The organism is Vibrio sp. Sgm 5 (assembly GCF_026241575.1).
In the GTDB taxonomy this organism is placed as follows: domain Bacteria; phylum Pseudomonadota; class Gammaproteobacteria; order Enterobacterales; family Vibrionaceae; genus Vibrio; species Vibrio jasicida.
The window spans coordinates 1-48060 of sequence record NZ_JAPHPY010000046.1; the positions used below are offsets into that span (position 1 = coordinate 1).

The window sequence follows — 48060 nt, forward strand, 5'->3', positions numbered from 1 at the left end:
GGACTCCGAATACATTAGCGCAAACCAACTCCGTTATTACTTAATTGTAGTTGCAATAACGGGGCGGACCATACATTATTTATTGATAGTCAGTAATCCAAAGTATCCAAACTCTTCGAGAAATATCCAAAGCAGCACAAAGCCAACAATAACCACTAATCCCATGATTGCCCTTTCATCTTCTTCCATCGCATCCCTACCATTTTCCATAACGATCGTAAGCTCCGTTTCTAGATTAGCAGCAGCCAACACACCAGATATCAGAGTTCGTCTCTTCTCAATTCGGAACTGAGATATAGCTCAAAATTTGTTCAAAACAAATCTCATGCGGAAACGAAATTTATAATTACTTGAGAGACAAAATCGGCTATAACACGCGCCTTCTTAATATTCTCGAGTTGAAGAAATGAATCATTGGATGCATCTAGAGCAAATCAGCCAGTATTTCACGGCTGGCTCTATTGGCTATAAAGTGTTGATGGGCGTCATCATTCTGATTGCTTATCGTGTACTGAAGAAAATCGCTAACCGTGCCATTCTGAATTTAGCAGAATCCAAAGGGGTTAAAAAAGCACGCCTGAGCTTTATACAGCGTTGCTTCAACGTCGCTTTTTTGTTCGTGTTTGTGTCGATTTTCGCGATCGTTACTGGTATTGGCTATGGCGATGTGTCGCTGTTCCTATCATCGATTTTCGCAGTATTAGGTGTGGCTTTCATCGCGCAATGGTCGATTCTTAGTAACATTACAGCAAGCTTTCTGATTTTCTTTGTCTTCCCATACCGTGTCGGTGACCGAATTAAAGTGGTAGATAAAGACGAAGACATCAGTGGTGAGATTCAGGAAATTCGTATGTTCCATGTGTTGATCAAGCACGACAACGGCAACCTAATCACTTACCCGAACAACTTGATGCTTCAAAAAGCGGTCTTAAAACTGGCAAAAGAAAAAGCCAAGCCAGAGGAGCCAAAAACCACCTCACGCATTTATACCCGCAGAAAGAAATAATCCACTAAAAAGCCGATGTAGATACATCGGCTTTTTGTTTGTGCTCATTTCAAACCATCTCTTGACCTCAACTACGCTTTAGGTTTTAGCCTTATTTGCACGATTCAACATCAACAATGAAAAAGGAACTATTGTGTCCAAAATTGCGATTATTTATTTCTCTAAAACCGACGTTACTGGTCAGCTAGCTCGCGCGATTGCCGCAGGCGTTGAACAACAAAGCCTTCGGCAGCAAGGTGAATATGAAATCCTCTCTCACCGTATTGATGGCAGTGAGATTATTGAGGGACGCTTTGTAAACCCTCACCTAATGGATGAACTTGCTGAGTGCGATGCGATTATCTTTGGCTCACCGACCTATATGGGCGGCGTAGCGGCGCAGTTTAAAGCATTTGCAGATGCAAGCAGTGAATCTTGGTATTACCAAAAATGGGCGGGCAAAATCGCGGCTGGCTTTACTAGTGGTGGGGCAATGAATGGCGATCAGTCAATGACGTTGCAGTATCTACAAACACTCACTAACCAGCACGGCATGATATGGGTCGGATTAGATAAGATCAGCAATTCTGGCGAGCTAAATCTGAATCGCTACGGCGTGCAAAGTGGCATTGTTGCACAAGGTGGTGAAGACGGCCAGTTGCATGCCTCAGACGTTGCAACAGCGGAGTATCTTGGCAGACGAGTCGCCGCGCTCGTGAATAAGCTCTCCACTCGCTAGCAATAAAAAGAAGCCCCGTAAGATACGTCTTCGGGGCTTCGTATTCATCGCTTGTTTGAGCGCTACTTCTTGATATAGAGGTCTTTCGAGTAAATACGACCCTCTACGTTGTTTTTGGCAAAGCCGCCAACCGTAGGGCGAACCAAACGCGCTTGCATGTAGTAGTAAATCGGTGCGATTGGCATATCCGCCGCCAACAATTGCTCGGCTTGATCATAAAAACCTTGGCGCGCTTTCTCATCGGTTGCCGCCAATGCACCGTTCATCGCATTGTCGTAGGCTTCACTGCTGTAACGAGCAAAGTTACCTGACGAACCAGAACGTAACAGACTCAAGAAGGTTGACGCTTCGTTGTAATCGCCACACCAAGAGGCACGCATGACATCGAAATCACCTTGTCTGCGCGAAACGAGATAAGATTTCCATTCTTGGTTTTCTAACTCGACCTTCGCACCTAAGTTCTTCTTCAACATGGAGGCAATGGCCACAGCAATGGCTTTGTTCGATTCACTTGTGTTGTACAGCAATTTGAAATCTAAAGATTTGCCGTCACCGTAGCCTGCTTCTTTAAGCAGTTCACGCGCCTTTTCATCACGCTGTTTTTGCGTCCATGTGCTGTATTCTGGCTGAGTCGCATCAAAGCCAGCCGTGTACTGGTGTGCAAACGTATAAGCAGGCAGATTACCCACTTGTGTGACACCATTCGTGATCACATCACGCATCATCGAATAAGACACAGCTTTACGAACTCGCTCATCATCGAACGGAGGACGTGTTGTGTTAAACGCGTAGTAGTAAGTACAGAGTAGCGGAACCGCGGTATACGCTTGCTCGTAATCTTTCTTCAGCTTTTGCGCCATATGGGTTGGTACATCTGAGGTGATGTCCACTTCGCCCACCGCATAACGATTGATCGATGCATTTTGGTTCTCAAACGGAATGTATGTCACCTCTGTGAGATGAGTATCCGCACTATCCCAGTAGTTTGGGTTCTTTTTCAGTTCAATGCGTTCATTCACCACCCATTTATCCAAAACAAATGCACCGTTGCCAACAAACTGCTGTGGGTCACTCCACGGCTTTTCGCTGTTCTCAACCGTTGCTTTGTGTACCGGCATCATCGAAGTGTGGCCTGTCATTGCGACAAAGTACGGCACCTTGCTATCAAGTTCGAAGCGTAGAGTATGTTTATCGACGGCGGTGATACCAAGATCATCCAGTGGCTTTTTACCTTCTGCTACGTCGGCGATGTTTTTGATCTTAGTAAGTTTTAGATACCAAACATTGGGAGAAGCCGTTTTCGGGTCCACTGCACGACGCAGTGAATAGACAAAATCATCCGCTGTCACAGGATCGCCGTTCGACCATTTTGCGTCTTTACGCAGCTGGAACACAAAGGTTTGGTTGTCTTCGGTTTGCCAAGATTCCGCAACACCAGGAACGATATTGCCATCGCGGTCTTGAATCACTAAACCCTCAAACAAATCACGAATTACGTGCATCTCTGGTAAGCCTTCGGCTTTTGCAGGGTCTAGCGTCGCCGCTTCTGCATCGTTTGCTCGTACTAAGTGTTGTTCTGGTGCAAGTTGCACACCATCAGGTAAAGAATCAGCTAGAGCTGAAGCGGATAAAAATGGGGTCAATAGAGAGGATATTAGTAAGGCTGTTGAGTGTTTTTTAAATTCCATATCGATTTTTGTTCTCCTAACACGTCTTTTGAAGCAAGTACCACAAATCATCATACAAGCATTGACGAACTTTAAGTGTTCAGTTTATATCCGAGTAATATCAAAATGCTAAGTTCAACTGCTGTAACATGAGTTATATATAGATACTACTGGAACAATCAGGAGATTACGGTGAGTCTAATTCCAAGAACGGAAAGAGCGGCATTTTTAATTACGCCAACATCATATGGAAGATCGGTACTGGGCGCGCCGTTGTTGTACTTCCCAGCACAAGTAGAAAATGACTCGCGAGGCCTTATTCTCGCTGGTACACACGGTGATGAGACAGCCTCAATAGCCGGATTGTCGTGCGCGTTAAGAAGCTTGCCAACGGAGTGTCTGAAGCACGATGTAATTTTATCGATGAACCCAGACGCAAACCAACTGGGTACGCGAGCCAACGCCAATCAAGTCGATCTAAACCGTGCGTTTCCTACGCAGAATTGGACAGAGCACGGCACAGTCTATCGCTGGAGCTCGCATACACCTGTTCGAGACGTGAAAGTAAAAACAGGCAGCAAAGAACAGCTAGAGCCAGAAGTTGAAGCACTAATTAGTTTGATTGAACTGCGCAGACCAAAATTTGTGGTCTCGTTTCATGAACCATTAGCGTTTGTCGACGACCCCGCTCATTCTGATTTGGCCAAATGGCTCGGCAAGCAATTCAATCTACCCATCGTTGACGATGTTGATTACGAAACGCCAGGGTCTTTCGGAACTTGGTGTAATGAACGCCAGTTGCCTTGTATTACGGTGGAATTGCCCCCGATCTCGGCGGATCTCACGATCGAAAAGCATCTCGATGCGTTTATTGCTTTGTTGCAGCAAGATCCAGATCTTTAATTTCTAGCTATACGAAGCGATCAAGTAAGGATCTGCTTGATATCGGTACTGATGTCACTGATCAACTGACGTGCGCTTTCGTCTCTTTGTTGTACCAAAATAATAAACAACAGATCCGTAATCACGTTTTGTGCTGTGCGCGAAGCAATGGAAGAGCTGCGATGCTCTGTTTCATTGGCGATGGTATCAAACGTGATATCGGCAATGTCTCTCAAGCGGCTTCTCCCCGGAGCTGACAAAGCAATCACCTTTGCTCCCTGCTCTTTCGCTGCTTCCGCAGCCACTAGAATCTCTTTTCGTTCTCCTGAAAAAGAAATCGCGATCTGCACATCCTCTGAAGAAAGTGTACGCGCAACTGCAATTTGTACGTGACTGTCTTGTTCTGATAGCGCGGTAATCCCAAGCTTAAGCAGCTTAAAACTCAAATCTTTTGCCGTAAGCGCAGAACCGCCAATGCCCACCACTTGCACACGGCGCGCTTCACTTAACCACTTCACCGCTTGATGAAATGCCTCATAAGAGAGTGCATTGGTCGTTTGAAACATAGCGTCGGTTTTCGCTTTAACCAGTTTTTGCGAAATAACCGCAATCGGGTCATCCGCCAAAATATCACTGTGGAGTGGCGTAGATTGCATCGCTTGTTTGCGGCCAATATCTTCGTTCAACGCCAGTTTGAACTCGCTATAGCCTTTATAGCCAATCCTCTGGGTGAATTTAACAATGCTCGACTGGCTCACTTGCACTTGTTCAGCAAGCTCTTGACTGGTCAATTGCGCGGCTTTTTCTGCATTTTCGACAATCCAATCGCCAACCAGACGACCACTGTGAGAGAGCTGAGTACGTCTTGCGACGATTTTATTGATAACGGACACGACAAAATTCCAAAAACTTTAAATAAATTATTCCAAAACAGAAATAATCGCACTTTTCTTTAACTGACTGATTAACTTAACAACCCTTATATCTACGTAAGATATTGCGTCAGTATTTCCAGCCATTATTCCAAACTTTCACTGAACAAAGAATAACCTCAAGTGTGATTTTTATCACCTAAATTGAATATTTTATTCCATAGAATCGCCCTCAGATTGAACATTTACAAGAGTACACAGAACATGAAAATTGATTTAAGCCGATTGGTGACAGAAAGCCGCAATCCAGCGAGCGCAGAGATCGATACGCTTTCTACCATCGAGATGCTGCAAGTCATCAACCAAGAGGATCAGAAAGTCGCTATAGCAGTACAAGCAGTGTTGCCACAAATCGCGCAAACCGTCGATGCCATTACTGCAGCGTTCGCCAATGGTGGCCGTCTGATTTACATGGGCGCAGGTACATCTGGCCGCCTTGGTATTCTTGATGCGAGTGAATGTCCTCCAACCTATGGCACACACCCAGATATGGTTATCGGTTTAATTGCTGGTGGACATCAAGCGATTTTGAAAGCGGTAGAAAACGCAGAAGACAACGCTCAAATGGGCCAAGACGATTTAAAGACGCTGAATCTGACTCAGTATGATGTTGTGGTTGGCATCGCCGCCAGCGGCCGTACGCCTTATGTTTTAGGTGGTTTGGATTACGCAAAATCTGTCGGTGCTACAACAGCATCAATCGCTTGTAACCCAGCATGCGCAATGGCAGAAGCTGCAGACATCGCGATTCTTCCGGTAGTGGGCGCAGAAGTAGTCACCGGCTCTTCACGCATGAAAGCGGGCACAGCACAAAAATTGGTGCTGAACATGCTGACTTCTGGCGCAATGATTCGCAGCGGTAAAGTGTTTGGCAATTTAATGGTGGATGTAGAAGCCACCAACGCCAAGCTGATTCAGCGTCAAACCAACATCGTAGTTGAAGCAACCGGTGCACCAAAAGAAGAAGCAGAAAAAGCCCTTGAAGCGTGTGAACGTCACTGCAAGACCGCAATTTTAATGATTCTGGCTGATTTGGATGCAGAGCAAGCTAAATCTCGCCTCGCCGAGCACAACGGTTTTATTCGTGCAGCACTAAATAATAACTAAATAGCCCTAGTCCTGAAGGATAGTCCCTATGGCCAAAATTACCTCTAACACAGTATCGCAATTGCTCGCCGCAGTGGGTGGCAGTAACAACGTAAGTAAATGCGGTAACTGTATGACGCGTTTGCGTTTATCTCTCGCGAATAACAGCTTGGCGAACCAATCCGTCATTAAACAAATTCCCGGCGTAATGGGTGTGGTAGAAAGCGACGAGCAATTCCAGATCATTCTTGGTCCCGGTAAAGCTCAGCAAGCCGCCGATATGATGAATAAGTTGATCGACAGCTTAATCTCTGGTGACAGCGAAGAGCCTGACGCACCACAACAGGATCTTTCTGCTGTCGCTGCAGAGCAGAAAAAACAGATGAAGAGTAAGCAAACCAGTGCGGTTCAGCGTTTTCTGAGTAAGTTTGCCACCATATTTACACCACTGATTCCCGGCTTTATTGCTGCGGGTTTGCTGCTCGGCTTTGCCACGTTATTGGAACAAATCTTCGTGCTCGACCAAACGCCAAGCCAGTTTATGTTGGATTTGATTGCCTACATGAAGGTCTTTGGCAAAGGTCTGTTCGCTTTCTTAAGTATTTTGATTGGCTATAACGCACAGCAAGCGTTTGGTGGCTCCGGCGTCAATGGTGCCATACTCGCCTCCCTATTTGTTTTGGGTTACAACCCCGATGCAACCTCAGGTATTTACGCCGGAATGAACGAGTTCTTTGGCTTTGCGATTGATCCTCGGGGCAACATTATTGGCGTGTTGATGGCAGCGATCGTTGGTGCTCAGGTCGAGAAAAAAGTGCGTCAGTATATGCCTGACGATCTGGACATGATCTTAACTTCTGTTGTCACTCTTTTGATCATGGGCGCGGTCACCTTCTTGATCATCATGCCAATCGGTGGTGAGCTATTCAAGGGCATGTCTTGGTTGTTCCTAAACTTGAATGACAACCCATTAGGCGCAGCGATTCTGGCAGGTTTATTCTTGATTTCCGTGGTATTTGGTATCCACCAAGGCTTTGTGCCGGTGTACTTTGCTCTGATGGAAGCACAAGGTTTTAACTCGCTGTTTCCTATCCTAGCAATGGCGGGTGGCGGTCAAGTGGGTGCATCTATGGCGCTGTACTTCAAAGCTAAAAAAGACGCGCTGCTACGCACACAAGTAAAAGGCGCCATCATTCCAGGTCTACTTGGCATCGGTGAGCCACTGATTTACGGCGTGACGCTACCGCGTGTTAAACCGTTCGTAACCGCTTGTATTGGTGGTGCTGCAGGTGGTTTCTTTATCGGCTTAGTCTCTTACCTTGGTTTACCTGTTGGCCTTAATACCGTATTCGGTCCATCAGGTATCGTTGCGATTCCTCTGATGACATCAGACAGTGGCATCTTTGCTGGCATGATGGTGTTCATCGTTGGACTGCTTATCTCTTACATTGTCGGCTTCCTAGCCACCTATTTCTTTGGCTGCAAAGACGTTGATTTAAGCTAAATCATTCTAACCCCTATAAGAATGAACTAGCTCGCGTCCTTGAGCTTTCAAGGGCGCACCCTCTCTCTACTTCTCACGATATTGATTTTATTCCGTTATTCGGAAGGGGCTTTGTCGTGCTTAAAAACAATAGAAACGAAAAGGTCGTTCACATGAAAAAGCACATTTTAACTCTACTTCTCCCTACTTTAATGGCATCGAACGCAGCGATGGCCGCTCAACTTTATCAAGCAGAAGACGGTTCAGTTTTAAACCTTTACTCACGCCTTGGCTTCAACGTCACCAATAAGAATGACGAGCATGGCGACACAAACGGCGAGTTTGATGGTCGTATTGGTTTAAATGGCTCACAAACCATCAACGAACATGCTTCTGTGATTGGCCAAGCGCAATACCAAGTAGGCGCAGCAGAATACGCCAACCAAGTGAACGACAAGCCTTCTCTGACAGCGCGTTACGTTTGGGCCGGTATTGATGCGCAAGATTACGGTCGAATCACAGGTGGCCGTGTTGCATCAGGATTGATCATGTTCACCGACATTGGTGATGTGTTCGCGTCATCAGACGTTTCTATGGCGCGCCAAGCAAATAAAGTGGATAAAACCGCGACACAAGTTTTCCGTCAAGACGGTACGCTGCAATACCAGAACCGTATTGGCAACTTTGATGCATCTGTGGCTTACATCCTAGGTAACAACACGTCTGAACTCGATTACGGCTACAACGCCGCATTACGTTACACCCTTGAAATGGGCGATTTGGGTACATTAGCCCCAGTAGTCGCAATGCAAAAAAGTAAAGGCGATGCACGTGAAAACAACAATACCGATTACACCTTTTGGGGTGCGGGTACGCGTTACTACTTGGGTGATTTGATGTTAGGTGCGCTTTACTCAGAAGATGAGCTAGAAGGTTACTTCTCTGAAACCAGTACCGATAAAGTCGTGGAGCTGACCGCAGTTTACAGTGTAAATGACAAATGGGCGTTACGTGCAGGTTACCGCTCTCTGGAAAACAGCGATGGTGACGAGCTTGAACTGAAAGACACAACCGTTGAAGTGCAATACAAACTGACCCCTCGCTCTTCTATCTACACCAGTTACGTTGACCGTAATGGCTCGCGCGGTTACGACAACGCACAAGAAGTCTCGTTTGGTGGTGCACATGCAGATGAAAGCTACTACCACTTCGGGCTACGTTACGAGCTGTAAATGTCCATACACTCGTTTTAGTTAGCTAAGATTTCCTCCTCGATATTTTTCCTGCCTTTAAAATCTCGAGGAGTGAAATCTGCCTTCTTTTCAATGACTAGCCACATTATGAATTCCCAAATAGGCATTGGTGACAATTATCATTACATGCATGTTTACTTTTTCATCATTAAGCAAAGTACTCTCTCGTCAATTAATAAACGCTTAATCAATATGAGAGCCTTATGCCTGTAAAATTCTGCTCACACTGCAACAAACCTACTGAACACAAACGCGTGATGAAACACATCAACACTCAACCAGAAAACATCAACGGCAAAACAGCCCGTTTAATGGTGTTGGTATCACGCTGTTTTACCGGTAACCACTATCACGAATTAACGCCTCAATTCTACTGCCGCACTTGTAATCAACACTTTCAAGGCACAGCAGAAATTAAAGACCTGCACGCTCAAGACAACCTATCAGTTTAAAATGATTGCTGTTTGAAATACTCAATAAACGCCTGCGTTCGCTTTGGTAAATGCTCACGTTTAGGATAAAGAATATAGAGCGGTAGGATCGCATCCGTTTGCCATTCAGGGAGTAACGGAACGAGTTGCGATCGCTCTTCACCGCTGAGTTTCTCCAATGCGAATTCATCCAACATGGCAACGCCGCATCCCGCAAGAGTGGCTTCAAGCATGGATTGAACCAAATTAAAGCTGAGTACACTTTGCAAAGCCACTGAAACTTTTTGTTTGGTTTCCATATGATGGAAGTGCCACGTATCGAGGTTTAACACTTCATTGCGATACACAATATGGTCAAGCTGATAAAGATCTTCCGGCGTAGTTATGCTTGGTTTATTAGACAAGTACGCTTTGTGTGCGAACGGTTTACAGTGTAAAGAGCGCAGATGGTGGCCAATATAGCCCTCGGGTGGATTGTTCGTGAAGAAAAACGCCACATCAAAGCCAGACTCAATAAGATCCAAAGGCGTTTCTGAAAAGATCACTTCGAACGTCACTTCCGGATATAACCGGCGAAACTCGATCAATGCTCGGTTCAATAACGCCGCGCCAAATGATGCCGACGCCGCGACGCGCAAATGCCCAGCGACTCGGTCACTTTCCATCACTTGTTCATTAATCTGCTCCGCCCCTTCCATCAAGCCTTTTACTTGCTGATAGAAGCGCAATCCATCGTAAGTAAGATTAAATTGTCTTGTTGTACGTTGAATCAACTGTACTGAAAGAATCTCTTCCAACTGCCTTAGCTGACGGCTCGCGTGCGCGTTTGAACAACGCAGTTTTTTCGCCGCACCAGCAATACTCTTCTCTTCACATAGAGCAATGTACATCGGCACGTAGCTTAGCCACTTTATTTCCATAGAGTAATTATGAATCTCTAAAAACAATCTACTGGAAATAATAGAAAGACTCTACACTGCTTACAACTTAAAATTTGAACGGAGAATCACGAATGAACGCATTCGATACTTGGCTAAAAGGGCAAGTAATCACAGACCATGTCACTAACACAAATATTGAGGTGGGAGACTACAGTTACTACTCGGGCTTTTATCATGGCAAAACCTTTGAAGATCAAGCCGTTCGTTATTTAATGGGCGACAGCGTTACCCAACAAGAGTGGCAAGATGGTGCTTATGGAAAAGTGGACAAACTGATCATTGGCAAGTTCTGTTCAATCGCTTCAGGCGCGACCTTTATGATGGCTGGCAATCAAGGCCATCGGGTAGATTGGATTTCTACCTTTCCATTTTCTCCTGAAGAGTTTGGAGAAGATGTACAAAGCGGATTTGAACGCGCAGGTGATACTGTTGTGGGTAATGATGTGTGGATTGGCAGCGAAGCGATGATCATGCCGGGCGTGAAGATTGGAGATGGTGCAGTGATTGGGGCGCGCTCAGTCATCACTAAAGATGTCCCGCCCTACTCGATTGTTGTTGGTCACAATCATATTGTTCGCCAACGCTTTGACGACGAATGTGTCGCTATGTTGTCAGAAATCAAATGGTGGGATTGGCCCATTAACCATATTAAACAAGCAATGAAGATCATGTGCAGCAGTGATGTACGTGCGCTTGGTGCTTACTACCAAGAACACATCGCCTGATGTTTAAAAACAAAAGCTCGTGTACCTCTCAATACACGGGCTTTTTCATTCTTCCGATGAAAGAGTTAAATCGCGACGACGTCTTCTTCCTCTAAATTTGCCGCCACTTTGATTTCGTATTGGTTAAAGCTAAACACACAACCACCATGAGTACGTTTGGTAGTCACCTGTTCGTCTCCAAATTGCACTGTAACGCGCGTAAACACGCGATCTTTGGCTTCGACGATATTCTCTTCCAGCGAGACTTCAAACTCCTGCTCAGTGTGTTCTAGCTTCTGTTTAACTTCTTCAAGGCGAGCATTGTTTTGCGCTTTCATTACTTCGATTTGAGCTTGCTCTTCATCGGTACGCTCTGCTTTAGGACGCTTCTTAAATTCAAGTTCCTTACGAATCACATCCATCGTGCCTTCTTGGGCGGATTTGTATTCTTCTTTTAAGTTGGCGATACGCTCTTTGAATACAGCGTAACAGGCAAAAGCCTCGACTTTCGTTGCGGTATCGCCTTCTACACCAAGCTGAGAGCAAAGTACCTTACTTCCTACTTTGGCATCACCACCGCTTAAAGTGCCGTTTTTACCGCTGGCATCAAGTACCGTCAGGTTGCGTCCACACACAATGTCGTTATTCATACTATGCACAGCCAGCTCTATGTCTTCGCCAGACTGCAATTCACAATACTGGGCGTAACTAGCACGAATCGATGTTTTGGTTCGAACGTGGCAGCTTTTCGGCTGACCATCACTCACTGTGTGGCCAATAATGCCTTTCGCGACTTGGATGTCGCCTTCAGCTTGCACGTCCGCGGATTCAATAAACCCACCAACGGTAATAGAGCCTGTCGCTTTGACGATCATGCCAGATTCAATGTTGCCGCCGATGATGACATTGCCTTTAAACTTAACGTGCCCTGTGTTCACACCCACACTGTTTAAACACAGAGCGCTATCAACTTCGATGGTTTTATCTTTGATGAGAGGCGTACCAGATACAGAAGCAATCAGAAGATTAGGATCGGCTTTGCTAATTTCTGTCCCCTTACCCGGTTTAATAGGACTGTCTTTACCGGCTTGAGGAGGAATCACTCGCCCTTGGACAGTAAAACCCGGAACGCCCTTGGTAGCAGGTGTTCGACGCATGACCTCATCACCCACGTCCACGGCAATGGTTTCACCTAAGTTTCGTAAATCAATTTTGTCGCTAGTGGTTTGGCCTTCTTTTGGTTTGAGGATACGTTTGGTGATGTCTTTAACGAGAGGCGTAAAGATGGCGTCTTTACCTTTGACTGGTTGTTTACCAACGGCGACCGGTTGAGTGAAGGTTTCTCCGGGTTTGAGTTGATTGCTGACGACCATTACTTTTTTAAGCGCCAACTTATTAATGCCTTTCGATACTCTCGCATGAGCAAGTGCTTGAACGATTTCAGGGCCACGCAAACCACGGCCACCATAAGCACCTACAATCTTCATGCTCGCGAGCATGTCGTTGTTCGACAGTTCAACTTCTACCAGAGCATTCTTAATCTGCGCAACGACAATACCTTCGTATGCTTCTGCTTTACGCTCACGAGCACAGTTAATGAATCGAACCACTTCAGCGTCATCAACGAACGCCTGACTGGCATTCATTGCTTGAAGCTGTTCAGGTAACTCCTTCTGATTTAGCTCACCTCCGAGTTCAATATCTCCCGATAGGCGAGCTAAAATCCTCGTTTTGTCTTCCGACCATTCAAGGCATATCTTCCACATAACCAATCCATCTACTACCCATCACCCAATTCAGTCTAACCAAATTCATTTTCTGAACAAACCTCTCACTTCTCAGAATCAGGCTCACATCACTAAAGGAAGCCCCGCTTTTTCAGAGGTTGAGGCAGACAGGCACAGAATTTCTAAATCACGTTAGGATTCATTTTTGGGCGGAACTGTCCCTTCATAACCAAAGCATCACGATCTTTATTTGAATATATGGGAAAGCCTCCTTAATGAACAATCTAACTTTATTAACAATTTATTATTTAGCTCATGTCACAGATAGCTCATTGCACACAACTTGTGTTTACAGTGTAAATCGAGATTGGCTTTACATCCCAACCGAAAACCGTGGTTAAGGTGGCAAACAAAAAAGGAGAGGATTTACAGTGTAAACCCTCTCCTCCCGTTAACCACTTTTACAGTGTAAATTACTTGCTCCGTTTACACTGTAAATTTAGCAATCAAAACTTGTAGCTCTTTTCTTATCTGCGCTTCAACTTGCTTACGTCCCGGCAAGCCATATTGCTTAGCGCACGCACTCCACTCTTTGTTTAAGAATAATTTACTGATCATCAAGTCAGACACATCAGCCAAACCACATTGCAGTAACCATTGCTGAATCCAAACAGAGACCGATTCAAAGTTGTTCCCACCTTGAGCATAACACTCGATTAAAGTGCGCTTCGTTAAATGGGACTGACAAGTAGATACCGAGGCTGGCAATAGCGCACGAAGCAAACTTGGCTCTAACTTAGGATAAGTAGACGCCGCACTCAGTGGCAACAGTTCTTCGAATAGCGATTTGGCTTCGTTTATCCAAGCTTGTTGTGAGCCACACTGACGAACCATCAACAATGAGTAACATCCACTTGCCGCATCTCGCATACTTCCAAGACGAATGGATTCAAAACCAGATTGGTTCCAAAACGTAATCAGTTCTTCTGTTGCACCAAAGCTGGTGGACAAATAAGAGATATGAGGCGGCGTAGTTTGTTCCAACTGCTTTAACATTTGTTGGCCAATACCCTGCCCTTGCAAATCTGGATGAACCGCAATTCGCATGACTCGCAAAGTAGAAAGCGCACCCACATCAGCGTAACCAAGTTGATTGATAATAGTCACTGGCGTCAGGTGCCCTTTCGGACGACGTTTCCCAAGCTGAATATCTTTAACGAGGTTCGATTCGAGGTTGCCCTCCTCCACCGTTAACATCACCCCAACGACTTCATTGTTATTCTGGGCTACGTAGATCTGGCAATGTTCATCTTGCAGAAGATGCAACAAATCATTTGGCGACGTTTGATAATGCGCATTCACGAGTAACGCGAAGCACGTTTTCAATACGGAAGGATTAGAAATCAACGCTGACTTACGGAGGTTGATTAATGAAATATCGCCAAGCTCGGCAGGTTGACTCGGAGTGAGTTCTGCATCCAGTAAAAATGCTTGGTACAACCAAGATTCCAAGTTGTCATTTACTGCCCATCGAATAGGTTGTTGAAGATGACAAAGCTTCATTCCAGGTCTTTGCTTTTGTAGCCAATCGACAAACTTAAGCGTGAAGCCACGGCCACAACCTTCATAACCATGAATGGTGGTTGAGAACACGAGACGATGATATTGCTCAGTAATCTGCTTAAGCATAGGAACCGGAATCGCAGCAGCTTCATCAACCAACAACAAATCACACTCAGGTAAAGTAGAGAGTAATTCATCCGGTGCTATAAACTGAATATAACCCTTCCCAACTTCCAATCGGTCTTTCTTAACTCGTTGCGCGGTTGATAGCATTCTCAGCGCATGCAGATAAACAGGTTCAACCGCTTTGATGCTTGGCGCAGTGACGAGAATTCGTAATGACTTTTGCGATAGAAGCTGCGCGCATGCAATGCCTAACGCACTGGTTTTTCCTCGACCACGATCGGCGGTTAATACTAAAGGACGTTTACGATGCCCTGTCACCACTTTTTCGATAAAAGAAACCGCTTCAGTTTGCTCACTATACTGATGCGCTTTTTCCGCTTGGATGAAATCTGGCAATGGCGGTAATGGCAAATTCTCCTCAATCACGGTGAGTTGTTGCCATTGCATTTGCATCCACAGTTCGGGTTCATCCGCGTCTTGGTTTTTATTGGCAACCACAATCAATAGTCCACCGCCAACGAGCGCACCAAGAGCCGAAGTAAAACTGTTGGCATCAAGTTCTTTTCTCGCGTCAAACAGCAGAACGTCACACTCACGGCCGAGCAACATATTGCCTTGTTTTGCATTTACGCAGTGGGTGTTTTCTAGTTGCCACTCACCTACGCAGAACCAAGTTTGATTTTGTTGCTTCTGATGAAATTCGGCAATCAAGGCATTTTGCCAATCGGCATCACCATAAATCACCACGCCATTGCGTTGAAAGGCTTTGTAAGTTTGGAACTGGAGCTGAGAAAGGAATTCAGATTGTGCGAGCATTACGTGTATCCAAGCATTGAACTGACGCCATGTTATCACATCTGGATTCATGGAGACTTCGTCAAATTGCAGACATAAAAAAACCGCCCGAAGGCGGTTTCAAACAAGAAGAGTTTTACTTCATTTTGCTCTCAACGAAAGCCAGAATTTCTTCCATCAAGCTGTCGTCAACTTTCTTCAAGTTAAGAGCAAGGTTGTTACCTTTACGGCTGTAGCTTGCGCGACCTTTAACTAGATCGACTTTTTCAGCTTTCTTAGCCGGCTTCGCTGGCGCTAATTCTGCAATCCAGCTTTCGATGCTTTCTGTGACTTCTTTAGTAAGACGAGCCACACCTTGAGCGGTACTGCGCTGCCACAAATAACCTTCCGACGTGCGACACTTATCCAACAAGTTTTGTTGTTGTTCACCGTTCAATGTCGAGAACTGCTTATGCAGCTTAACAATTGTTGGACGACCTAAATCACCAACATTCGGATAAGCTTGCAGAAGTTCAAGCGGAAGTGCCGCAGCTTTTAATGCACCACTCACCAAGGCTTCACTGCACTGGAACATTTTTGCTAGTGCTTTTTGGTCTTCAGCTTCGCCACTTTCAAGCTTCGCCTGCATCTCTTTACCTTTTTCGTATAGAGACAGTGGCTTGTGCGCGTTTGCAACATCAGAGAGGAATTTCGCGTGGTCTGTGTTGATGCCGTCACCAACGTAAACTAAGAAATCCTGCCCTGCTAAGATACAAGACATACGACGGCGGCTACCGTCTAATACTTCAATCTTGCCATCTTCAGTGCGACGACCAACCGCTGGATACTGTTGACCACGTTCTTTCAACGTCACCAACACATCCGATAAAGCGTGTTCGTTTAGGAAAGATTGCTCACGAGCGTTCTCTGCAAATACGCTAGTGTCAGTCGCCACTTTATCCGCAGGAATGCGCACCAATTCAAACTGAACGGTGTTCTCGCCTGCTACAGCAAGTTCGATAGTTTGTGCTTTGTCTTTTGCCGCCGTTTGCGCTTCTTGAGGTGTCGCAACACGACGCTTATTGGTTTTACCAAATAATTTCGCGTTTAATTCAGACGTTTTCAATGCCATTTATTCATTACCCCTGATTCAATGACGGCCAGTTAGAGTGCAGTACGCGCTCTAGTTCTAGTGCACTCTTATGTACCGCATCTTGTGCAGTAGCGAGCGTTTTCTTACCACCTTCGAAGTCGCCTACGGTCAAATCAAACACTGTGCTGTAGGTGTCAGCACACGTTTCGAATGCACGACTACGAGGAATAGTGGCCATCATAACTTGGTCACCTAGAAGATAGTTCATTTCAGTTAGAACAGAAACTTGCTTCTTGTTGTCGTCTTCGAACATGGTTGGCATCAGACGAACAAACTCAAGACCGTTCCAATCTTCTGGGAACATCTCATAAACCGTTGGAAGGTGTTGGAAGAAGTTTACTGTTGAAGCCCAGTCAAGACGCTTCGCTGCACAAGGAATCAATAGCGCATTTGATGCGTACATTGCGTTCCATACTAGCGGGTCAACGTGTGGACCAGTATCAATCATAATCACGTCGAAGTCATTCGCAATCTTGTCAATCAACTGCTCTTTCAACAGACGAACGATGTCTAGCGATGGGTCTTCAGAGAGTGTTTGCCATGCTTCTGCGTTGAACATTGCGTCTTCTGGGAAAGCAGAAATCGACTTCAAGTTCGGGTATTGCGTCGGTAGCAGTACGTTCTTATGTAGGAATTCTCGATCGATTTCCACACCATCTGGCACGTTACCAAGCATGATATCAACCGCAGAGTAAATGTTGTCATGTTCTGCCACACTGATTTGTGGATTTAAGAACAAACGTAATGAACCTTGAGGGTCAAGGTCAATCAAACAAATGCGGTAACGATTATCTAAGTTTAGTGCTAGGCATGCAGCCAAATGAACCGCAGTCATTGATTTACCCGTACCACCCTTTTGGTTCTGTACGTTGATAATCCACGGTTTATTTTCTGAATTCTTTTTACGCTCATGGAATTTTGGCACTTCTGCCGCGTCCATTAGCATGTGCGCTTCATCTAAAGTGATTGAATAATGGTTAGCATTATTCTTAGTAAATTGATGGCCGTCTGCCTCCATTTTACCAATAGCTTCATCCAGCTTACGACGAGTTAAACCAGAGCGGGTTTCCATCATCGCTTTAGACATTGGTGGGAAGTAATTGTCACTTCGCTCTTCCAAAACAATCTCAATACGGTCAGCTTGAACCTGCTGCGTCAGTTCCGCTAACTCCTGGAGATTTTCAATCGTTTTTTCTCTTTTCATGCCAAATTCCGTTGGAAGGATATCTGATTTTAATTGTACAGCACTAGCATTCTAAAACAACAAAAAGGTGAACAAACATTTTGAATAACCATCACATAAAAAAACACTCACAAACGCCACTTTTATGATTCTCCCATGAAAACATCACAAAATTTAATCAAATACTTGCCAATAAAGAGATTCAAACTCGATGAAATTAAAAATGTTACATCGTCACGTATTTACAATGTAAATCTAGCATTTATCTCGGAACGATTATAAAACAGCCCTAAATTACGGGCACTGTGAGATCAATCAGGTATTGGAGTGTTTATGTGGCTTTAAGTCAAAAGAGTTCTTCCCAACTAACCCTTGATCATGCGTCCAGTGCTATTTTTGTAGGGAATGAGGTTTCTATTGGAAGAATGATCAAGGACTGTACATGATCATTCTTCCGAGGTAAGCATCAAAACTGAAAGCATGATCAAGGAAACCATGCTTCTATTTACATATCGGGTTAATTTTTCAATCAGATCAATTTATCGGAAAAATGATCAAGAACGTTTTTAACACGGAAGCATGTATTTTTCCCTCTAATTTACGGAAGAATGTAGATAGACTGGGGGATAGAGAGAAAACCAGAGCGTAAAAGCCGGAACGATGAATTAAAGCATCATGTAAAATGTAGACAAGACAATCATGATCATGCTTCCGTTGATTTCATCTTAAGCCCTGTTAAGTAGCGAGATTCAACCAAAATGGTGGAGTTTTCATCAATTGAATAATTTCCGCGCGATATTGAGAGCAGAACGATGAAAATCTTCTCTCTTGATCATCGATCCGACGTTAATATGAAGACAAGTAAGCAATAACACACGATGAGTTTTCCAAGTGAAGCCCTAGCTTCTGTGGATAAGTTGTATAAACATCATGATCATCGTTTCAGCCCTATTTTGATCATCTTTTCATAAACTTAATGATCATGCTTACGGAGAGTTGTGATCATGCTTTCTGACTTTCGATGATCATACTTTCGATAGTTACATGATCATAGTTCCGAAATGGCGATTGAAAATATCTAAGTTAAACAGCCACTTACGACGCTAAAAATGTCCAGATCATTAGATCATATAATCAATTAAGATCAGATTAATCAAAAAGATCAGTTATTTAAAAAACAAAGATTTTTTCTTTATTTATGATCTGTTTTTCTTTATTCTTCGGAACCATAGCGAAACTACGGCTAATGTGATCTGGATCTAAAATGACGGCTGATGAAAAAATTCTGATTAAAGCGCCAAGAAGCCATAAGGATGGGCACCTTTTTGAGGTACACGAATCTTCTGCAGATTGGGTAGAACAATACCAACATTTCAAAGGGGTAACCAAAAGCATCTTAGAACTGCTTAATCTTATTTCACTGCGTGGATTCAGCAGCAAAGATGGATTAGTTTCAACAACAGAAATTGTTGGTGCTACCGACGGTCAACTTACGCGTGCTGCATTACAGCAACGTTTACGAGCAGCGGTGAATATTGGTTTATTTACGCAAACACCAGTCCGTTTTGAAGAAGGCCTTGCTGGTAAAACCATGCTGCATAAGTTCGTAAACCCGAACCAATTAATTTCGGCATTGGGAGCCACCAGCCTGGTGACAGAAAAGGTTCGTCAAAGCGAGAAGCAAAAGCGTTCCAAAGCGTTAGCACAAACACAAGTGAACAAACGCTTGCTCAATGAGCACGGTCTTAACACACCTCCAATGATGAAAGATGAAGCGGATCAATTCATCGTATCACCGACCAATTGGGCAGGGATCATTGACCAAGCCCTCGCACCACCTCGTACTCGTAAGAGTTATCAGAAATCGATGGTATCGATCTCTGGCACCAAAGCCGTGATTGAAACGCGATCTTCTAAAAACATCATGACCGTTGATGATCTGATGACCTTGTTTGCGTTGTTTACGCTTACAGTTCAATACCATGATCATCACAAAGATCAGTACCACATGGATGCAGCGCATGTCCCTAACAAGACGCCGTTGTACATTACCGATATTCTGTCTTTGCGTGGCAAAAAAGACAGTGGGCCTGCTCGAGATTCTATTCGTGACAGTATTGATCGTATTGAATTTACCGATTTCCAGTTGCATGAACTGACTGGCCGTTGGCTGAGTGAGAACATGCCTGAAGGGTTTAAGAGTGATCGTTTCCGGTTTATCGCTCGAACCATTACTGCCTCGGAAGAAGCGCCGACAGAAGGTCTGGATGGTGAGATTCGAATCAAACCTAATCTTTACATCTTGGTTTGGGAGCCTTCGTTCTACGAAGAATTGCTCACTCGTGATTACTTCTTCCTATTCCCGCCAGAAATTCTGAAGCAGCATACGCTGGTATTCCAGATGTACTCATTCTTCCGTAGTCGCCTAGTACGCAAGCATACTGATTGCATGCTGTTGAGCGAGTTAAACCAGAAATTGGCACGTAATATCGAATGGCGCCGATTCTCAATGGATTTGATCCGCGAGTTGAAGCGTTTGTCAGACGGCAAGGGGACGGAAGATCTTTTTGTTGTCAATCTTTGGGGCTATCACCTAACGATCGAAACGATGATCGAGAACGGTAAGGTGATGGATTACCAAATCGACATCAAATGTGATGTCGAAGAGGTCTTACGTTACTCACGAGCACGTACAACCAACGCTGGTAAGCGCAATATGGCGCCTACACTGCCAAATCCACTTCGCAATGAGATGGTGACAAGGCAGCAGCTAGACGAGCTCTCAGGCATCATAGACGGCGAATTCGAGCCTATTCAGCGTAAAGCACCGTCCCCTCGTGGCAATTTAGGCCGCCGAGTTAAGCAGAAAAAGCACTTGGTTGAGATCAATGCTGACGAGATCACCATTACTCTATCCAAATATACCTCTCCAGAGGCTCTAGAACGCAGTGTAACGGCTTTGTCAGCTATGACAGGGCATTCGTATGCCTCAATCAAAGAAGAGTGTTCTGACTTCATTGAGAAGCTTGATTTCTTGAGAGTAGGGGATGCTCCTCTGCCATACGAGACACTGAGTAAGACGGTGGAGCTGTTCAACAGCCAAAATGATATAAAGCATTTGACCATTGAACGTTTGATTGCGGGCTTGGCCGTTCGTCGGAAGGTATGTCGTCAGATTTTTGATGGGCACATGGACGAGATGGTATTCAGAGCACTTGATGAAATGGCCATTTAACATGTGTTGGGTCGATGATTTTTAAGTAATAAGCATGACCAATTGATTCAGAATGTAACAATGAATTGCACTGATGGAAATCAGACTTAACTCTTACAAATCACTGACATTGATGATCGGATGGCGGACTAAGATTTATCCCGAATAGACAACCTTTTGTCCTTTCTGATGATTAATAGATTGGCTCATATTGTTACATTCATTCTGAATAGACTTCGCGAGTTTCTCCTCAAGAAACTCGCTTTTTTTTATCTAAAATTCCGCTCAAAACCTAATTTATAGTCATCAACACCTTGATCATTCTTCCGAATTAATGACGTAAGCCTTGATCATGCTTCCTTGATTCATTCCAATTCAACGATCGCATCAACGCTACATGCGACTCTATCAAGCAATTCGCTTGTTGTTGCCATTCGCTTTGATCTTGTTGCTGATTGCAAAATTCCAACGCTAATACCGTTAAATGTTGTAAGCGTTTTAAGCTCCAATCTTTAATCAGAATGTCTGTCATTGGTTGACATGCAGCTTGTTCGAGCTTGGCACTCGTGTATTGCAAGGTCTGATAGGCTTTTTGATGGTTTTGATACCTGGCATATTGAAATACTCTTAAGCAGCCATCGAGCCAACAAGCGATCGCTTTGCTCTGCTCGTCAGTCAATTCAGGACCAAACACTGATTCCGGTGCCTGATACAGGATCGCTTCCAATCTTTCAACTTGATCATGCTTCCGGTTTTCGTACCAATCCGAAATAAGATCTTGCCAAGTATTCAAGTCCATTAAGCTGCCTTAGTCCATTGTTTTACAAAGTGGTTTGGTCCAATTTGATCAAAGTCTTCTACCACAATACTGCTGCGGTTTCGGATCTCATCTGCATTTACTGAATAGTTTGGTTCACTTTCCACGAGATTGCCAAATGGCAGATCAGGATCTGGTACCGCAGAGATCAATAACTTAGTGTATGGATGCTGCGGATTTTTCAAGATCGCTTGCGTGTCACCCCACTCAACAATCTGGCCCTTATACATCACGGCGGTTTCTTCGGCGATGTAATGAGCGGTTGCCAGATCGTGGGTGATGTACAAGAAACCGATGCCCAAGTCTTGTTTCATTCGCTGCATCAGGTTTAACACGCCCAGACGAATTGAAACGTCCAACATTGATGTTGGTTCATCGGCAAGAATGATTTGGGAGCCTACTGCAAATGCGCGAGCCAAGTTAACGCGCTGACGTTGTCCACCACTCAGTTCATGTGGGAACTTATTTAATGTTTCTTCTGGTAGCTCCACTAGATCCAAGAGTTCGAGTAGTTTGCCCGGGATCTCTTTATCGTTTTTAACTTGCTTATGAATCTTAAGTGGGCGAGTCAGGTGATGACGAATCGTGTGGGTTGGGTTCAAAGAGCCAAATGGGTCCTGGAACACCATTTGTACCTTGCTGCGATAGTCCTGAATTTCTGCGCGAGCGGTAATATCGTTGATGTTTTTTCCATTAAAAAGGATTTCACCATCGCTGGCCGGATACACCTTGGTAATTAATCGCGCACAGGTGCTTTTACCGCAACCTGATTCGCCAACCAGCGCGAGAGTTTTGCCTGCATAAAGGTCAAAGCTCACGCCTTGAAGCGCACGGAAGGTTTCTTCTTTCGCGAAACCACCACCGACTTTAAATTCTTTGATCACGTTTTTCATTTGGATGATTGGTTCGCTCATGATAACGCTCCTTCAGTGGCTGACTCTTTATGCACGTCGTGGATATTCGGGAATGAAGCCCATAGTTTTTGAGTGTAAGAATGCTGAGGGTTATTGCGAATTTCGTATGAACTGTTTACTTCGACAATCTTACCGTGACGCATGATGGCTATGCGATCGCACAACTGGCTCATGAGTGCCAAATCGTGAGTGATAAACAGCACAGAGAAACCGAACTCATCACGCAGTTGATAGATTTGCTGTAAGATTTCACGCTGTACCACGACATCAAGCGCTGTGGTTGGCTCATCCATGATGATCATCTTTGGGTTGAGAGAAAGGGCGATGGCAATCACCAAACGTTGGCGCATGCCCCCGGAGAACTGGTGTGGGTACTCGCCAAGTCGATCGCGGGGAATGTTGACCAAGTCGAGCAACTTTTCTGCGCGGTCCTTGGCTTGTTCATTGGTCATACCTTTGTGATGGCGCAGTACGTCGGCAAATTGCTCCTGAATGGTTAATACTGGATTGAGGGAGTTCATGGCACTTTGGAACACCATCGCAATCTCGCTCCAACGCAGTGTGTTTAACTCACTGTCGGATAGACTCAGAATATCTTTGCCTTCAAATAGAATTTGGCCTCCTGAGATAAACGCTGGCGGCTTGTGTAAACGGTTGATAGAGAAAGCAATGGTACTTTTACCACAGCCAGACTCTCCAGCGAGGCCAAATATCTCGCCTTTGCCAATATCGAAGCTTACCGATTTCACTGCGTTAAAGTCGCCGTGATCGGTGATGTAGTCCACACATAAGTCTCTGATCTGGATGACCGGATCAGAGTGGTATGCCTGAATCAGGTTTATGTCACTCATAAAAACACCTTACCAATACAAAAGATAATTATTATCATTATCAGGTGTGTGAGTTTTACGAAAGACAGAACCGTCTAATAAGTGAAGTGACTCGAAAGTTGAGTGTAATAAAAAGAATTTTTTCCGTTATAGAAGTGTGAAGAATCACGGGAAAAATGAGAGCTGGATCAGCTCACTTTTCGTAGGGGGAATTCTTCAAATTTAATCGCTAAAACCGTGGTTTGCAAAAACTAAATGATGAATCTATTAACGAGTTGATGAAAGGTCGGGAGGGGTCACATTTCCCCACTGTTTTTCTTACCTCTGCATTGGGGGTTTGCTATAGATTACCCATCGAAAACATGGTGTGTTCGGAGGAAATATGTCCATTAATTCTATCGACCATGAAGAGATGAGCAACATCGCTCACAAATGGGAACTCCCAGAAGAAGAATCCGTTGTGAGACCTGAGAAAATCGTGAAGTCAGCAGAAGCAAGACGACGCATTGAAGCACTTCGTGAAATCCGTGAAAGCGGTTTGAGCATCGAAGAAGCAAGGGAACTTGGCTTGATTCACTAATTCTCGCACTACGGTAATACCAATCATGGGGTAGTCATAAGACTGCCCTTTTCATTTTTTGTTTTACAACCAATTGTTTGACTTTCTCCTTCAGCGTTACTAAAGATTATATCAATAGCAATATGCTTTTTGTTGACTATTAAAACAGCAACGTCAGGAGTACGATTATGGTTGATCAGATCCTTTTCTATGAGCCCGATGAATCTCACGGCTTTCTTTCTAATTTCTGTCATGCCCCGATTCAAGTCTCAGCTCAATCTTGGCCCACCAGCGAACACTACTACCAAGCCCAAAAGTTCAACGACCTCAAACTGCAAAGTAAAATCCAATCAGCGAAGACGCCTGATGAAGCTTTCGCTCTCAGTCGTCAATATCAACACTTCGTGCGTGAAGACTGGGATGACGACAAACTTTCTGTGATGGCGTTTGTTGTGCGTGAGAAGTTTTTGCAAAACCCCCAATTAGCCAAGCAACTGATGAAAACGGGTAATGCCTGTCTAACAGAGCACTCACACAAAGATGGTTTTTGGGGAGATGGGGGAGATGGCTCTGGTCAAAACCATTTAGGGGAGATTTTGATGAATGTACGTGCTGAGCTGAAACACGTCGAGCCTTATAACTTGGTGCGCTTTGTCGATAAAGCCAAGCTACCAACCCAATGGGGCACGTTTATCATGCATGGTTTTATCGAGAACGCGACGGGAAAAGAGCATCTGGCTTTGGTGTATGGTGACCCTGCAAACAGTAAAGCGCCGCTGATTCGTCTGCATTCAGAATGTTTAACCGGTGATGCCTTGTTTAGTACTCGCTGTGATTGTGGTTTCCAGCTTAACCGTGCATTGCAAAACATTGTCGAAGAAGGCTGCGGTGTGCTGCTTTATCTGCGCCAAGAGGGTAGGGGTATTGGCTTAATCAACAAGATTCGTGCGTATCACTTGCAAGACGAAGGCGCAGACACGGTCGAAGCCAATGAACGTCTTGGCTTTGCCGCAGATATGCGTGACTACGCGTTTTGCAAAGGGATGCTGGAGCATCTTGGAATCGATGAAGTACGTTTGATGACCAACAACCCACGTAAGCTTGCAGCGTTGAAAAAGGTAGATATCAAAGTGGTTGAGCGGGTGCCACTCCAAGAAGGCAATAACCCAAACAACCAACACTACTTACAAACCAAAGCCAATAAGCTCGGCCACATGTTCGATCCCAAATTTGTCGAACAAGATTAATCATAGAGAAGAGATAAAAATGAAACCGCCAGCTTCGATAAGCTGGCGGTTTTTCATTGTTGGTTAGATATGAGCGGTTAGATGTATTTTTTGATGATGTTGTCGATTTGCCCCGAACTTTTGAGCTCTGCTAGGCGCTTATTGATGAAGCTCTGTACTTCCGGCTTCATGTTCGGAGAGAAGGCTAGATAGATAGAGTAATCAGGGATCACATTACTAAAAGATTGGATCTGGAAATCGCTCATCGGAAGCTCTAAACGTTTGATGTTGTATACCACCCGCGATTCCATTTCAACAAATGCGGTATCGCCAGGGGTTCTTTGCAGAACTCGATACGCTGCATCGTAATCTTTGACGCGCATTTCATTCACGGTGCCGTTATCAAAAAACGGGCTGAGGTTTGGGTAATCAAAGCCGAGTAGAAGTACGATTGAGCGGCCTTGCATGTGCTCCATATCGCTGAATTTAAATGGTGCTTTACTGCTGGAAACCAATACATGTTTTACAGTGTAAATAGGTTGCTCTGACAAATTTTCTGATTGTACCTTGCCCCAATTTGGGCTGCCGTATGTCACCCAATTCTCTTCTCCGCCCGCTTCCAAAACGGAGATCATGCGTTTAAACGGATAAGTATGGTATTTCACTTCATAATTGGACTCGGCAAAAATTTCACTGACGATATCCGTCACAATTCCGGAATGCTGTTCACCCTGTTGTTCTATTTGAAATGGTCTGGCTTGTTCAGAAATCACGTAGTAGTTCACTTCACTTGCCATACTGTGCGTGCTTAGGGCTATGAAACTAAAGCCCAATGTCCGTAAGAGTCCTTTCATCCTAACCTCGATTATTGTCGTGACCAGACTATATTTATAGTAGCGCAAGATTAAGGGAGTGATTTCATATGGAAAAAAAAGAGCGAACTCAACGTCGGTTTAGCATCGGCAACCAGCTTATGTTGGCGATTTTTGCGTTGAGTTTTATCTTTACCGTGATTATCTCTTCTTTGAGTTTGTATCGTGATTTCAATGATGACCTTGCTCGTTTAGATATGGAGTTGAAGCAGGTTGAAACCAGCTACTTGTCTGGTTTTTCCGCCAGCTTATGGGTGGAAGATCGAGAGCTATTATTGACACAGGCTGAAGGGGCGATGCGTTTACCTTCGGTAGACTATTTACTCATTGCTACGCCGGATGAAGTGATCGTGGAATTAGGATCGCCATTAGGATCCGACAGTATCAAGCGCCAGTGGCCATTACAGTATGACATGGGCGTCAAAACTTATGATCTTGCAGAGGTTACGGTGCAATCGGATCTGAGTCCGATCTACCAAGGATTATGGCAAACTTTCTTTTTCCTTGTGATCGCCGAGGCGATCAAGATCTTCTTGCTCATTCTTGGGGTGCTTTGGGTTACCTTTCGTTTGATGGTGAAACCATTGGAATTACTCTCTGGAGCGGTGAGCGATTTCAGTGGCGGGCATGTGCCAAGCAAATTGCAACTGCCTCAGCGTTGGTTCTTTGATGAAGTAGGGTTACTAGAACACAAATATAATCGAAGCGTTGAACGAGTTCGTGAACACCAAAGTGAAATTGAAGACGCACGTGAAAAAGCCGAAGTGGCCAATCGCAAGAAGAGTGAATTCCTTGCCACAATGAGTCACGAAATACGTACGCCGATGAACGGTATCATTGGAGTTGCATCATTACTCGGTGATACTAAGTTAGATGATCAGCAGCACGAATATGTCGACATCATCAACAGTTCATCCGGCTCACTAATGGTGATCATCGATGATATTCTTGATTTCTCCAAGATTGAAGCGGGTAAGATCGAACTCGAAGCGGCGACCTACAATCTGCTGCAGTTGCTTAATGAAGTAGGCAGCTTGCACACAGTAAAAGCACAGCAAAAACATTTACAGTTAGTGTGCGATATTGATCCGCAACTGCCGTCTGAGGTGGAAGGGGATGTTGGCCGACTGAAGCAAGTCTTGAGTAACTTACTCAGCAACGCCGTGAAATTTACAGAACGAGGCCACGTGAAACTAATGGTTTCCCTTGTGAGCAAAGAAGATAAGCTCGCACAAGTGCACTTTCGAGTTGTGGACTCTGGGATCGGTATCGCCAAAGAAAACCAGCAAGCGGTGTTTGAGAAGTTTCAGCAAGCAGATGGCAGCACCACACGTAAATATGGCGGCACTGGATTAGGATTAGCCATTTGTGCGAAGTTAGTTGAAGTGATGGGAGGGCAAATTCGTCTCACGAGTGAGCCCGGACTTGGTAGTTGTTTTGAGTTCACCATCCCTTTGATTGTCGTCAGTGATAAGCCTATCTCTCCGAGCACGCCCAACATTCCCAATATTCTCGATTTTCCGAACGGAGAAAGTAAAACGCAGAGCGTGCCTTCCTCCCCAAGAGATGAAAGTAAACCTTGGATACTAGTGGTCGAAGATACGGCTGTGAATCAGAAAGTTGTACGTATCATGTTGGAAAAATTGGGTATGCAAGTCAGTGTGGCTGAGCACGGTGAAGAAGCGTTAGAACTATGCGAAGCAAACCATTTTGATCTCATTCTCATGGACTGTCAGATGCCCGTCATGGATGGCTTTATTGCCACAGAAAATATTAGACAGATGAGCGAATGGGGCAAACAAGTACCAATCATTGCTTTGAGTGCGAATGTTATAAAAGAAGACCAAAAACGTTGTTTTGATGTCGGAATGAATGAATTTGTCTCTAAGCCTGTGACGAAGGAGCGGTTGCAGCAAATTTTTGAGCAGCACTTACCACAAGAGCTGCAAACTCGGGATAAACCTAAAGAAGCAACTTGAAATTGATCAAGATAAGCGCGTTTCTATTCTTAAATGGTAATTCTGTATGTTATAGTGCGCGGCTAGTATTTAAAGTACCTTGAGGCTGTGAATGTCGTTCAATCTATCCTTGTTGCCGCCTGACGAGAAAAATAAAATCGAACTTGATAAACAAGCGTCGTTTTTAGTTTGGAAACTCAAAGAGGCCAAATCTGGTCCTGAGGCGATAGAAGAACAATTGTCTAAGATTAACGACGCTGGCGAAAAAGTGTTTTTTCAACAGGCAGTCGATAAGTACAAACGAGTAATGGGTGTCGCGTAAAGCGAATCGTGGCGGTAAATGAAATTATCGCGGCGGAAGAGGTGACCTCCCCATTCCTTTGCAGGGCGAAATGGAAAAAGTTTCGCTTTTTGCTAAAATCCTTCGCATTAAATTTGAATTTAGAGAGACATCCCGATGGGAAGAAGTTTTGAAGTGCGCAAAGCCTCTATGGCGAAAACTGCAGGCGCAAAAATTAAAGTTTATTCCAAATACGGTAAAGAAATTTACATGTGCGCTAAAAACGGTGGCGGTGATCCAGACATGAACTTGTCTCTGAAGCACCTGATCAGTAAAGCGAAAAGAGACCAAGTACCTGCACACGTTATCGATAAAGCGATCGATAAAGCGAACGGCGGTGGCGGTGAAGATTACGCACCAGCACGTTACGAAGGTTTTGGCCCTGGCGGCACAAGTGTGATTGTTGACTGTCTAACAGACAACGGTAACCGTACTTTCCAAGACGTTCGCCAATGTTTCGTTAAAACAGGCGCGAAGATCGGTGTTGAAGGTTCAGTTTCTCACATGTTCGATCACCAAGCAGTATTCCAGTTCAAAGGCGAAGATGATGAAGTCATTCTTGAAACGCTAATGATGGACGACGTTGATGTTACTGACGTTGAACTAGAAGACGGCGTGATCACTGTATTTGCTCCTCATACAGAGTTCTTCAAAACGAAAACTGCACTTAACGCAGCATTCCCAGATCTCGTGATCGACGTTGAAGAAATCACATTCGTTCCGCAAACTCACACGCCAGTAGCGGGTGAAGATGCAGAGAAGTTCCAGAAGTTCCTAGACCTTCTAGATGACTGTGACGACGTTCAACAGGTATACCACAACGGCGAACTGTAATTCGGTTCTCCAGTTGTAAAAAAGGCTTCCCCGAGGGAAGCCTTTTTTGATCGTGTTGTTTGTCTTTTCTATTGTGACTAGCGTTTAGGTGTTTCGGTACTTGGAATAACACAGCGACATGATCACGCCAAAACAGATGCCTTGAGTCAGCATCGCCGTACCACCATAGCTAAAGAATGGCAGTGGACTCCCCATTACTGGCAATAAACCACTGACCATACCTGTGTTGATGAAGGCATAAAGGAAGAAGCTCATTGCCAATGCGCCACTCACTAAGCGACTGAAGAAATGCTCAGATTGGCACGCCAGCAGCATCACACGTGCCGTAATGAACAAATACAGCGCTAACAACACCACACAACCAATAAAGCCCCATTCTTCTGCGTAGGTCGAGAAGATGAAGTCAGTATGGCTTTCAGGGATAAAGCCTAGTGTACCTTGAGTGGCATTCATCCAGCCTTTACCTTTCATGCCGCCAGAACCAATCGCAATCAATGATTGGATGATTTGGTAGCCCGAACCCAATGGATCCGATTCAGGGTGCAAGAACTGCGTTACACGGCTTTTTTGATACGCTTCCATCACAAAGAACCAAAGTATTGGTGCCAGCGTTAGAATACTCACCAAAAAGCCGCCAATTATCTTCCAGCTCATGCCAGCAAAGAACAGCACAAACAACGCGTAGATCACCGTGAAGATAGCACCGTCCAAGTCTGGTTGTAAGGCAATCAAGCCCGCAGGCACAAAGGTGATCAGCAAACAGAAAGCAATTTTGCGAATGTCTGGTCGGCCACCTTCTAGATGCAGCATCCACGCGATCATAATGGGGATTGAAAGCTTGATAAGTTCCGAAGGCTGGAAGCGGAAGAAGCCGATATCGAGCCAACGCTGCGAGCCATTGGTGCTATCGCCAAATAGGGCAACTGCCGCCAAGAGCGAAACCGCAACCAGATACAAATAAGGCGCTGCACGTTGATAGCTGGACGCTGGAATCGACGACATGACCAAAATACACACCAGCGTCAAACCGCATCGAGCGAGGTGCTTAAATAGCATAGCTTCATTAAATCCACTGGCACTCCAGAGAGTGAGCGAACTCAATAGCATGATCGGAATGATCGCCATCAGCAATGGCAAATCAATCCTAGGGAAGAAACGCTTGTTCATCTTCTACAACCTAAAAACGCCCCAACTCGGGGCGAAAACAACCAGAACTCTGCGAGCTCAAACTATTCCGATGCTAAGAATCCTATTTGGAAATAACAGACACCACGCAAAGGTGTGCAAGAGAGGAGTGTGCGACGCCGCCTGTTATGGGTAAGCTGACTTGGAAAGTCGTGGGAAGGATAAATACACCAGGCTGAGGTTTTGCGCCACATTTTTTATAAGATTGAAATGGAAATTGGTACAGACAGCGCAATGAAATGGGCGAAATTGGAAGGGAATCGCCTTAAGTATTGGGTACTTAAGGCGATGGCGTGATTAGGCTTGAGCTTTTTCTGGTTTGTGCGTGAAATGGTACAACGCCCACAGCACAAACAAAGTCACGGTAAGCTCCCAGGCTCGAAGGAAGGTGCTCTCCAAGCCCAGTTCATTGCTGGTCATGTAGAGTTGAATTGGCAACATGGTCGCCAATAACGCGTCGGCATGGACGTCTTTGGCTGGGCCTTTCGCTTTTGCCATTGATGCGGTGATCATAAAGGCAAGCAGACCCAATACGATGGTGTAGTAACCGAACGTGGATTGATGCCCAGCCATCAGTAAGGTGAACACTACAGCCAATGCACAGCCGCCCACCTGAGTTTGAAAACGGCGGTCAACCACGTCGATAAAGCTTTTGTGTGTGGTTTGCGTTGCTGCGGCAATCACAGGCACCAAACAAAACGTTGCTGAGATGATGTCGACAATCATCAAGAACGCCACACCAAGACCAATCAACGCGAGTGAAATCGCTCGGTTCTCAAACGTAACAGGCTCTTCTTTAAATGCTGGTGGTTTGCCGCCACGTTCAACAGGGAATAGAGTCACCATGGTTTTTGCGACGATCATGGTAATCAGCATCGATAGCAGGATTTCATGAATGCGCATTGGCATGTCCATGGTAGTGTGCTGAGCAAACACCACAATCAGAATCCAGTTGAAGGTTGGCATTAGCATTTGACCTTTCTTCGGCGGCGTGGTCGCTCTGCGGCGCATAAAGTCGAAGAAGAACAAACTAATGGTCCACACCACAAATGGGTGCTGTGAAAACACTTCGGTTACCACCAATGCTGTACTTGCTGCTAATAACGTAGGCAGCAAGGTGCGAAGCAGACCAAGCCAAGAATAGTCTTTGTTCTTGGTCATGATGATGGTTGGGTACAGCGCCAGATAAACTGGAGAATCCAGGTTCAGCAGTTTGCCCAGCACCATACAAATCGTCACAGTAAGGGCAACGCGCAGTGCTTCATTGCGCTCAGAACGGTTTTGAAACAGGCTTTCGAAGGTCCACATGGTTCACTCCTTAGTAGATGTAGCGGAACATCGCCACTAAGTGAATCCAAGCCGAGCCAATGACATCCATAACAGGATTGCCGCTTTCAACGATCACACTCGCTCGTGAACCAGAAATCATCGAAGGATCCAACTCGTTAACCGTAATGCGAGTACGCACTTTCTGTTGCTCACGGATCCAACGAGTATCATTGGTTACGCTAGAAAGCTGTCCATTAGCATTGTTGGTATCGTAAATCGCACGCTCTTGGCTGCTGACTTCACCAGTAAACACTTTGCCCGGTAGTGCATCGAAGGACACCAACACTTCGCGACCATTAGTTAGCTTATCAATGCCTTTTTCGTTGAAGTCCGCACTGATCCACGCATGGGCTTCGTCCACTAGCAACAACGAAGCTGTGCCTTGTGTGATGTAGCTGCCTGATTGCAGTTGCAAGTTCGTTACCACGCCTTCAGTTTGCGCCACTATTTGGGTGTGGTTTAGGTCGAGCTCTGCACTGGCAAGTTTTGCTTCTGCCAATTCAATAGCCGCCGTGCGGTCTTGAGTAGAAAGCTCTGCCTCAATGCGTTTCACTTCCGCGTTTGCTGCTTCCACCGCGCTACTGGCGACTTGTGTATTGGTGATCGCGTCATCAAGCTCTTGCTCGGTTGCCAGCCCTTTGTTGCGTAGTTTCTGGTTACGCGTCAGTTTTTGCTTCGCGTTGTGGTATTCGAATTCGCGTTGGCTTTGGGTTTGTTTCGCTGCTGCCAATTGTTGCCATTTCGCGGAATCTGATTCACGTGCTTGGCGCAGTTCGGCTTTCGCTTGTGCCACTTTCAATTGGTAGCTGCTGGCATCGATAGCAAACAGTGGCTGACCTTTTTCAACCAATTCACCGTTATTCACCATCACATCTGTGATCACACCAGATACCTCCGGCGCAATGGTTGCGACATTACGATGCAGTGTCGCTTGGGTGGTGAAAGGGGACACATTATCTGAGGTGACTAAAAAAGCGGAGAACAAAGCTGCCGCTGAAAAAACAGTGTATATCGCGTATTTATAAAAATTTTCTTTCACGTCTGTACCTAGTATTCATTCGTTATTAAGCGCCGCGTTCACGGCATATTCGGGTCTCTTTTCTACGTGGGCTAGGTTATACTCATCTAAAATTGGAAAAAATAACCAATGGAAGAGTATGAATTCCATATTTGGAAACGTTGATGATTTGTACCTGTTTTGCTCAGTGGTTGAGCAAGGCTCTCTGCTCGCGGCAGCGAAAAAGCTCGAACTGCCAGTCTCTACCATGTCTCGTCGTTTATCGGCACTGGAGGCGCGTCTAGGACTCAGATTGTTGGAGAAGAAAGGACGTGAGTTGGTGGCAACCGAGACAGGCTTACAGGCGTTTGATCAGCTCAGCAGTGCGATGGCGCAGATTGAGTCTGGCATTTTGCAGCTCAACCAACAAAGCCAACAAGTCGAAGGGCGAATTCGATTGGTGATGCCAAGCCGCTTCTACAATGACTTGGTCGATAAGGTGGTTGAGGACTACATCAAAACCTACCCAAAAGTGACCATTGATCTGCTGCTTAGCCAAGTGAATTCGATTCCAGAGACCGATCGCGATCTGGTGGTGACATTCGAATTGGATGGGTTAGATGACATGATCGCTCGCCCGTTGTTTAAAGCGGAACATGCTTTTTTTGTTAGCCCAGAATACTTAGAACAAGCGGGTGGGAGCATTGAAAGCTTGGAGGATTTAGCTAAGCAAGATTGGGTCGCCAGTACGCACACCACGCAAGTGCCTATCTACCAACAAGACAAGTTGGTAGACATGCTCAACTGCAAGCCGCGCTTGGTGGTCAATGACATAACCGCAGTGATCAAAGCGGTGGAAAACGGCTTGGGGATCGCTTCGATTCCCATTCGTCATGTGAAGCCAGAGCTGAATCTGGTGCAAGTCGCGCAATCCTACAGCCGTGGGGATCGTCAAGCCTATTTGGTTTATCGTCAGCGCAACTACCAGCCTAAGGCTCTCAGCTTAATGATTGAGGCGATATTGCAGGCTGCCGAAACGCAAAACCATTCATCCACTCTCAATACCATTCACTCCGCATAACTGCCATTGGTCGCATGCAAAAGCAGCGTGCGACCTTCTCCCTTAATCTGAAACCATCAAATCACGTTCAACTAAGGACAGTACATGATGGTTTCTCAATCTCGCTCAATCAAAGCTCTTAAACGGGCAAGTACGTTTATCGCCGCATTTGCACTCAGCAGCAATCTGGCTCTGGCTAACCCAAGCGAGCGCACACTCAGTCAATTCAACCAAGCGGCGCAGGGTGACTCTGGCTTAGTTGATACTGTTTATGGCGAACTATCCAAACAACTCGAAGAGCAGGGCGCAACGCCGGTGACCTTGGTTTACTTGGGTAGTGCGGAGACGTTGCAAGGTCGTGAGGCGTTTATGCCTTGGAACAAGATGAAGTTCACCGAGCGCGGTCTTGCCACAATCCAAAAAGGTTTGGATCTAATGGCGAATCAGCCAGTACCACTACAAGAGCAACAACGCTTACAAGGTTTGCCGGAATACCAGCTAGCTACCGCCATGGCAGCTACTACGTTTACCTCTCTGCCAGACATGTTCAATCACTTTGAGCGTGGCTACGAGCTGTACCTTTCATTGCTCGATGAACCGAGTTTTAGTCAGCAACCTTTCGCCGCAACGTCTTGGATTTATCGCTACGCCATTGAAGCAGCACTACGAGCTGAAGATGTTCAACAAGCCAAAACATGGTTAGCGCAAATGGAGCAGTTGGGTGACAGCAATCTAGAAACGCAAACCGCGAAAGCGCTGCTAGCCAAGTATTAGGGAGGCGTCATGATCGTTTTTAATCAACTTAGCCGCGATTACGCCCTTGGTAGCCAAACGGTGCGTGCATTGCGAGACGTTTCTGGTGAAGTGTTTTCCGGCGAAATGGTGGCTCTGTGCGGGCCGTCTGGTTCAGGCAAAAGCACCTTACTTAATGTGCTTGGCATGCTGGATACTCAATACCAAGGTCAGGTGACGTTTGCAGGCAGCCCATACCCAACCGGACAAATGCAGGCGGCGAAAATGCGCCGTGAAAAGCTTGGCTTTGTGTTCCAAAAATTCAATCTTGTCCCCGTGATGACGGCATTGGAGAACGTGGCGTATCCGCTGCATCTCAACGGTTTTTCAAAAGCGGAACAAACCGAGCTCGCCACACAAATGCTAGAGCACGTTGGCTTAGGCGAGTTTATTCATCACATGCCAGACAACCTATCAGGCGGTCAGCAGCAGCGAGTGGCAATTGCGCGCGCTTTAGTGCACAAACCGGCGTTGGTGATTGCTGATGAGCCAACCGCAAGTCTTGATAGCCAAACTGCCAACAAGGTCATCGATATTATGAAAGGGCTCGGACACGAGCTTGGTACCACTTTTATTGTCGCCACTCACGACCCTCGCATGGCATCCCGCTGCGATCGAACCATTGAATTGGTGGATGGCAAAATTACCCAAACGCACGCAAGTGTGGAGGAGGTTTCATGGGCAAGCTAATTCCAGTTTCCGTTCGCCTTGCTTGGTTGAACCTGCAACGCAATCGCCGCCGCAGTTTGTTGTCGATGCTGATCATCGCCATTGCCGTGTTTGCCTTAACCAGTGCGGGCGGTTTTGGTCTGTACACCTACGACAGTTTGAAAGAATCGACAGCGCGTGACACGGGGCATCTGACGTTAACCACTCCGGGTTACTTCGCCAAAGAAGAAGAGATGCCGCTGAGTAACGGGTTAACTCACGCCGACGACATCACCAAGCAATTGATTGGGTTGAATGAAGTGCGAGGCGTGCAGCCACGAGTTGAGTTCAGCGGTTTGATTTCCAACGGCAACAAGTCATCGATCTTTATCGGCATTGGTGTTAACGAGCGCGAATTCGATATGAAAGGACCGTTTTTGGATGTGCGCGAAGGGCAAACTCTTTCCAACATTCATGCATCGCGTTATGACCCTGCAGAGCCAGAAGTGATGCTCGGCGTTGATTTGGCGAACAACCTAAGCGTGCACGTTGGCGATTGGATCACCTTGCTGGCGACCACAACCGACGGTGCATTGAACGCGTATGACTTCAAAGTGCGTGGCATCTATTCAACCGGCGTGCCTGAGCTTGATAAACGCCAGCTTTACGTACACATCAACAGCGCGCAATCGTTGTTGGGCTCAGACAAAGTCAGTGCCTTATCAGTCTTTCTGTTCGACACCAGTTTAACGAGCCAAGTCGAGCAACAAGTGGCTTCGGCTCTGAGTAAGCAAAAGCAGAACTTTGGCGACCAAGATATCGAGATTACGCCTTGGCAAGAACGCGCGTTCTTCTATCTCAAAGTGAAAGATTTGTACGACCGTATCTTCGGCATTATGGGTGCAGTGATGGCGCTGGTGGTCTTTGTTGCGCTGTTCAACACCATGACCATGTCGGTCACCGAGCGTACACGTGAAATAGGCACCTTGTCGGCTCTTGGTAGCTACCCTCGCGAAATCATTGCTGGGTTCTTGCGCGAAGCAGGGTTACTTGCGGTGATTGGCAGTTTAATCGGCGCTTTGTTTACGGCACTAGTCACCATTTTACTGATGGTCGTGGATGTGCAAATGCCGCCACCGCCAGGACGCACAGAAGGTTACCCATTGACGATTTACTTCTCTTGGGAGCTGGTAGCTGTCGCAGGATTCGCAGTATTGATGATTTGTTTGGTTGCGGCGTTTTTCTCGGCACGCAAAGGGGTGAACAAGCCAATTACGGAGGCTCTGATTTATGTTTAATTTCAAATCACTATTACCAATTGCACTGCTGACGGTAAGCGGCGTTGCAAGCATGAATGTCAGTGCAAATGAAACAGCGCTAGATGCACAGCAAGTTGCGCAATTGATTGAAAAAGCCGACAGCTACCGCTTGCAAGATGATTCCTCCAAAGTGGTGTCACTGGTGCGCTTATATCAAGACCAAGAGTTAGATAAAACCCGCCTTTACCATGTGTACACGCGTCCAAATCGTGAATCGTTGGTGGTGTTCAAATCGGCAGTCGAAGCTGGGCAAAAGATGCTGATGATGGGCGACAACTACTGGCTGCAAATGCCAAAGAGCCGCCGTCCGATTCGCATTACGCCGATGCAGAAGCTTCTTGGTGAAGCGTCTATCGGCGACATCTCAACCCTGACTTGGAGCCAAGATTATCAAGGTGAATGGAGAGCGACAGAAACTATTTCGGTGAATGGAGAAAGTGTCGCGGCTTATCACCTTGCGTTAACCGCGAAAACCAAAGGGGCGAGCTATCAGAAGATCGACTTGTGGTTGTCTGAGCAAGATGCGTTTCCAATCAAAGCTGATCTTTACTTGCGCTCGGGCAAACTCGCCAAGCAAGCGCAATACGGACGTGCAAGCGACAACGGTGAAGACTACGTTGGTGAGATGACCTTGCTTGATAGCATTCAGCCGAGCAAAAAGACCGTTATCGAGTACCAAGAAATCGTGCCTTGGCAACTGGATAACAAGTTCTACAACCCAAGCTATCTGCCTAAAGCCAATACGACTCAGCTTTAGCGTGAATTCCGTAAATAGAACCAAGAAAACGAGCAAGGAAGTCACATGAAACCGCACCAGCCTAACCTTAACAAAAGCACCAGTCTGTTGATTGCTGCCTCATTGTGTGTGGGCGCAGCAGCCCCAGTTTTTGCCAATGATGAGCTGAGTTTTGAGTGGGATTGGGCTGTCAGTTACGAAACTGCCAAGCAGCGTGACAGCGCATTTATGCAGGCGCAGGGCAGTTCTCGTGATTCACTTAATGCACTGTTGGATGTGCAGGTGAATTATCAGAACTTCAGTGGTTTGTTCGCTCTGTACAGCCAAGGTTTGTACCTCAATCAACAAGGAGAGAGTGAGTGGTGGAGTGAAGCTGATAACCAGTTGCTGATTCGTGAGTTGGCTTGGCTAGGGGAGTGGCAAGTCGGTGACACCACTCTTGATGTGAGTTTGGGTAAGTTGCGCGTGGATTGGGGCGTGGGTTATGGCTACCGACCTTTGGATCTGTTTAAGCCTTATCGACAAAATCCTGTTGGCTTAGTCGCAGAAGAGGGCGCGGGTGTGTTTTCACTTTCACACTACGATATGGCAGGCGAGTGGACGGTGATTGCAACGGACTCAAGCTGGGGACAACAGGACCAAAGTGCACTTGATCAAGCCGCAGAGCAACAAGGTATTGGTATTCGTCGTTATGCGCTGGTGGGTGACACTGAGTATCAACTTATTGGTTATTACGATGATGTGCGCCGAGGTTTGCTTGGAGCTAGTGCCATTGCGGTGTGGGATGAATCCATCGCCATGCACGGTTCCATGCTGTGGCAAAAGCAAAGTGTCGGCTATCAGTTTCAGCAGGGTGATCTTTACCGACCCGTTTCGGTTGAGGAGCAGGGCAGTGCATTTCAAGCCTTAATTGGATTGAACTGGGCAAACCAAGCCGGACACAACGTGATTGCTGAATATTGGTACGACAGCCGAGCATGGTCGAAAAGCGAATGGCAGCAAGCAATAGAGCGTGGCGAATTACTCTCTCAGATCCCTGAACCTAACAACTCTCTGTTGGCTAGCAGCGCTCTACTTGCGACAAGCTACGCCCAAGGGTTTCAGCATGCCAATATCGTTCAGCATAACGTAATGCTGCACTGGAGTTGGGATGTGGAAGCGTGGGCTGCATGGAACGGTAAAGCGGATATGGGCTGGCTAAGTGATGTAACCCCTACGTTGGATGTGATGTTGTCGCCGCAAGATGGCGGTGTGATTGTCACGCAGTGGCTTAACTACCAATGGATTGATACTGGCGATCAAAGTGTAGAAGTGGAAGTTGCCGCACGCTTTTTAACCGGAGACGACCAATCTGCTTACGCACAAATCAATGATAAGCATATGATTGTATTTAACATCAAAGGGAAATTCTAAATGTGTTCAGCAAAACCAGTGGTGAAAAGTGGATGGCCGCGTAGCTTATTAGTGACCACGGCATTTTGTCTCTTTATCGCAGCAATGACGCTCTCGGTTTGGGGTGGCTCATTCTACGTTCATGTTATGGTGAGTTTTGGATTTGGCTATTCGGCTATCTTCTTCTCATGGCTTGTCGACCGCCTGTTTCCTACCATTCCTCGTTTGGCGGAAGTGGCTATTTCGCTGACGGCTTGCTTATTGTTCGGTGTGGTAAACGCCCAGTTTTGGCTCGGAGAATATTTCGGCATCTCAGGTATGCTATCGGTTGGACTCATGGGGTTGTTATTCAGTGCCATGTGCTTTTTCTATTTCTATTCACGCGAGCAACATGCAATCGCGCAACGAGAGTTGGAAGCCATTAAGCGCGAGAAAGCAGAGCAAGATCGTGCGCTGTTGCTGAGCCAGCTTAAGCAGATGCAAAGCCAGATTGAACCGCATTTCCTATTCAATACTTTGGCGAATATCAGTGCACTCATGTCGCAAGATGTCGATAAAGCCAAGCTGATGCTAGAACAGTTAACCGCGCTGCTGCGTGCAACGCTCAAAAGCTCACGTGAAGAGCAAACTACCATAGACAATGAAACGGCGTTACTTGAGGCTTACTTAGGCATCCAGCAAACCCGTTTAGGTGACCGACTCAGTTACAAGATTGAGGTAGAAGAGGGGCTAGGTAGAACCGAGTTACCGCCGATGATGCTTCAACCCTTAATCGAAAACGCCATCATCCATGGTATTGAGCCGAAGCGAGAGGGCGGCGAAGTCAGCTTACTCATTAAGCGCGAACAACAGAACTTGCTGATTGAAGTCAGAGACACAGGTGTTGGCTTAAATCACGTGAGTGGGCACATGGGCTCTGGCGTCGGTTTAAGTAATCTCAAGCAGCGAGTTGAAGCTTTGTTCGCAGGGCAAGGAGATGTTTCTATCAGTGAGTCTGCTCAGGGTGGCGTTTGTGTTCGCTTGCGCTGGCCAATGGAATCGTAATCAAGGAAGAAAGGAATGAATACAGGGTTTACTGCCATTATTGCTGATGATGAACCGCTATTGAGGCGTCATCTTGATAAAAGCCTAGCTGAAGTGTGGCCAGAGCTAGAGGTGATAGCCAAAGTCGCGGATGGTGAACAAGCGTTGCAAGCCATTGAGCAAAACCAACCTGACATTGCGTTTCTTGATATTCGTATGCCAGTTCTGGATGGCATGACATTAGCGCAAAAACTCAATCAACTCGCCAATCCACCTTTGATTGTGTTTGTCACTGCGTACGATGATTACGCCATCAAAGCCTTTGAACAAAATGCCGCCGATTATTTGCTCAAGCCTATCTCGGATGAGCGCCTCCTGACGACGTGTGAAAGAGTGAAAGCACGCCTTGCTAAGCGAGAGCAAGAAAGCAGTAATGTGCAGATGAGCAGCCTGTTAGAACAGTTACAACAATTATCCGCGCCACAAACGCCGCAATATCTTCAGTGGATCAAAGCGACGCAAGGGGAAGATATTCATCTGATTGCCACGTCTGATGTGTTGTATTTCAAAGCGGAAGAAAAATACGTTTCTGTGTATGCCCAACAAGGACAAGGCAAAGTGCAGGAGTATTTGATTCGCACATCGTTGAAAGAGTTGATAGGGCAGCTTAACCCAGAACAGTTCTGGCAAGTGCACCGTTCAAGCGTGGTGCAAGTGTGCAAAATTAGCAAAGTAAACAAAGACTTTGCAGGCAGAATGTTTGTTCACGTTGGAGAAAACAAGCTCGCTGTGAGCCGTACATCTCAAAGTTTGTTCAAAGGGATGTAATCGCTAGAACTGCTCACTCTTTACACTGTAAACTCGCTGCTCATTTTTTCAGCAACAAAAACAAAAAGCGCCTAGGTCATAAGACGTTAGGCGCTTTTGTCGTTTTATAGCGACGATTTCTCCGAAGAGACGAATGGGCTTATTCGCTGATTGTCACTTTCTCGATAATGATTGGATCGCATGGCACATCATCGTGACCAAGCTTAGAGGTTGTTTTTACTTTCGCGATGCGATTTACGACATCCATACCCGCGGTCACTTTACCAAACACCGCGTAGCCCCAGCCTAGGTTGGTGGTTGCGGTGTGGTCTAGGAAATCATTGTCTTCCAAGTTAATGAAGAACTGTGCCGTTGCAGAGTGCGGTGCATCGGTACGCGCCATTGCGATAGTGCCAACAAGGTTCTTTAGACCACGGTTTGCTTCGTTCGCGATCGGGGCACGTGTTGGCTTTTCTGCCATGTCTTCTGTATGACCGCCACCTTGGATCATAAAGCCGTCGATAACGCGGTGGAAAATGGTGCCGTTGTAGAAGCCATCTTCACAGTATTTTTTGAAGTTCTTTGAGCTAACTGGCGCTCGTTCTAGGTTCAGTTCAATCTCGATGTCACCGAAATTGGTGGTCATAATAATCATCTGGTTTTGCCCTTGTAGGTGCTAAGTTGGCGGCATTATAGCTAAGACTTCTGAGGATAGCAGAAATAAAAGCAGCGACGTTTTGGCGCCGCTGTTTGCATGATGTAAGGGTGAGAAAAGCGTTAAACCGTAAAGCGACCGACCAAGTCGTACAGCTCGTTAGCTTTGTGGTTCAGATTGCCACTGCCTGCACGGTTTTGGTTGGCAAGGTGCGCCGATTGGCTGCTTTGTTGAGAGATGACTTCGATGCGTTGTGAAATCTCTTGCCCAACTTGGCTTTGCTCTTCGGTTGCCGTTGCGATCAAGGTGTTCATGTCCATGATGTTAGCAATTGCGGCTTGGATTTCTTGCAGTGCGGCAGAGGCAGCTCGTGCTTCCTCAACGGTTGCTTCACCACGCGCTTGGCTTGAACCCATGGCTTTCACTGCTGCATCCGAACCTGACTTCAACTGCTCAATCATTTGGTGAATTTCGCCTGTGCTGTCTTGAGTGCGACTTGCCAGTTTACGAACCTCATCGGCAACGACTGCGAAGCCTCGACCTTGTTCGCCTGCGCGGGCTGCTTCAATGGCTGCGTTCAGTGCCAATAGGTTGGTTTGTTCGGCGATGTCTTGAATCACTTCTAGCGAAGAAGAAATGTTTTGTACATCGCTCTCTAAACGAGAAATCACCGTGCTGGCTTCCGACACCTCTAGCGCGAGCGCTTCGACGGAGTTCGCTGCCGAATCAACAATGTGTTTCGCTTGCTGTGAGTTATCATCGGCGTCTTTGGCGGATTGCGCCGCTTGGTTAGCGTTGCTGGAAATCTCGTGCGCCGTTGCTGTCATCTCGGTCATTGCCGCAGCGACCTGTTCGGTTTCTTCACGTTGACCTGAAGCCAACTCGTCCACTTGCGATGCACGCTGTGACATGTCGTTGGTCTCTGAAACCACCTCTTGTCCTACGTGGCTAACACTCTTGATGATGCCTTGCAGGCTTTCAACGAAGATATTGAAGTTACGGCTCAGCTGGGTGAACTCAGGTACGCTTGATTCTTCCATCCGCGCGGTTAAGTCTGCATCGCCTTGCGCGAAAGAGTGGATTGAGGCATCAAACTGCTCAATAGGCTTCATGATACTGCGGTTAACAAACACCGCGAAGACCGCGACGATTGCAGCAATCGAGACACAGAACAGAGCAATTGCCGTCAGTGTAGTGTTGAGGGCTTGATGCGCGGCTTCTTCCATGTTTGCCACAATCGCGTCGATATCGTCAGTGTAGAAGCCCGTACCCAACATCAAGTCCCATTCAGGAATAAAGACCGAGTAGCTCAGTTTCGGTAGCGCTTCGTTCTGGCCGAGTTTCGGGAAGTAATAAGTCGTGAACTCACCAGTTTTGGAATTTTTGATCAAATCCTGAATCAGATAGTTGCCCTTCTTGTCCTGCAAGTTATAGAAGTTCTCTCCTATGCCTTTGGTGTTTTTACCCACCACGACACGCACGCCTTTTGAATCGTAACCGAAGATGTAGCCGGATTGGCCAAACTCCAACTGTTTCAAGATAGGCAGTGCTTCTTCAAGTGGGGCATTTTGAGCGAGTAGTGGCTCGACGGCGGAGCGCGCCATTTGGACGTAGTTTTTGAGCTCGGCTTTTTTCATCTCCATCATTTGACTTCGAGTCTGCTCAATCTCGTGTTCGTTGTAGGCTGTGGTTTGTAGATAGGTGAACCACATCATGCCTACTGCCATGGTTAGAATTGGAATTATTGAAAGGATATATAGTCGTTTTCTGATCGTCAGATTCATAGAGACGTCCTTCTCTCGGCGCAGCGTTACAAGTGACAAGCTGAATAAGCTTGCCTGATGAAATTATTAATACTTATTGTTGTAATGCTTAGAGATTAACCGAGTTAATCAATCAGAAGTACTGGAAGTTTATAAATTTAGACTAAGGTCGTAGCATTTTTAAGCAGGATCACAATTAACGTGAACACGAACCGTTATTACAGCGAGAAGTGCCCGTTAACCAGTAGGAGACGCGGTAGCGGTTTTTGGCAAATTTGAGGTAAAGCCAATCCGCAACAGGTTTGACAACGCGCCAACGCAATGGTGCATACAACCAACCGCGACCGACCAATTGCCATGCACGATGAGTCACGTCCAACCCAAGCAGCAGCTCACCCTTATCGTTGAGGGCGTGCAAAATGGTGTTGGCTTGCTCCGGATCGATCTGCGGATAATCGGCGAACGCCTCGCTGTAGATATCGACGGTTTTAATCTGCTGCTTGGCATCGCGTTGTTTTAGCGCCTTCATCTCTTTGGCGCACAAGGGACAAGTGCCATCGTAAAATACGGTCAGTTTGGTCATGATTGAGCTCATTATTGGCGGTTCTTATCCCTTTTATTACGCGATTATTTTTCTTTTAGTTCATTGTCTTGCAAGTAATGCAGCCAATTATCACGGATGTTGCCGTAATTGAATTGGCAGAACTCTTTACGATCGCGTAAGTAATCTTTTTCTACTTCATCTAACAAGGCTTTGTACTGCTCTGGATCGCTGCCGTAGACCAGACACAAGGTAGAGAAGTAGCGCTGTAGATCGAAACTGTGCTCGTCAATGTACTCGCCAAAATCGTAGTAGTCCGGTCTGTCGTCGGATTCGAATGCGAACATGTCAGCAGCACTGATCGCCACATCGGCACCGTCATCGACGTAATCAATCAACAAAATGGTAGCGAAGTTATCAACCGCATCTTCTTCCTTGCCTAGTACCGGAATGTTTTGATCCGCAATGTAAGCGTGTCCGGCTTCGTGCAATAGCGTGTGCAGCAAAGTATCGAGCGCGCCCGTTTTCGGTGATTTACCGTAACGTTCTTGGTATTTGTTGTTGGTGAAGTAGTTGAATGATTCCAGATAGAAGGTGTAGGGAATATGGATGGTGTGTGTTTCTGGATCGTAAAGTGGACCGTCTTCGCCACCATAGGTCAGTGTGAGTGGGTTATCAAACGGGAAGTAATCATCAGAAAGCTGGACAAAGATGTCGTTCACTTCACGGCTTTCAATCACTTGCGCAGCAAAGCGATCATCGGCAGTTTCCGCTGGGAGGTATTCGATTTTAATGTTTTCGCTCGCAGACGCTGTGGCAGCAAACAGCAGCAGAGAGGCAAAGGCAGAGTGACTTTTCATTTTCGGAATCTTGTTATTTGTTTGGTTTGCTTGAAAATTATACATGCTTTTTATAGTGTGCGCGCTGGAGGGCACATTCATGAATAATCCATTGCTACTGCAACCCCGCATCCAATAGGCGTCGTTGACTGAGAACGCAGCAACAACGCCACGAGAAATCGTTCCGTGGCATACATTTACTCTATTGAGGTAATTGTCATGAAAAAACATTGGTCCAAATTTCAGTACCTGCACCAAGTGGTGCAAAACCAAAACATCCACATCAAAGGCACTCACAGTTATTACAGCGATTGTTGGGATAACGGCTTTGAAGGTTCAGTCGTGCGTTATCTGCATGGCGATGAAATCAGTAAAGCGTGGCAGCCGAGGTGGGAAGTCGATCAGCTCTACATCGGTGATTACGTTTGTATTGCGGCTGAAGCGGTGATTTTGATGGGCGGCAACCACAATCACAGGACGGACTGGTTCTGTCTGTATCCGTTTCTTGATGACATTGAGCAATCTTACCAAGGCAAAGGCGATACCGTGATTGGTGACGCGGCTTGGATTGGTATGCGCGCGATGATCATGCCCGGCGTCACCATTGGGGAAGGCGCAGTGATTGCCGCAAACAGTGTTGTGACCAAAGATGTCCCACCGTACACTGTGGTGGCAGGAACACCAGCAAAGCCTGTTAAGCTTCGCTTTGAGCAAGACATCATTGATAAGCTGCTCGCGCTGCAAATCTACACGTGGGATGAAGATAAGTTTGAGGCGCTTCGCTCTTTCGTCTGCAACAATGATATAGAGCAGTTAATCATTGCAGAAGAAAAGTATAAAAGTGGCGAATAGCACTGAAATGAGGAAAATTTTCAGCGATATGTTATAATCTCGCTCCGTTGTAACGAGAACACTTGTTGCAAGCTTGAGAATTTCCTTGGATTCGGCTCGTTTTAATCATCATGAGTCAGAGTTATTGAACTACGATAGGATACAAGCAAACCCAGATGTTAGAGCGCCACCACGGCGCTCTATTCGTTATAACGGGAAGGAACTTTGCCCAATAGTGAGGATGACTTTCTGTTTAAGTAAGGGAGCCCGATAGCGGTTCAGAAAGTCTCTCTCGGACAATACTCACAACACTATATGTCCATCCACATCAAGCAGTCATTTTTGCTTTGAATGTGAACCGGATAAGAAGGAGCTTAATCGGCTCCTTTTACATTTTAGGGCTTGCGAATAGCGCATAAATCAGAACATCGCTTAACGACCGTCCCTTAAACTAGCCTAAGGCGCATTTAACACAACCTTTTGAGTATTTTCGAAAAAATATAGCGAGAAAATTTGCTATTGAGCGAAGGTTAAACTAACACTCAATCATTACGGAGGATGAAGAGAACAATAATAAGAGGCGATATGAATCATTTGATATCTGTAGGTGCACTGGAGTCCTTTTTGGTTGCGATCAGTGTGCTTTTTTTGGGGCATTTCATTAATGCTAAGCTACCGATCTTAAAGAAATTCAACATACCTGAGCCGATTGTAGGGGGCTTGCTAGTCGCCTGCGCCATTACTGCTCTTCATTTCAACGGTATCGATCTGGAATTCGATTTGCCGTTGCAGAACACATTTATGCTGATGTTCTTTGCTACTGTTGGTTTAGCAGCAAACTACACTCAGTTGATGAAAGGGGGCGCGAAGGTCTTTATCTTCTTAGCGGTCGCGTCGTTCTACATCATCATACAAAACGGTGTCGGTGTTTCATTAGCGGCGGCATTGGGTTTAGATCCGCTGATGGGGCTTATCGCAGGTTCGATTACTCTTTCAGGTGGCCACGGCACAGGTGCGGCATGGTCACAAACGTTCCAAGACGTGTATGGATTAAATAACGTGTTGGAAATCGCGATGGCGTCAGCAACATTCGGTTTGATCATCGGTGGTATCATCGGTAGTCCGGTTGCTCAGCGATTGATCGAAAAGAACAAGATCGAATCTGAGTATGGTCCTGGGGGCAGAGATGCCAAAACCCACGAAAAATTCCCAGAATTGGTGACGTACAACGAATACGAAGAAGACAAAGTAACCGCGAAAAAAGTGGTTGAGAAATTGTTCTTCCTATTGATCTGTGTGACAGGCGCTAAGTACGTAGAGCAATGGGTGAGCACTTACGATATTCAATGGTTGATGATTCCAGACTTCGTCTACGCATTGTTCATTGGTGTGATCATCACTAACTTCTTGGAAGTAACTAAAGTCCGTAAGTTAGATACAGAAACGGTCGATATGCTAGGTACGGTATCGTTGTCTCTGTTCTTGGCAATGGCATTGATGAGCCTGAAACTGTGGAACATTTTCGACCTAGCGATCCCATTCTTGGTGATTCTGGGCGTGCAGTCGGTGATTCTGGCTATCTTTACCTACTACGTAACGTTCAAGGTGATGGGTAGTAACTATGATGCAGCGGTTATCTCTGGTGGTCACTGTGGTTTTGGTTTGGGGGCAACCCCAACAGCGGTAATGAACATGGGTTCTATCGTTAACCGCTTTGGTCCGTCGCCACAAGCTTTCATGGTTGTACCGATTGTTGGTGCCTTCTTCATCGACATCGTTAACTTGATCATTCTGCAAGGCTACATTTCGTTCCTTGGCTAGATTGATAAAAAATACTTATAGAGGCCACAGTTTATCTGTGGCCTTTTTTGTATTTATTGATGCTGTGAACGGGTGGAATAGAAAATTATTCTATATAAATATCTGAATAATAAGGAAATAACTAAATGTACCTATTGATAGATAGATAAAATTGTTGACGTGAAAATAATATGATCTTAGAGTAACAACCACTGACGAGGAGCTGGTTCCCAAACCACCTCCTTTTTTAATAAAAACACTACCTACTTACTAGTAGGTAGTCTAATAAGAGAAAGGAAACGTATTATGTTCAACACATCTTCAATTGCACTTATCGTAGGCGGCTCATCAGGTATGGGTAAAGCGACAGCAGAGCGACTTCTTAAAGCTGGTGTATCCGTCATGATTCTTTCGCACGATAAAAACAACCTTGCTGAAGCAAAGCAGGATTTAGAAAGTGTGACCAAAGGCCAGGTAGAAACCGCTCAAGTTGATCTGTATGACCCAAGTGCAGTGAAAAGCTTTATCGAACAATTGAATGCTGAAAAACGTCATATTGGTTACTTGGTTAATGCTGCTGGCTTCTTCAAACCGGTTGATTTCCTTGACCACTCAGAGCGTGATTACGACCTACAACTAGACATGAACCGCGCGTTTTTCTTCATTACTCAGGCTGTGGCGAAAAACATGAAAGAGCACGGCGGCGGTGCGATCGTAAATATCGGTTCTATGTGGGCTCACCAAGCAATTAAAGCAACGCCATCATCAGCGTACTCAATGCAAAAAGCGGGTCTTCATGCTCTGACGAAAAACCTAGCAATTGAACTTGGTGATCACGGCGTACGCGTAAATGCTGTAGCACCAGCTGTTGTGATGTCGACGATTTACAAGTCATTTATCGCGGAAGAAGAAATCGAATCAGCACTACAAGGCTTCAATGATTTCCACCCGATTGGCCGTATCGGTTCAACAGAAGATGTGGCAGACGCGATTGAGTACTTACTGTCAGACAAATCGTCTTGGGTAACTGGCACAGTGCTTAATGTCGACGGCGGCGTAATGGCTGGCCGTAACTAACCTGAACTCGGGATAAAAAAATAGAAGTGAACTAAAAGCTGGTTCTGCGATCAGATCTTTCAACCAAGAGAGA

Annotated in this window: 44 protein-coding genes; 25 read left to right on the forward strand and 19 right to left on the reverse strand. The window is 45.9% G+C overall.

Features of this window, described 5'->3' with window-relative positions; genetic code table 11:
• Positions 1 to 75: 75 nt before the first annotated feature.
• A complete protein-coding gene (locus OQJ86_RS20595; protein ID WP_009706678.1) occupies positions 76 to 210 on the reverse strand; it encodes a hypothetical protein in 135 nt (44 codons plus the stop codon).
• A 208-nt stretch (positions 211 to 418) separates the two neighbouring features.
• Between OQJ86_RS20595 and OQJ86_RS20600 the strand changes: the two genes are divergently transcribed.
• Both OQJ86_RS20600 and OQJ86_RS20605 read left to right on the forward strand, forming a co-directional pair.
• The gene (locus OQJ86_RS20600; RefSeq protein WP_038871578.1) at positions 419 to 1006 is read left to right on the forward strand and encodes a mechanosensitive ion channel family protein; all 588 of its coding nucleotides are present in this window, start codon (positions 419 to 421) and stop codon (positions 1004 to 1006) included.
• A gap of 133 nt (positions 1007 to 1139) precedes the next feature.
• Positions 1140 to 1724, forward strand: a complete 585-nt coding sequence (locus OQJ86_RS20605) for a flavodoxin family protein (protein WP_265989867.1) — start codon at positions 1140 to 1142, stop codon at positions 1722 to 1724.
• Positions 1725 to 1786: 62 nt separating this feature from the next.
• Here OQJ86_RS20605 and OQJ86_RS20610 read toward each other — a convergent pair whose 3' ends face one another.
• Entirely contained in the window at positions 1787 to 3412 is a 1626-nt protein-coding gene (locus OQJ86_RS20610) for an ABC transporter substrate-binding protein (RefSeq protein ID WP_186175620.1), read from the reverse strand.
• 171 nt (positions 3413 to 3583) lie between these two features.
• Between OQJ86_RS20610 and mpaA the strand changes: the two genes are divergently transcribed.
• Positions 3584 to 4294, forward strand: coding sequence for a murein tripeptide amidase MpaA (gene mpaA, locus OQJ86_RS20615; RefSeq protein ID WP_045461454.1), 711 nt, complete (start codon positions 3584 to 3586; stop codon positions 4292 to 4294).
• Between the two features lie 20 nt (positions 4295 to 4314).
• On the opposite strand, the gene OQJ86_RS20620 is transcribed toward mpaA, so the two are convergent.
• Entirely contained in the window at positions 4315 to 5166 is an 852-nt protein-coding gene (locus OQJ86_RS20620; RefSeq protein ID WP_265989872.1) for an SIS domain-containing protein, read from the reverse strand.
• Between the two features lie 243 nt (positions 5167 to 5409).
• On the opposite strand from OQJ86_RS20620, the gene murQ reads away from it, so the two are divergent.
• From murQ to OQJ86_RS20640, 4 genes are all read left to right on the forward strand, one after another.
• Positions 5410 to 6312, forward strand: coding sequence for an N-acetylmuramic acid 6-phosphate etherase (gene murQ, locus OQJ86_RS20625; protein ID WP_039973895.1), 903 nt, complete (start codon positions 5410 to 5412; stop codon positions 6310 to 6312).
• A gap of 28 nt (positions 6313 to 6340) precedes the next feature.
• Entirely contained in the window at positions 6341 to 7795 is a 1455-nt protein-coding gene (gene murP, locus OQJ86_RS20630; protein WP_265989874.1) for a PTS N-acetylmuramic acid transporter subunit IIBC, read from the forward strand.
• Between the two features lie 152 nt (positions 7796 to 7947).
• Positions 7948 to 9006: a porin gene (locus OQJ86_RS20635; protein ID WP_038871589.1), complete on the forward strand. Its 1059-nt coding sequence runs from the start codon at positions 7948 to 7950 to the stop codon at positions 9004 to 9006.
• A gap of 224 nt (positions 9007 to 9230) precedes the next feature.
• Positions 9231 to 9479 (forward strand): hypothetical protein, encoded by a 249-nt coding sequence (locus OQJ86_RS20640; RefSeq protein WP_045422991.1) that lies wholly within the window; start codon positions 9231 to 9233, stop codon positions 9477 to 9479.
• On the opposite strand, the gene OQJ86_RS20645 is transcribed toward OQJ86_RS20640, so the two are convergent.
• Entirely contained in the window at positions 9476 to 10378 is a 903-nt protein-coding gene (locus OQJ86_RS20645; RefSeq protein WP_265989878.1) for a LysR family transcriptional regulator, read from the reverse strand. The two genes, OQJ86_RS20640 and OQJ86_RS20645, sit on opposite strands and share 4 nt — an antisense overlap.
• A 92-nt stretch (positions 10379 to 10470) precedes the next feature.
• Here OQJ86_RS20645 and OQJ86_RS20650 point away from each other — a divergent pair, with 92 nt between their 5' ends.
• Positions 10471 to 11124, forward strand: a complete 654-nt coding sequence (locus tag OQJ86_RS20650) for a CatB-related O-acetyltransferase (protein WP_265989880.1) — start codon at positions 10471 to 10473, stop codon at positions 11122 to 11124.
• Between the two features lie 65 nt (positions 11125 to 11189).
• On the opposite strand, the gene OQJ86_RS20655 is transcribed toward OQJ86_RS20650, so the two are convergent.
• The 4 genes from OQJ86_RS20655 to OQJ86_RS20670 all read right to left on the reverse strand — a co-directional run bounded on the left by OQJ86_RS20655 (position 11190) and on the right by OQJ86_RS20670 (position 17650).
• The gene (locus OQJ86_RS20655; protein ID WP_265989882.1) at positions 11190 to 12869 is read right to left on the reverse strand and encodes a DUF342 domain-containing protein; all 1680 of its coding nucleotides are present in this window, start codon (positions 12867 to 12869) and stop codon (positions 11190 to 11192) included.
• Positions 12870 to 13316: 447 nt separating this feature from the next.
• Complete coding sequence (locus tag OQJ86_RS20660) at positions 13317 to 15335, reverse strand: GNAT family N-acetyltransferase (RefSeq protein WP_265989937.1); 2019 nt, start codon at positions 15333 to 15335, stop codon at positions 13317 to 13319.
• A 115-nt stretch (positions 15336 to 15450) separates the two neighbouring features.
• The gene (locus tag OQJ86_RS20665) at positions 15451 to 16425 is read right to left on the reverse strand and encodes a ParB/RepB/Spo0J family partition protein (RefSeq protein ID WP_012130357.1); all 975 of its coding nucleotides are present in this window, start codon (positions 16423 to 16425) and stop codon (positions 15451 to 15453) included.
• Between the two features lie 7 nt (positions 16426 to 16432).
• On the reverse strand, positions 16433 to 17650 hold the full coding sequence (locus OQJ86_RS20670) for an AAA family ATPase (protein ID WP_038871606.1): 1218 nt from the start codon (positions 17648 to 17650) through the stop codon (positions 16433 to 16435).
• Between the two features lie 1243 nt (positions 17651 to 18893).
• Here OQJ86_RS20670 and OQJ86_RS20675 point away from each other — a divergent pair.
• The gene (locus OQJ86_RS20675) at positions 18894 to 20864 is read left to right on the forward strand and encodes a replication initiator protein RctB domain-containing protein (protein WP_038871608.1); all 1971 of its coding nucleotides are present in this window, start codon (positions 18894 to 18896) and stop codon (positions 20862 to 20864) included.
• A gap of 310 nt (positions 20865 to 21174) precedes the next feature.
• Here OQJ86_RS20675 and OQJ86_RS20680 read toward each other — a convergent pair whose 3' ends face one another.
• Genes OQJ86_RS20680 through OQJ86_RS20690 form a run of 3 tightly spaced genes read right to left on the reverse strand, consistent with a single transcriptional unit; the run spans position 21175 to position 23425 of the window.
• Complete coding sequence (locus OQJ86_RS20680; RefSeq protein WP_042600295.1) at positions 21175 to 21642, reverse strand: hypothetical protein; 468 nt, start codon at positions 21640 to 21642, stop codon at positions 21175 to 21177.
• A complete protein-coding gene (locus OQJ86_RS20685) occupies positions 21642 to 22574 on the reverse strand; it encodes an ABC transporter ATP-binding protein (RefSeq protein ID WP_265989888.1) in 933 nt (310 codons plus the stop codon). Before OQJ86_RS20685 ends, OQJ86_RS20680 begins: the two co-directional genes overlap by 1 nt.
• Positions 22571 to 23425: an ABC transporter ATP-binding protein gene (locus OQJ86_RS20690; protein WP_038869895.1), complete on the reverse strand. Its 855-nt coding sequence runs from the start codon at positions 23423 to 23425 to the stop codon at positions 22571 to 22573. Before OQJ86_RS20690 ends, OQJ86_RS20685 begins: the two co-directional genes overlap by 4 nt.
• A gap of 361 nt (positions 23426 to 23786) precedes the next feature.
• On the opposite strand from OQJ86_RS20690, the gene OQJ86_RS20695 reads away from it, so the two are divergent.
• Together OQJ86_RS20695 and ribA are read left to right on the forward strand one after the other, a co-directional pair.
• Positions 23787 to 23984, forward strand: a complete 198-nt coding sequence (locus OQJ86_RS20695) for a hypothetical protein (protein WP_038869893.1) — start codon at positions 23787 to 23789, stop codon at positions 23982 to 23984.
• Positions 23985 to 24151: 167 nt separating this feature from the next.
• Positions 24152 to 25210: a GTP cyclohydrolase II gene (gene ribA / locus OQJ86_RS20700; protein ID WP_265989892.1), complete on the forward strand. Its 1059-nt coding sequence runs from the start codon at positions 24152 to 24154 to the stop codon at positions 25208 to 25210.
• Positions 25211 to 25287: 77 nt separating this feature from the next.
• Here the strand turns inward: ribA and OQJ86_RS20705 are convergent, their stop codons facing one another.
• A complete protein-coding gene (locus OQJ86_RS20705; RefSeq protein WP_038869892.1) occupies positions 25288 to 26043 on the reverse strand; it encodes a substrate-binding periplasmic protein in 756 nt (251 codons plus the stop codon).
• 68 nt (positions 26044 to 26111) lie between these two features.
• Between OQJ86_RS20705 and OQJ86_RS20710 the strand changes: the two genes are divergently transcribed.
• The 3 genes from OQJ86_RS20710 (at position 26112) to OQJ86_RS20720 (ending at position 29193) form a co-directional block, all read left to right on the forward strand.
• Positions 26112 to 28040 carry an ATP-binding protein gene (locus tag OQJ86_RS20710; protein ID WP_265989895.1) on the forward strand — a complete coding sequence of 643 codons (1929 nt, stop codon included), beginning with the start codon at positions 26112 to 26114 and terminating at the stop codon, positions 28038 to 28040.
• A gap of 91 nt (positions 28041 to 28131) precedes the next feature.
• Positions 28132 to 28341: a DUF3283 family protein gene (locus OQJ86_RS20715; protein WP_038869889.1), complete on the forward strand. Its 210-nt coding sequence runs from the start codon at positions 28132 to 28134 to the stop codon at positions 28339 to 28341.
• Between the two features lie 135 nt (positions 28342 to 28476).
• A complete protein-coding gene (locus OQJ86_RS20720; protein WP_038869888.1) occupies positions 28477 to 29193 on the forward strand; it encodes a YebC/PmpR family DNA-binding transcriptional regulator in 717 nt (238 codons plus the stop codon).
• An 84-nt stretch (positions 29194 to 29277) separates the two neighbouring features.
• On the opposite strand, the gene rodA is transcribed toward OQJ86_RS20720, so the two are convergent.
• The 3 genes from rodA to OQJ86_RS20735 form a co-directional block, all read right to left on the reverse strand.
• Positions 29278 to 30360: a rod shape-determining protein RodA gene (gene rodA / locus OQJ86_RS20725; protein WP_038869887.1), complete on the reverse strand. Its 1083-nt coding sequence runs from the start codon at positions 30358 to 30360 to the stop codon at positions 29278 to 29280.
• Positions 30361 to 30675: 315 nt separating this feature from the next.
• Entirely contained in the window at positions 30676 to 31686 is a 1011-nt protein-coding gene (locus tag OQJ86_RS20730) for a DUF2955 domain-containing protein (RefSeq protein ID WP_265989899.1), read from the reverse strand.
• A gap of 10 nt (positions 31687 to 31696) precedes the next feature.
• Positions 31697 to 32746 carry an HlyD family secretion protein gene (locus tag OQJ86_RS20735; protein ID WP_265989901.1) on the reverse strand — a complete coding sequence of 350 codons (1050 nt, stop codon included), beginning with the start codon at positions 32744 to 32746 and terminating at the stop codon, positions 31697 to 31699.
• A 118-nt stretch (positions 32747 to 32864) separates the two neighbouring features.
• Here OQJ86_RS20735 and OQJ86_RS20740 point away from each other — a divergent pair, with 118 nt between their 5' ends.
• From OQJ86_RS20740 to OQJ86_RS20775, 8 genes are all read left to right on the forward strand, one after another.
• On the forward strand, positions 32865 to 33785 hold the full coding sequence (locus OQJ86_RS20740) for a LysR family transcriptional regulator (RefSeq protein WP_265989904.1): 921 nt from the start codon (positions 32865 to 32867) through the stop codon (positions 33783 to 33785).
• A gap of 84 nt (positions 33786 to 33869) precedes the next feature.
• On the forward strand, positions 33870 to 34538 hold the full coding sequence (locus OQJ86_RS20745) for a hypothetical protein (RefSeq protein ID WP_265989906.1): 669 nt from the start codon (positions 33870 to 33872) through the stop codon (positions 34536 to 34538).
• 9 nt (positions 34539 to 34547) lie between these two features.
• Positions 34548 to 35246 carry an ABC transporter ATP-binding protein gene (locus OQJ86_RS20750; RefSeq protein ID WP_005383201.1) on the forward strand — a complete coding sequence of 233 codons (699 nt, stop codon included), beginning with the start codon at positions 34548 to 34550 and terminating at the stop codon, positions 35244 to 35246.
• Complete coding sequence (locus tag OQJ86_RS20755; RefSeq protein ID WP_258669692.1) at positions 35234 to 36502, forward strand: ABC transporter permease; 1269 nt, start codon at positions 35234 to 35236, stop codon at positions 36500 to 36502. The genes OQJ86_RS20750 and OQJ86_RS20755 overlap by 13 nt, the downstream gene beginning before the upstream one ends.
• Positions 36495 to 37280: an outer membrane lipoprotein-sorting protein gene (locus OQJ86_RS20760; RefSeq protein ID WP_265989913.1), complete on the forward strand. Its 786-nt coding sequence runs from the start codon at positions 36495 to 36497 to the stop codon at positions 37278 to 37280. The genes OQJ86_RS20755 and OQJ86_RS20760 overlap by 8 nt, the downstream gene beginning before the upstream one ends.
• Positions 37281 to 37325: 45 nt before the next feature.
• Positions 37326 to 38672, forward strand: coding sequence for a hypothetical protein (locus OQJ86_RS20765; RefSeq protein WP_265989915.1), 1347 nt, complete (start codon positions 37326 to 37328; stop codon positions 38670 to 38672).
• On the forward strand, positions 38673 to 39695 hold the full coding sequence (locus tag OQJ86_RS20770) for a sensor histidine kinase (RefSeq protein ID WP_265989917.1): 1023 nt from the start codon (positions 38673 to 38675) through the stop codon (positions 39693 to 39695).
• Positions 39696 to 39710: 15 nt separating this feature from the next.
• Entirely contained in the window at positions 39711 to 40502 is a 792-nt protein-coding gene (locus OQJ86_RS20775) for a LytR/AlgR family response regulator transcription factor (RefSeq protein WP_265989919.1), read from the forward strand.
• A 139-nt stretch (positions 40503 to 40641) separates the two neighbouring features.
• On the opposite strand, the gene OQJ86_RS20780 is transcribed toward OQJ86_RS20775, so the two are convergent.
• The 4 genes from OQJ86_RS20780 to OQJ86_RS20795 all read right to left on the reverse strand — a co-directional run bounded on the left by OQJ86_RS20780 (position 40642) and on the right by OQJ86_RS20795 (position 44300).
• Positions 40642 to 41136: a peptidylprolyl isomerase gene (locus tag OQJ86_RS20780; RefSeq protein WP_020195057.1), complete on the reverse strand. Its 495-nt coding sequence runs from the start codon at positions 41134 to 41136 to the stop codon at positions 40642 to 40644.
• A gap of 122 nt (positions 41137 to 41258) precedes the next feature.
• Positions 41259 to 42920, reverse strand: coding sequence for a methyl-accepting chemotaxis protein (locus OQJ86_RS20785; protein ID WP_265989926.1), 1662 nt, complete (start codon positions 42918 to 42920; stop codon positions 41259 to 41261).
• Positions 42921 to 43095: 175 nt separating this feature from the next.
• Positions 43096 to 43482: a thiol-disulfide oxidoreductase DCC family protein gene (locus tag OQJ86_RS20790; RefSeq protein ID WP_213866638.1), complete on the reverse strand. Its 387-nt coding sequence runs from the start codon at positions 43480 to 43482 to the stop codon at positions 43096 to 43098.
• Between the two features lie 44 nt (positions 43483 to 43526).
• Complete coding sequence (locus tag OQJ86_RS20795; protein ID WP_265989930.1) at positions 43527 to 44300, reverse strand: DUF4344 domain-containing metallopeptidase; 774 nt, start codon at positions 44298 to 44300, stop codon at positions 43527 to 43529.
• Positions 44301 to 44498: 198 nt separating this feature from the next.
• Between OQJ86_RS20795 and OQJ86_RS20800 the strand changes: the two genes are divergently transcribed.
• The 3 genes from OQJ86_RS20800 (at position 44499) to OQJ86_RS20810 (ending at position 47987) form a co-directional block, all read left to right on the forward strand.
• Positions 44499 to 45131, forward strand: a complete 633-nt coding sequence (locus OQJ86_RS20800; protein ID WP_171374259.1) for a CatB-related O-acetyltransferase — start codon at positions 44499 to 44501, stop codon at positions 45129 to 45131.
• Between the two features lie 564 nt (positions 45132 to 45695).
• Positions 45696 to 46931: a sodium/glutamate symporter gene (gene gltS, locus OQJ86_RS20805; protein ID WP_265989934.1), complete on the forward strand. Its 1236-nt coding sequence runs from the start codon at positions 45696 to 45698 to the stop codon at positions 46929 to 46931.
• A gap of 285 nt (positions 46932 to 47216) precedes the next feature.
• Positions 47217 to 47987: an SDR family NAD(P)-dependent oxidoreductase gene (locus tag OQJ86_RS20810; RefSeq protein ID WP_042605069.1), complete on the forward strand. Its 771-nt coding sequence runs from the start codon at positions 47217 to 47219 to the stop codon at positions 47985 to 47987.
• The last annotated feature ends 73 nt before the right edge of the window (positions 47988 to 48060 follow it).

Bases quoted from the DNA above. Each gene is read 5' to 3' on its own strand.
- OQJ86_RS20595 (WP_009706678.1), bottom strand. From the start codon at position 210: ATGGAAAATGGTAGGGATGCGATGGAAGAAGATGAAAGGGCAATCATG.
- OQJ86_RS20600 (WP_038871578.1), top strand. From the start codon at position 419: ATGCATCTAGAGCAAATCAGCCAGTATTTCACGGCTGGCTCTATTGGC.
- OQJ86_RS20610 (WP_186175620.1), bottom strand. From the start codon at position 3,412: ATGGAATTTAAAAAACACTCAACAGCCTTACTAATATCCTCTCTATTG.
- murQ (WP_039973895.1), top strand. From the start codon at position 5,410: ATGAAAATTGATTTAAGCCGATTGGTGACAGAAAGCCGCAATCCAGCG.
- murP (WP_265989874.1), top strand. From the start codon at position 6,341: ATGGCCAAAATTACCTCTAACACAGTATCGCAATTGCTCGCCGCAGTG.
- OQJ86_RS20635 (WP_038871589.1), top strand. From the start codon at position 7,948: ATGAAAAAGCACATTTTAACTCTACTTCTCCCTACTTTAATGGCATCG.
- OQJ86_RS20640 (WP_045422991.1), top strand. From the start codon at position 9,231: ATGCCTGTAAAATTCTGCTCACACTGCAACAAACCTACTGAACACAAA.
- OQJ86_RS20645 (WP_265989878.1), bottom strand. From the start codon at position 10,378: ATGGAAATAAAGTGGCTAAGCTACGTGCCGATGTACATTGCTCTATGT.
- OQJ86_RS20650 (WP_265989880.1), top strand. From the start codon at position 10,471: ATGAACGCATTCGATACTTGGCTAAAAGGGCAAGTAATCACAGACCAT.
- OQJ86_RS20655 (WP_265989882.1), bottom strand. From the start codon at position 12,869: ATGTGGAAGATATGCCTTGAATGGTCGGAAGACAAAACGAGGATTTTA.
- OQJ86_RS20660 (WP_265989937.1), bottom strand. From the start codon at position 15,335: ATGCTCGCACAATCTGAATTCCTTTCTCAGCTCCAGTTCCAAACTTAC.
- OQJ86_RS20665 (WP_012130357.1), bottom strand. From the start codon at position 16,425: ATGGCATTGAAAACGTCTGAATTAAACGCGAAATTATTTGGTAAAACC.
- OQJ86_RS20670 (WP_038871606.1), bottom strand. From the start codon at position 17,650: ATGAAAAGAGAAAAAACGATTGAAAATCTCCAGGAGTTAGCGGAACTG.
- OQJ86_RS20675 (WP_038871608.1), top strand. From the start codon at position 18,894: ATGACGGCTGATGAAAAAATTCTGATTAAAGCGCCAAGAAGCCATAAG.
- OQJ86_RS20680 (WP_042600295.1), bottom strand. From the start codon at position 21,642: ATGGACTTGAATACTTGGCAAGATCTTATTTCGGATTGGTACGAAAAC.
- OQJ86_RS20685 (WP_265989888.1), bottom strand. From the start codon at position 22,574: ATGAGCGAACCAATCATCCAAATGAAAAACGTGATCAAAGAATTTAAA.
- OQJ86_RS20690 (WP_038869895.1), bottom strand. From the start codon at position 23,425: ATGAGTGACATAAACCTGATTCAGGCATACCACTCTGATCCGGTCATC.
- OQJ86_RS20695 (WP_038869893.1), top strand. From the start codon at position 23,787: ATGTCCATTAATTCTATCGACCATGAAGAGATGAGCAACATCGCTCAC.
- ribA (WP_265989892.1), top strand. From the start codon at position 24,152: ATGGTTGATCAGATCCTTTTCTATGAGCCCGATGAATCTCACGGCTTT.
- OQJ86_RS20705 (WP_038869892.1), bottom strand. From the start codon at position 26,043: ATGAAAGGACTCTTACGGACATTGGGCTTTAGTTTCATAGCCCTAAGC.
- OQJ86_RS20710 (WP_265989895.1), top strand. From the start codon at position 26,112: ATGGAAAAAAAAGAGCGAACTCAACGTCGGTTTAGCATCGGCAACCAG.
- OQJ86_RS20715 (WP_038869889.1), top strand. From the start codon at position 28,132: ATGTCGTTCAATCTATCCTTGTTGCCGCCTGACGAGAAAAATAAAATC.
- OQJ86_RS20720 (WP_038869888.1), top strand. From the start codon at position 28,477: ATGGGAAGAAGTTTTGAAGTGCGCAAAGCCTCTATGGCGAAAACTGCA.
- rodA (WP_038869887.1), bottom strand. From the start codon at position 30,360: ATGAACAAGCGTTTCTTCCCTAGGATTGATTTGCCATTGCTGATGGCG.
- OQJ86_RS20730 (WP_265989899.1), bottom strand. From the start codon at position 31,686: ATGTGGACCTTCGAAAGCCTGTTTCAAAACCGTTCTGAGCGCAATGAA.
- OQJ86_RS20740 (WP_265989904.1), top strand. From the start codon at position 32,865: ATGAATTCCATATTTGGAAACGTTGATGATTTGTACCTGTTTTGCTCA.
- OQJ86_RS20745 (WP_265989906.1), top strand. From the start codon at position 33,870: ATGATGGTTTCTCAATCTCGCTCAATCAAAGCTCTTAAACGGGCAAGT.
- OQJ86_RS20750 (WP_005383201.1), top strand. From the start codon at position 34,548: ATGATCGTTTTTAATCAACTTAGCCGCGATTACGCCCTTGGTAGCCAA.
- OQJ86_RS20755 (WP_258669692.1), top strand. From the start codon at position 35,234: ATGGGCAAGCTAATTCCAGTTTCCGTTCGCCTTGCTTGGTTGAACCTG.
- OQJ86_RS20760 (WP_265989913.1), top strand. From the start codon at position 36,495: ATGTTTAATTTCAAATCACTATTACCAATTGCACTGCTGACGGTAAGC.
- OQJ86_RS20765 (WP_265989915.1), top strand. From the start codon at position 37,326: ATGAAACCGCACCAGCCTAACCTTAACAAAAGCACCAGTCTGTTGATT.
- OQJ86_RS20770 (WP_265989917.1), top strand. From the start codon at position 38,673: ATGTGTTCAGCAAAACCAGTGGTGAAAAGTGGATGGCCGCGTAGCTTA.
- OQJ86_RS20775 (WP_265989919.1), top strand. From the start codon at position 39,711: ATGAATACAGGGTTTACTGCCATTATTGCTGATGATGAACCGCTATTG.
- OQJ86_RS20780 (WP_020195057.1), bottom strand. From the start codon at position 41,136: ATGATTATTATGACCACCAATTTCGGTGACATCGAGATTGAACTGAAC.
- OQJ86_RS20785 (WP_265989926.1), bottom strand. From the start codon at position 42,920: ATGAATCTGACGATCAGAAAACGACTATATATCCTTTCAATAATTCCA.
- OQJ86_RS20790 (WP_213866638.1), bottom strand. From the start codon at position 43,482: ATGACCAAACTGACCGTATTTTACGATGGCACTTGTCCCTTGTGCGCC.
- OQJ86_RS20795 (WP_265989930.1), bottom strand. From the start codon at position 44,300: ATGAAAAGTCACTCTGCCTTTGCCTCTCTGCTGCTGTTTGCTGCCACA.
- OQJ86_RS20800 (WP_171374259.1), top strand. From the start codon at position 44,499: ATGAAAAAACATTGGTCCAAATTTCAGTACCTGCACCAAGTGGTGCAA.
- gltS (WP_265989934.1), top strand. From the start codon at position 45,696: ATGAATCATTTGATATCTGTAGGTGCACTGGAGTCCTTTTTGGTTGCG.
- OQJ86_RS20810 (WP_042605069.1), top strand. From the start codon at position 47,217: ATGTTCAACACATCTTCAATTGCACTTATCGTAGGCGGCTCATCAGGT.